Raw genomic sequence first — 56642 nt, 5'->3', positions numbered from 1 at the left:
GAAAAAGTCCGCGAATGCCTGGAAGCCGACCGCGCCCGCGTGCAGATCGGCCGCATCTCGCGCTTCGGCCTGCTGGAAATGTCCCGTCAGCGCCTGCGTCCATCCCTGGGCGAAAGCAGCGGCATCGTCTGCCCGCGCTGCAACGGCACCGGCATCATCCGTGACGTCGAGTCGCTGTCCCTGGCGATCCTGCGCCTGATCGAAGAAGAAGCCCTGAAAGACCGCACCGCCGAAGTGCGCGCCCAAGTGCCGATTCCGGTCGCCGCTTTCCTGCTCAACGAAAAACGCAACTCGATCACCAAGATCGAACTGCGCACCCGTGCCCGCATCGTCATCCTGCCGAACGATCACCTCGAAACGCCACACTTCGAAGTTCAGCGCCTGCGTGATGACAGCCCGGAAGCCAACACCAACCAGTCCAGCTACGAAATCGCAGCGGCCGCCGCCGAAGCCGAAGAAGTCCAGCCAACCGCCGCCACCCGCACCCTGGTTCGCCAGGAAGCGGCAGTGAAGACTGCCCCGGCCCGCGCCAATGCTCCGGTTCCGACCGAAGTCGTCGCTGCCCCTGTAGCTGCACCGGCTCCAGTGGCCGAACCAAGCCTGTTCAAAGGCCTGGTGAAGTCCCTGGTCAGCCTGTTCGCTACCAAGGAAGAGCCAGCCGCACCGGTCGTGGTCGAGAAGCCAGTGACCGAGCGCCCTGCTCGCAGCAACGAAGAACAGCGTCGCAATGGCCGCCAGCAGAGCCGCAACCGTAACGGTCGCCGCGATGAAGAGCGCAAGCCACGCGAAGAACGTGCTCCGCGTGAAGAACGCGCACCACGGGAAGAGCGTCAGCCACGCGAAGTTCGCGAAGCCCGTGAAGAAGTTCAAGCGGTAGCCCGCGAAGAACGCGCACCCCGTGCACCGCGCGAAGAACGCCAGCCACGCGCCCCGCGTGAAGAGCGCAAGCCACGTGGCGAGCGTGAAGAACGCGTGCGTGAACTGCGCGAGCCTCTGGACGCCGCTCCAGCTGCAGCCGCTGCTACCGCCGCCGTTGTTGCCGAAGAACGTCCGGCGCGCCAGCCTCGCGAAGAGCGCCAGCCACGTGCGCCACGTGAAGAGCGCCAACCACGTGCCGAACAGGCTCAAGCCGCTGCCGCCAGCGAAGAAGAAGCGCTGCCGAACGAAGAGCAACTGCAGGAAGACGGCCAGGACAACGCCGAAGGCGAACGTCCACGTCGTCGCTCCCGCGGCCAGCGTCGTCGCAGCAACCGTCGCGAGCGTCAACGTGATGCCAACGGCAATGTGATCGAAGGCTCGGAAGAAAACGCCGAAGAGCCAAGCAGCGCCGATCTGGCTGCCGGCCTTGCGGTAACTGCCGCGGTTGCCAGCACCGCCATCAGCGCCAACGCTGAAGCCGAAGCTCACCAGCAAGCCGAACGTGCGACTGCCGCTGTAGAAGACAAGGCTCCGGAAGCCCCAGTGGTTGAAGCCACCACGCCGGTAGAAGCCCCAGTGGTTCCTGCAGTGGAAGTGGCTCCAGTGGCTGAAGAGCAGGCTCAGGTTGAAGTGGCTGCCGAACCGGCCGTGGTCGTCGAAGCCCAGCCTGTGGTTGCCGAACAACCGGCAGCAGAACCTGTAGCCCAGGCGCCAGTGGTTGAAGAAAAGGCCATCGAGCCGGTTCAGGAAGCCCCTGCGCCAGCCTCGGTTGCCGAGCCAGCATTGGTGGTTGAAGAGCCTGTAGCGGCCCAGCAGCCTGCCCAGGTTGAAGAGCCGGCTCCGGTTGCAGCACCGGTGGTGGCCGAAGAGCCCGCACCCGCTGTCGAAGCTGAAGCCGCGCCGGTCAGCACCCTGACCAGCAATGGCCGTGCACCGAACGACCCACGCGAAGTGCGTCGCCGCAAGCGTGAAGCCGAGCGCCTGCAGAAGGAAGCCGAGCTGGCTGCCGCTGCTGCTCCGGCTGAAGCCGTGGTGACCGCCGAGCCGGCTCCGGTAGAAGCGCCAGAGGTGGTCGAGGCCGCCCCTGCGCCAGCCGAAGAGACTGCACCGGCGCCAGTGGCCGAACCTGCAGTGGAAGAAGCGGCCCCTGTGGCCGAGCAAGCACCGCGCGCTGTCGAGCACGCTGTGCATGCCGAGGAAGAACAGCACGAGCCTAAACCTCTCGTCTGATTCCAGCAGCCCATGAAAAAGCCCCGCCCGGGTAACCGGGCGGGGCTTTTTTATACCTGGAGCACCTGACAATCCGGAAACAGCAACGCCTGCGGAACGTCCACATCCCAGGTCACCCCCGGATCCGTCACCGAAACTTCCACCACCCGCCCCGAAGCGAACAGCGGCCGGGCTCCCCGATCACCAGACAGGCCCTGCAACGCTGCGCCATAAGACCGGCCAAAGCCCACCGGATGACCCAACTCATCCCCCAGCCGCGGCACGCTGATGCCCTCCTCGGTCATTGCCTCCATCACCCGACTGGCGGTGGCGGGCAGGATAAAGGGCATGTCCCCCAGCCAGACCATCCAGCCATGGGCATCGGCGCAGGCAGCCACCGCCGCGGCCAGGCTGTGCCCCATGCCCACGGACTCCAGCACCAGTACCTGACAACCGTAGGCACGCGCCAGATCCACCACCTGGGGTCGATCCGCCGTGGTCACCAGCACTCGCCGGGCAACGTCCACCGGCAGGCTCACCAGTACCTGCTCCAGCACCGGCCGCTGCACCCCGTCACGCCCACGGCAGGGCGCCAGCAGCTTGTCCTGCCCGGCCCCGGCCACCTGGCGAAAACGCCTGCCCTGCCCCGCCGCCAGGATGATTGCGCAAGGCCTGCGGCTCACCTCACCATCTCCGCCACTCGCACTGGCAGCTTCTTCTGCAGCGGTTCGACACCATTTTTCAGCGCGACGATTTCGGCCAGCAACGACAAGGCAATCTCCGCCGGCGTATGGCTGCCGATGGGCAATCCGACCGGCCCGTGCAAGCGCTCGATGGCCTGCGCCGAAAGACCCAGCAGCGCCAGATTGTCCCGGCGCTTCTGGCTGTTGGCCCGGGAACCCAGGGCGCCGACGTAAAATGCCCGGGAGTCGAGCGCCGTCAGCAGCGCCATGTCATCCAGGCGCGGATCATGGGTCAGGGCCACCACCGCCGTGCGCTCGTCGGGCTCGATGCTCAGCACCGCATCGTCGGGCATCCCGGCGACAAAACGTCCATCCTGCCCCTCCCAGCCATGCACGAACTCCTGGCGCGGATCGCAGATCAGCACCTCGAAATCCAGCAAGCGGGCCATCTGCGCCACATAGCGCGATAACTGCCCGGCGCCGATCAGCAGCAAGCGCCAGCGTGGTCCGTAGATCGCCCGCAGGGTGACCCCGTCAAACGCCAATTCATCGCCACGGTTCGCAGCTTTGAGCAGCACCTGGCCGGTGCCCAGGTTCAGCTCCCGGGCCACGATCTGGTGGGCTTCGCAGCGCTGGAGCAATTCGGCGACCCAGGCCGGGTCGCCAACCCGCTCTTCGGTGAGGCGCAAGGTGCCGCCGCAGGGCAGGCCGAATCGCGCCGCTTCCTCCAGGGTCACGCCGTAGGTCACCAGTTGCACCGGCGGCCCGTGGCGAGACAGGCGCCCATCGCCCTGGCGGCTGATCAGGTCATCCTCGATACAGCCTCCGGACACCGAGCCGATCACCACCCCGTCGTCGCGCAGGGCCAGCATGGCGCCGGGTGGCCGCGGCGCGCTGCCCCAGGTCTGCACCACGCTGTACAGCAGCACGCCGCGCCCGGCGCGCCGCCATTCCAGGACACTGAGCAGGACATTCAGGTCGACGCTGTCCATCAGGCGCTCGCCTGCTGCCAGCCCTGCAACTGGTAGCGCACCGGCAGGTTGCGTATGCGCTTGCCGGTGGCGGCGAAGATCGCGTTGCAAAGGGCCGGCGCAATCGGCGGCACACCGGGCTCTCCCACCCCGCCCAGGGGCACGTCCCCCGGCGGCGTCACCAGGTGCACCTGCACCTGTTTCGGCGCCAGGGACATGCGCGCCACTTCGTACATATGGAAATTGTCCTGCTGGACCTTGCCCTCCTTGAAGCTGATCTCCCCCAGCACCGCATTGCCCAGGCCCATGACGCAGGCCCCTTCGAATTGCGAGCGGATACGCTCGGGGTTGATCTGCGGGCCGCAATCCACGGCGATATCGGCCTGATGCACGATCAGCGTGCCATCGTCCTTCACTTCCACCTCGATCACCGCCGCCACATAGGTCACGAAGCTGTAGTGCACGGCCAGCCCCAGACCGCGTCCCTTGGGCAGCGAGCGCCCCCAGCCGGCCGCCTTGGCCGCGGTTTCCAGCACCGTGCGCAGGCGCCCGGTATCAATGGGGTAGCGCTCGGGGGATTCGCCGTAGTTCCACTCCTCGCTCAGGGTTCGGGGGTCGATCTGACGATCCGGCCCCAGCAGCTTGAGCTGGTACTGCAGCGGATCCTGGCCGGCCTTGTGGGCCAGTTCGTCGACAAAACTCTGGATCGCGAAGCCATGGGGAATGTTCGACACCGAACGGTACCAGCCGACCCGGGTATGGGCCGCGGCCTCGGGGTTTTCCAGGCGCACGTTGGGAATCGCGTAGGCCATATTGGTAAAGCCCATGCCCAGCTCGAAGGCGCCTTCGTGATTCATCCCCGGGGCGAACAGCGCGGTGATGCTCGGCGCCACGGTGCGGTGCAGCCAGGCCGCCGGCAGGCCGTCCTTGTTCAGCCCGGCCTTGAGGTATTCCGCCGACACGGTATGGAAGTAGGAGTTGTGGATATCGTCCTCGCGGGTCCACTGCACCCGCACCGCCTTGCCGGGAAAGGCCTTGGCCAGGATCGCCGCCTCCAGGATGAAGTCGGGCTTGGACTTGCGCCCGAAGCCGCCGCCCAGCAGCGTGACGTTCACCGTGACCTGCTCGAAGCCGATCCCCAGGCGTTCGGCGATTCGCTCGCGGGTCACCTGTGGCGCCTGGCTCGGTGCCCACGCCTCGCAGCGACCGTCCTGGAATCGCGCCACGGCCACCATCGGCTCCATCGGCGCCTGGGCCAGGTGCGGCAGGTAATAGCTGGCCTCCAGGCTGCTCTCGGCGCCCTTCAGGGCCTCATCCAGGTTGCCGGTACTGCGCACCACCTTGCCCGGTTGCCGCGCCGCCGCCTCCAGTTGCTTGCGGTATTGGATGGAGTCGTAGCCAGCGTTGGCGCCATCCTCCCACTCGATCCTCAAGGCATCGCGGCCCTTGATCGCCGCCCAGGTGTTGCTCGCCACCACAGCCACGCCGCCCAGGGGCTGGAACTCCGAAGGCAAGGGGCGGCTGTCGATGGGCATGACCTTGATCACCCCCGGCACCTTCAAGGCTGCGCTGTCATCCACCGACTTGACCTTGCCGCCATACACCCGGGGCCGCGCCACCGCCGCGAACAGCATGCCGTCGAAATGCACATCGGCGCCGTACACCGCACGGCCGTTGACGATGTCCTGGCCATCAATGGCCCGGGTGGCCTCCTTGCCGATGTAGCGGAACTCCCCGGGCTGCTTCAGGCGCAGGCTATCCCGGGCAGGCACCGCCAGGGCGCCTGCCGCAGCGGCCAGGGCGCCATAGCCCAGCTCACGCCCGGTGGGCTGGTGAACCACCTTGTGCAACTGCGCCCGACACTGCGCCAATGGCACCTGCCACTGCGCAGCGGCGGCCTGTTCCAGCATGGTCCGCGCAGCCGCGCCACAGCGGCGCATGGGCTCGTACCAATGACGCATGCTGCGCGAGCCGTCGGTGTCCTGGTTGCCGAAACGCACCTCGTCACCCGGTGCCTGGCGAACCTTGACCTGCGCCCAGTCGGCGTCCAGCTCATCGGCCACCACCATGCTCAGGCTGGTGCGCACGCCCTGGCCCATCTCCGAGCGATTGCAGATCACCGTGACGCTGCCGTCGCTGGCAATGCTCACGTAGACCTTGGGGTCATCGACCCAGCCGTGGGGCATGCCGTCGGCACCGAATTTCTTGGCCTCGGCAAAGGCTTCCTGCCAGCCCCAGCTCGCAGCCAGCACCAGGGCTCCAGTGGCCCCCACACCTTTGAGAAAGCCCCGGCGGCTGAGGTTGCTCAGGGCAAAATCCTGCGGTAGGCGGTTCATGCCTTGGCCTCCTGCAGATGGCTGGAAGCCTGGCGGATCGCGGTCTTGATCCGGTTGTAAGTACCGCAGCGGCAGATATTGCCGAGCATCGCCTCTTCGATCTGCTCGTCGCTGGGGTTGGGGTGGACCTTGAGCAAGGCAGTGGCCGACATGATCTGCCCGCCCTGGCAGTAACCGCACTGGGCCACCGCCGTATCCAGCCAGGCCTGCTGCACCACCTGCCCTACCGGGTCGGTATGCAGGTTGTCGATGGTGCTGACGTTCTTGCCCTGCACCGAGCCTATCGGCGTGATGCAACTGCGCGCCGGGTCGCCGTCGATATGAATCGTACAGGCGCCGCACAGGCCCATGCCGCAGCCGAACTTGGTACCGTTGTAGCCCGCCACGTCGCGGATAGCCCACAGCAGCGGCATGTCCTCGGTGACGTCCAGTTGATGATCTTGACCGTTGAGCTTCAGGGTAATCATGGGCACGCCCGCATTTTCTGAGTGATGGGGTCGAGTCATCCGCCGTGCAGTACCGCCGCTACGGTGCACGCAGATCGGCTCAGGCTAATCGGGCTCTCTTGTGAAGACAGGCTTCACCGGGCCTTCGGGAACAGCAGAAAGCTGATTCTTAGCCTGCTAAGTTAAGCCGCAATTAACAAAAAAGCCTTGCCCGAACGTCAGCCAGGCAAGGCTTTTTGCTATCCACCGCAAGCCGGCTCTCGCTAATAGAGGTTGGGCTCCATCTCCAGCTCGACACTGAAACGCTCGGCGATATCGCGCTGGATCCGCCGCGCCAGTTCCAGCAACTGCAGGCCGCTGGCGCCGCCATAGTTGACCAGCACCAGCGATTGCAAGCGATGGACCCCGGCATCCGCCTCGCGAAAGCCCTTCCAGCCCGCCTGTTCGATCAGCCAACCGGCCGCCAGCTTCACCTGCCCATCGGCCTGGGGGTAACCCACCAGCCCCGGATGCGACTGCTTGATCTGCGCCGCCAGTGCCGCCGGCACCACCGGGTTCTTGAAGAAGCTGCCGGCATTGCCCAGCACGGCAGGGTCCGGGAGCTTCTCGCTGCGGATGCTGCAGATCGCCCGGCTGACATCGCTGGCCGTCGGCTGTTCGATGCCCTGCTCGCTCAGGCGCTGGCGCACCGGACCGTATTCCAGGTGCAGGTGATCGACACGGTTCAGGGCAAAGCGCACCCGCAGGATCAACCAGCGACCGGCCTGATGCTTGAACAGGCTGTCGCGGTACGCGAACTGACACTGCGCCAGGTCGAATTCCCGCAGCTCGCCGGTCTGCCGATCGAGGGCGGTCAGGCCGGCGAACACATCCTTGATCTCCACCCCATAGGCGCCGATGTTCTGCATCGGTGCGGCGCCGACGGTGCCGGGAATCAGGCTCAGGTTCTCCAGCCCGGACAGGCCCTGCTCCAGGGTCCACTGGACAAAGGGATGCCAGGTTTCCCCGGCCTCGGCCTCGACCACCACCCGCTGCCCGTCATCGCTGAGCAGGCGAATGCCACGAGTGGCCATGCGCAGCACCAGGGCCTGGATATCCGCCGTCAGCAGCAGGTTGCTGCCGCCGCCGATCACCAGCAGCGGCAACTGGTGGGTAGCGCAATAGGCCAGGGCCTCGCGTACCTCGTCGTCGCTATGGGCCTGGGCAAACCACTTCGCCTTGACCTCGACCCCGAAGCTGTTGAACGGCTTGAGGGACACATCGGCCTGAATGTCCAGGGTCATAGCCGCCCCTTCAATTCGACCACTAGCCGGTCGCAGGCATCCTCGATCAGGTCCAGCACCTGCTCGAAACCCTGCTCGCCGTCGTAGTACGGATCCGGCACTTCATCCAGCGCCGCCTCGTAGCGACGCAGGAACAGGTCCAGCTCGGCCTTGCCCCGAGCCGGTTGCAGAGCCTTGAGGTTGCGCAGGTTGCTCTGGTCCATGGCGAAGATCAGGTCATAGGCAGCGAAATCGGCGCTGCCGACCTGCTGCGCCCGTTGCGCCGACAGGTCGTAGCCGCGCCGCAAGGCAGCCTGCTGGCTGCGCTTGTCCGGGGCCTTGCCGATGTGCCAGTCGCTGGTGCCCGCAGAGGCGACTTGCACCTGGTCACCCAGGCCGGCCTCGTGCAACTTGCGGCGCAGCACGCCTTCGGCGGTGGGCGAGCGGCAGATATTGCCCAGGCAGACGAACAGAACCCGCATCAGGCCTCCAGCAGGCGCCGAACGCGCTCAAGGTCTTCGGCGGTATCGACGCCGGTAGGCGGTGCTTCCAGGGCGTCGGCCACGTGGATCCGCACGCCATGCCACAGGGCACGCAGTTGCTCCAGGGATTCGGTGTTTTCCAGCCAGCACGGGCCCCAACTGACGAAGTCGTGAAGAAAGCCGGCGCGGTAGGCATAGATGCCGATGTGACGGCGATAAGGCACGCCTTCGGGCAGTTGCTCACGACTCTGGGCAAAGGCATCCCGGGCCCAGGGCAAGGTGGCGCGGCTGAAGGTCAGGGCCAGGCCGTTGAGGTCGCTGACCACCTTGACCACATTGGGATTGAACAGGGTCTGCACGTCCTCGATCGGCTCGGCCAGGGTGGCCATGCGCGCTTCGGTGTGGGCTGCCAGGTTGGCCGCTACCTGATCGATCACCGACGGCGGGATCAACGGCTCGTCGCCTTGTACGTTGACCACGATCGCATCCGCGGCCAGGCCCAGCTGGGCGGCGACTTCCGCCAGCCGGTCGGTGCCGGAGTTGTGATCTTCCCGAGTCAGCAGCGCCTCGGCGCCAAAGCCCTGGCAGGCCTCGACGATGCGCTGATCATCGGTGGCCACCACGACCCGCTCGGCGCTGCTCTTGCGCGCCTGTTCCCAGACCCACTGGATCATCGGCTTGCCGGCGATCAGTTGCAGCGGCTTGCCTGGCAGGCGAGTGGAGGCGTAGCGCGCCGGAATGACAACGGTAAAGGCGCTGCTCATTTGTCCAGGCGCTCTTCGGTGGTCAGGGTGCGCGCCTCGCTTTCCAGCATCACCGGGATGCCATCGCGAATCGGATAGGCAAGGCCCGCGCCCTTGCTGATCAGCTCGGTCTTGTCGGCGCTGAGTTTGAGGGGGCCTTTGCAGATCGGGCAGGCGAGGATGTCGAGCAGTTTGGTGTCCATGAGGATTCCCTGGATAAAAGCGAATTAAGGCAGCAGACGATCAGGCAGCAGGCGCATCAACTGGGTGTCGAACCAGGCGACGAAGGCCGGCGAAGGCTGGGCATCGACCGCCAGGTACCACCAGTCGTCTGCCGCGAAAGCCCGGCACTTGACCGCATCTTTCTCGGTCATGACCAGCGGCAATGACGGGGTGAAGGTCAAGGCCTGCGCACTGTATTGAGCGTGATCGGCAAATGCATGGGGAACAGGCCGCCAGTGTAGCGTTTCAAGGGTGTTGAAGAAACGCTGGGGATTGCCGATGCCCGCCACCGCATGCAGCGCCTGGCCGGGGGCGAAATGCTCCAGCGCACGGCGCTCGCCACTGCGCAGGTTGACCAGCACCGAGGGCTTGAGATGAAAGGCGAACCCGTCGTCACGGTCATCAACTGCGCCGTTGTAGAGCACCGCGTCGACGCTCTGCAAACGCTCCGCCGGCTCGCGCAGCGGCCCGGCAGGCAGGCAGCGGCGGTTGCCCAGGCCGCGGGCGGCATCGATCAGTACCAGCTCCAGGTCACGGGCCAGGCGGTAGTGCTGCAGGCCGTCGTCGGAGAGGATCAGGTCCAGCGGCTCGGCGGCCAGCAGGGCCTGTACCGCGCGGCCGCGATCCGGATCGATCATCAGCGGCACGCCGCAGCGCTGGACGATCAGCAGCGGCTCATCACCGGCCACCGCGGCGCAATCTTCGGCGCTGACGCGCCAGGGCAGTTGCGCCGGCTTGGCACCGTAGCCGCGGCTGACCACCCCGACCCGCAACCCGAGGCGCTGGCAGTGCTCCACCAGCCACAGGATCAACGGCGTCTTGCCGGTGCCGCCGACAGTGATGTTACCCACCACGATCAGCGGCACAGGTGGTTGATAGATCGCCCCCTCACCGGCAAGAAAGCGCTGGCGCTTGCCCGTCACCACTCGGCGATACAGGCATTCCAGGGGGCGCAGCAGTTTCAGCGCGGGGTGGCCGTTGTACCAGGCATTGAGCAGGCGATCGGAAAGTGCCATCAGGGTGCCGGGTCCGCCTCGACGGTGGTCATGCGCAGGTGGCTGAAACCGAGCTTGCCGGCTGCATCCATGGCAGTGATCACCGCTTGATGCTGGGTCTTGCCGTCGGCGCTGATGGACAGCGGCAGGTTGGTGTCGCCCGCCGACTCCTTCTGCAGGGCCTCGATCAAGGTCTCCAGGTCATTTTTGGGCAGGACCTGGTTGTTCACCGAAAACACGCCGTCGGCGCTGATGGCGATATCCAGTTGCTTGACCTGCTGGTCTTCGGCCGGCGAGCCGCTGACCGCTTCCGGCAGGTCGACCCGCAGCTCGGTTTCCCGGGTGAAGGTGGTGGTGACAACAAAGAACAGCAGCAGGATGAACACCACGTCGATCAACGACGCCAGGTTGATGTCCACGGTTTCCCGGGGCTTGCGACGGAATTTCACGCTTTGCCCTCGGCCAGATCGACATCGCGGTCGCCCTGGATCACTTCCACCAGCTTGATCGCCTCCTGCTCCATGCCCACCACCAGTTCATCGACCCGGCGTTGCAGGAAGCGGTGGAAGAACACCGAGGGAATGCCCACCATCAGGCCGGCGGCGGTGGTGATCAGGGCTTTGGAAATACCGCCTGCGAGGATGTGCGCGTTGGTGGTCATGCCCGAGCCCATGAACGAACTGAAGATGTCGATCATGCCCAGCACGGTGCCCAGCAGGCCCAGCAGCGGTGCCATAGCGGCAATGGTGCCGAGGGCGTTGAGGTAGCGCTCCAGCTCATGGATGACCCGGGCGGCAGCCTCCTCGATGCATTCCTTCATGATCTCGCGGCCATGCTTGGAGTTGGCCAGGCCCGCCGCCAGAATCTCGCCCAGGGGCGAATCGGCGCGCAGTTCCTTGAGTTTTTCCTTGTTCAGCTGCTTGTCCTTGATCCAGCGCCAGACCTGCCCCAGCAGGTGGGGCGGGGTGACACGGCTGGCCCGTAGGGTCCACAGACGCTCGGCAATGATGCCCACGGCAGCAATGGAACTCAGAATGATCGGCAACATCATCCAGCCGCCGGATTTGACCAATTCCCACACAGTGACAGCCCCCTCGAAAAAGTGCGCCACTCTAACATAGGGGCCGGACGCACCGAAGACCGTGATGTCGCATGCTCACAGGCTTTAATAACCCACGGTTATTTAAGGCATTGCGGGCGGCTCACGCCAGAATCGCCGCTGCTCGCGAAGGCCATGTGCCGCCCCGAAGACCCCCAGTTGCAGCCTCAGGGCACCCTGTTCGGCGCTGTCATAAATTGCCATGTCCAGGCGCCGATAGCGTGCCAGCACTTGAGGATGGGGGTGGCCGAAGGCATTGCCCCGACCACGGGAAATCAGCACCGCGTCGGGGGCCAGCCGCTGCAGCAAGGCCATGGATGAAGAGGTACGGCTGCCGTGATGGGGGGCCTGCAGCCAGTGGGTCCGCACCGCCAGCGGGCTGTCGAGCAAGGCTCGCTCGGCACGGGCGTCGATGTCCCCGGTGAGCAGCAAGCGCTCGCCGGCAGCCTCGACCTGGAGCACGCACGAGGCCTGATTGCCGTCGGTCGCCGCCACCCATTGCCACTGGCGAAAGCGCACGCCATTCCACACCCAGCTCAGCCCACTGTCGCAAGGCCTTGCCTGCAGGCCCGCGGGCAAGGCGTCGGGCTGGCCACCGCGGACCTCGCCCACGGGCATTGCGCGCTGCACCGCCTGGGCGCCACCGGCATGGTCGTTGTCGGCATGGCTGAGCAGCATCAGGTCCAGCCGCCGGATGCCGAGCCTGTGCAGGGTCGGCACTACCACTCGCTCTCCCAGGTCGAACTCGGCGACCCGCGCGCCAGCGTCATACAGCAGGGCGTGATCACGGGTACGCAGGATGAATGACAGGCCCTGCCCCACATCCAGCTGCCAGACCTCCACCTCGCCTTCGGGCACGCGCGCCAGGGGTGGCCAGACCGCCAGCAGCAACAGCGGCCAACCCAGAACCCGCATGGGCACGCCCCTGGGCAACAGCAGCAACAGGCAGCCCAGAGCATTCATGCCCCATAGCCACAGAGGGATCTGCGGCGGCACCCAGGCCGGCCACCCACCGGCAATCAATCCGAGCAAGCGGAACAACCCGTCCAGCAATCCACCGGCCAGCCACAACAGGCCCTCACCCACATAAGGCACCGCCAGCAGCAGGCTGCCGAGCAAAGCCGGCGGCAACACCAGAAAGCTGATCCAGGGCACCGCCAGCAAATTGGCCAGCGGCCCGCTGAGGCTGATAGGCAGCCCCAGAGCCAGCAACGGCGGCAGCAAGCCAATGGCGATCAACCATTGGGCCCGGGTCCAGCCCTGCCACCAGCTCCACGCCCCCAGGCGCCCGGCAAAGATCAAGATCAGGATTGCCACTGCGGCAAAGGACAGCCAGAACCCCGCCTGCAAGCTGGCCAGCGGCTCGGCCAGCAACACCGCATTCAACGCCAGCAGCAGGGGCCAGCCGGCCCGCAGATGGCGAAAGCGCATGCGCCAGAGCAGTACCAGGGCGACCATCACACAGGCGCGCTGCACTGGCACATCGAACCCCGCCAGCAGGCCGTAGCCCAGGGCGCCGAGCCAGGCCAGGGCACAGGCCCAGGGCAACCACGGCAAGCGCTCGGGCCAGAGACCATGGCGGGCCAGCCCGGCCACCGAGAAATAGATCACCCCAGCCAGCAGGCTGATGTGCTGCCCGGAAATCACCATCAGGTGGACGGTGCCGGTGTCCTGCAACAGCTGCCAGTCTTGCCGCGTCAGGCCGGAACCGTCGCCCATCACCAGCGCCGCCAGCCCCGCACCGCGTCCCTGAGCCTCGACCTCTAGCAAGCGCTGGCGCAAGCCTTGCCGCCAGGCCTGCGGGGCCGGTGCCAGTAACTGCCCGGCCTTGACCGTGCCGGTGGCGCCGATACGGCGCGCCAGCAGCCAGGCCTGGTAATCGAAGCCCTGGGGATTCAACAAACCCATCGGCTGGCGAAGCTTGACCGCCAGCCGCCAGCGCTCGCCACTCTTGAGCGCCGGGCCCTCATGCCAGGCCAGCCGCATGCGCCGGGGCAGCCGCTCACGGCGGGCCTGGGCATCTTCCAGCTCGAAACGCACCACGCCGCCCGCCTGCTCCGGCAGGCCGCTCACCCGCCCCTCCAGCCAGCGGGTCTGTGACTCCAGGCGCGGCGCCAGGCGATCATCAAGGGCCGACTGCGCGGAGACACAGGCCCAGGTGAAACCGAACAGGAAAAATGCCACCGGATGTGTACGAAACGGCAACAGCATCAAGGCCAGTATCGCCATACACAGCAGCAGCCAGCCTGGGGGCAAGGCCGGCATGAAACCCAGCGCCAGCAGCCCCGCAGCCAGCGCCAGCATTGCGCTACGCATCCGCCCGCCCCTCCTTGGGAGTTCATACTCTTGGCTTAGTCGAGGATGGGCAGCGCGGCTTTATCATTTGTCACAATGTCTGAATTTTCGCCGACTAGAATCCGGTCATAATCGTCGCCTGACCCGACCGAGAAGCCCTATGCCCCGGCGCTTATTCAAACGTTACATGCCAGATCCGACCAGCATCCGGGAACACAAGTCCTTACGCTTTCTCGGCACCCTGCTGCATGACGCCAACCTCTGGCACCTCAATCGACACTCGGTGGCCCGGGCCATGGCCGTGGGCCTGTTCGCCGCCTTTATTCCCATTCCGATGCAGATGTTGCTGGCTGCGGTATTGGCCATCTGGCTACGCGGCAATATGCCCATCAGTGTCAGCCTGGTCTGGTTGACCAACCCCATCACCATGCCGCCGGTGTTCTTCTGCACCTACCAACTGGGGCCTGGCTGATGAACGTGCCGCCGCGCACCCTGCCCGACGAGCTGACCTGGGAGTGGATCAGCAGCCAGCTGGCAACCCTGTGGCAACCCTTCCTCCTCGGCTCGGTGGTGGCCGGGCTGGTGCTGGGGGCCACTGCCTATTGCCTGACCATGCTCTATTGGCGCTGGTGGGTCGCGCGCCAATGGTCCAGGCGCAAGCAGCAACGGCAGTGACCAACGAAAACGGCCTCCCGAGGGAGGCCGTTTGCATGACGCACTAAAGGCATTTACTGACGCATGCCGCGCCCGCTCACCAGCAGCCGTGCGCAACCGATATACAGCACCAGGGTGGCCACCAGCATGAAGGTAATGGCGATGCTGATCTTGATGTCCGACACCCCGAGGATGCCGAAACGGAAGGCGTTGACCATGTGCAGCACCGGGTTGGCCAGGGACACCGTCTGCCAGAACGGCGGCAGCAGGTTGATCGAGTAGAACACCCCGCCCAGGTAGGTCAGGGGCGTCAGCACGAAGGTCGGGATGATCGAGATATCGTCGAAGTTGCGTGCAAAGACTGCGTTGATGAAGCCCAGCAGCGAGAAGATGGTCGCGGTCAGCACTACCACCAGCACCGTGATGCCCAGGTGGTGCACCTGCAGCGTGGTGAAGAACAGCGACAGCAACGTCACGATGACCCCCACCATCAGCCCCCGCAGCACCCCGCCCAAGGTGTAGCCGATGAGAATGGTATGGGGCGACAACGGCGAGACCATCAACTCCTCGATGGAGCGCTGGAACTTGCTGCCGAAGAAGCTCGATACCACGTTGCCGTAGGAGTTGGTGATCACCGACATCATGATCAGCCCCGGGACGATGTACTCCATGTAGGTGAAACCACCCATGTCGCCGATCTGCCGGCCGATCAGGTTACCGAAGATGACGAAGTACAGGACCATGGTGATGGCCGGGGGCAGCAGGGTCTGCGGCCAGATCCGGGTGAAGCGCCGGACTTCGCGATAGACAATGGTGTTGAGCGCCACCAGGTTGGGTTTGAACTCCGAACTCATACCGCCACCTTCGACAGATTCTTCTCCACCAGGGACACGAACAACTCCTCAAGACGGTTGGTTTTGTTACGCAGGCTCAGCACCTCGATGTTCTGCAGGGCCAGTTGGCCGAACAGCGCGGTGATGCCCACGGCCTTGTCCACCTGGACCTCCAGGGTATGGCTGTCCACCAGCCGGGTCGGATAGCCGGCCAGTTGCGGCGCCACGCTCAGGTCGTTCTTCAGGTCGAGGAGGAAAGTCTCCACATGCAGCTGGCTGAGCAACTGGCGCATGCTGGTGTTCTCGACGATGGTGCCGTGGTCGATGATGCCGATGTTGCGGCACAGCTGCTCAGCCTCTTCCAGGTAGTGGGTGGTGAGGATGATGGTGATGCCTTTCTGGTTGAGCTCGGTGAGAAAGCTCCACATGGAACGGCGCAGCTCGATATCGACCCCGGCGGTAGGTTCGTCAAGGATCAACAGGCGCGGTTCATGCACTAGCGCGCGGGCGATCATCAGGCGCCGCTTCATGCCACCGGACAGGGAACGCGAAGGCACATCGCGCTTGTCCCACAGGCCGAGCTGGGTCAGGTACTGCTCGGCGCGCTGCTTGGCGATCTTCGCCGGAATGCCGTAGTAGCCAGCCTGGGTCACGACGATGTCGAAGGTTTTCTCGAACTGGTTGAAGTTGAATTCCTGCGGCACCACGCCGATGCAACGCTTGAGCGCCGCCGGCTCACGATCCAGGTCGTGGCCAAAGACGCTCACCGTACCGCTGGTCTTGTTCACCAGGGTTGAGAGAATGCCGATGGTGGTGGATTTGCCGGCCCCGTTAGGGCCGAGCAGGGCGAAAAAGTCACCTTCGGCGACATCCAGATCGATACCACTCAGGGCCTGGAAACCGTTGCCGTAGGTTTTGGTTAGCTGCCGGATGGACAGAGCGGAACTCATATCGGATTCATGCACCAAGAAGGGGGAATTTTATAAGTAAGGGCGGCCCGAGCCGATTGCAACGACGCCGGACGCCCGCCATGTTGCGTGCCTGCGTCGTGCAAGTACAGTCACCCGTATCGATAGTGGGTATTAAGTCAACGCGGTCATCACGGCCTGGCGATAGGCCGGGCGCTGTTTCAAGCGCTCATACCAGGCTTGCAGATGGGGCATGGAAGGACGCTCGATGGGCATCTCGAACCAAGCGTAGATGAAACTGCCGAGGGGAATGTCGCCCACGCCGATCTCCTGCCCGGACAGGTAAGGCTGCTCGCCCAGGGCCTGATCGACCCGCGCCAGCAGCTCGGCACACGTGGCCTTGGCGGCGTTGATCTGCGCCCAGTCCTGCTGCTCGGCCGGGGTGCGCAACACACCCCAGAACAGATGCCGGAAGGGTTCAGCGAAGGTCGAGGTGGTCCAGTCCATCCACTTCTCGGCGCTGGCCCGCAGTTGCACGTCGGCCGGGTACCAGTGGCTATCGGCGGCGTAGCGCGCAGCCAGGTAGCGCACGATGGTATTGGACTCCCAGAGCACGAAGTCGCCGTCTTCAATCAGTGGAATCCGGCCATTGGGGTTCAGCGCCCGGTACGCCGGGGTGTCCACCACCCCAAAGGCGCCGCCGGCGTCCAGGGACTCATAGGCGAGCCCCAGTTCCTGCGCGCACCAGAGTGCCTTCCTGACATTCGACGAGTTCTTGCGACCCCAGATCTTCAGCATGACCATCCCTCAGTAATGAATGCCGGGGCAGTCTACGCCTGATCAGCCGCGACTCAAATCGCCGCGCAGGTCTGCCAGCACTTGCGGCTGCTGCGCGTCGAACAGGTGCGGGTAGCATTTTTCCAGGTGGCCGAAAAACAGCTCCTGCGGCACGTCGGCAAACTGCCCGTGGTCCACCAGGTACTCCATCGACTGTTCGCCCTGGCGATTGAAAGGCTGGAAAACGCTGTCCTCCAGGCCGTCGAAATCCAGCGGCGCCACATCGAACATTTCACACAATTGCCGGTTGAACGCCGGCGTGGCCTTGACCCAACGACCCTGCAGATAGAACTCGGTGTAGCCGTGCATGGCGAACACATCGCTGCGCAGCAGCTCCAGCAGCCTGGGTGTGGACAGGTGATTGCGCACATCGGCCAGGCCGATGCGCGCCGGTATCCCACAATGCCGGGCACAACCGGCGAGCAAGGTGGCCTTGGGCACGCAATAGCTCTCGCCGGTGGCCAGGGCATGGCTGCCGCGCAAGGTCTGGGGATCACGGCTGAAACTGTAGAAGTTGTAGCGTACGGCCTCGCGCACCGCGTAATAGAGGCTGACGGCTTGCTGTCGGGGATCGCGGCTGGCACCGCGATGAGTTTCGGCGAACTCCACCACCGCCGGGTGGTCACTATCGATGAAGCGGCTGGGACGCAGGTACTCGTGCATGGGCATGACCTCCGAGAGGAAGCCTGAGTCTATCGAGGCGTCCGCCCCAGTGATAACGACGTATCGGCCAAAGATCATGGCCCCCACGATCAACCGGGCCTGGCCCGCAAGATACAGACTTGCATTGCACCCGCACTGCCCTGCTCACCCGCGCTGTCGAAGGCCGACTACGCTCTGAGGGTGATTTCACCCCTGGTTTCACGGAGGATTGAATATGCTGTTGTTGTGGATACTGGTTCTGGTGCTCGCAGTGGCCTACCTGGCCCATCGCCGTACCGCCCCCTGCCCGCCCTGGGCGTGGTCGCCATCTACCTCTTGGCCATGGGCGCCTTTAGCCGTGCCCCCGGCTGGCTGCTGCTGATTTTCTGGGTGCTGCTGGCAGCGGTCGCCGCCCCTCTGCTGCTGCCCGATCTGCGGCGCAAGTATTTCAGTGCGCCGCTGTTCAGCTGGTTCCAGAAGGTTCTGCCGCCGATGTCCCAGACCGAGCGCGATGCCATCGATGCCGGCACCGTCTGGTGGGACGGCGAGCTGTTCAGTGGCCGCCCCGACTGGAATACCTTGCTGGCCTACCCCAAGGCCCAGTTGACCGAAGAAGAGCAGGCGTTCATCGACGGCCCGACCGAGGAGCTGTGCGCCATGGTCAGCGACTGGCAGATCGGCCAGCACATGGACCTGCCGGCCGAAGCCTGGGCCCACATCAAGGAGCACGGTTTCTTTGCCCTGATCATTCCCAAGGAGTTCGGCGGCAAGGGCTTCTCGGCCTACGCCCACTCCCAGGTGGCCATGAAGCTGGCCACCCGCAGCGGCGACCTGGCCTCCACCGTGATGGTGCCCAACTCCCTGGGCCCGGCCGAACTGCTGCTGCACTACGGCACTGACGAACAGCGCAATCACTACCTGCCGCGGCTGGCCCGGGGCGACGACATTCCCTGCTTCGCCCTCACCGGCCCCCTGGCCGGCTCCGATGCAGGGGCCATGCCCGACACCGGAATCATCTGCAAAGGCCAATGGCAGGGTGAAGAAACCCTGGGCCTGCGCCTGAACTGGGAAAAGCGCTACATCACCCTGGGCCCGGTGGCCACCCTGCTCGGCCTGGCCTTCAAGGCCCATGACCCGGACCACCTGCTGGGCGACCAGGAAGACCTGGGTATCAGCCTGGCACTGATCCCCACCGACACCCCCGGGGTGGATATCGGCCGCCGCCACCTGCCCCTGGGCGCGGCCTTCATGAACGGCCCGAACTCCGGCAAGGACGTGTTCATCCCACTGGACTTCCTCATCGGTGGCCAGGAAATGCTCGGCAAGGGCTGGATGATGCTGATGAATTGCCTGTCCGTGGGCCGTTCGATCTCCCTGCCCGCGGTGGGCACCGGCGCCGCCAAATTCACCAGCCTGGTGACCGGCCAGTACGCCCAGGTGCGGGAGCAGTTCAACGTGCCCCTCGCCGCCTTCGAGGGCATCCAGGAGGCTCTGGCCCGCCTCGGCGGCAATGCCTGGCTGATGGACAGTGCACGCATGCTCACTGCCAACGCCGTGGACCTGGGGGAAAAACCCTCGGTGCTGTCGGCGATCCTCAAGTACCACCTCACCGAGCGCGGCCGCGAGTGCATCAGCCACGCCATGGACGTGCACGGCGGCAAGGGCATCATCATGGGCCCCAACAACTACCTGGGCCGCAGCTGGCAAGGAGCGCCGATCTTCATCACCGTGGAAGGCGCCAACATCCTTTCGCGCAACCTGATGATCTTCGGCCAGGGGGCAATCCGCTGCCATCCATTCGTGCTCAAGGAAATGGCCCTGGCCGGTCGCGAAGACCACGACCAGGCACTGCAGGAGTTCGACGCCCTGCTGCTCAAGCACATAGGTTTCGCCGTGAGCAACGCCGCCAGTACCCTGGTGCTGAACCTCGGCCTGGGCCACTTCGAACACGTTCCGGGAGACAAGGTCAGCCAGGGCTATTTCCGTGCCCTGAACCGCCAGGCAGCGGCCTTCGCCTTGCTGGCGGACTTCTCGATGATGCTGCTGGGGGCGAACTCAAACGCCGCGAGCGCCTTTCCGCCCGCCTGGGGGATGTGCTCAGCCACCTGTACCTGGCGTCGGCAGCGCTCAAGCGCTACCACGACCTGGACTCCCCGGAATACCTGCGCCCCCTGCTGGCCTGGGCCATGGAAGAGAGCCTCGGGCATTCCGAACGGGCCCTGGACGAGTTGCTCAGCAACTTCCCCAACCGGGTGTTCGGTTGCGTGCTGCGGGTGCTGGTGTTCCCCTTCGGCCGTCGCCATACCGGGCCATCGGACCAGCTGGATGCCGAAGTGGCGGCGATCATCGGTCGAGCCCAGGGCGATCCGGCCCTGGAAGCGGTGCTTGCCGGCTGCTACCGCCCGCAATCCAAGGACGACCCGGTGGGCGCCCTGCAACATGCCAGCAACCTGCTGAGCGCCGTGCACCCGTTGCACAAGAAGCTCCACGAAGCGCTGAAAAGCGGCCAGGTCAAACCGGCTGCCGGCGAATCGGCCATCGACGCGGCGCTGGAAGCCGGCGTGCTGCAGGCCGCCGAGGCCCAGAGCCTGCACGAGGCCGAGGCGGCGCGGCGCAAGGTCATCGATGTGGATGATTTTGCCAAGGAGGAGCTGACCCTAAGCGAAGGCAAGACCCGCTAGACGGCCGCCTTCGGGGCAGGTCGATTATGAAACCGGGCGCGGGAGCTATATACTCCCGCGCCCGTTTTGCTCTTGAGGACCCTGTCATGTCCAACATCGTCGCCGATCATCTCGTCCTGCTGGACCACCTGCGCAGCATCCTGGTCGCCGTAGGTGAAGCCGAACAGGTGCCCGAGGAAAGCCATGCGCTGTTCCTGGAGCGCTTCGACGAACTGCGCGCCTCGCTGCCGATCAACCCGATCGAAAGCCAATACCTGGGCCAGGACCTGCTGTGCCAGATCATGCAGCGCTACCCGCAGATCGCCCACCTGGTGCCTCGTGACCTGCTGTGGTTCTTCGCCGGTGACTGCCTGCACTACATGCCCGATGAAGAAATCGACCTGTACCAGGCCCTGGAAGAGCGCCGTTTCGAAGCCGAGCAGAACGACGAGCCCTTCGACTGGAACCAGGAAAAGCAGCTGCTGGCGCTTTCTGCCCAGGACAGCAAGCACTGATCACTGCGCCCGGCGCAACCAAGGCCCGCACGGTTCGCCCGGCGGGCCTTTTTCATGGGCGCCTTTTAGCGCCGGCTTGTCAGAGAATTCGCTGGCAAGCCAGCTCCTACAGCGGGCGTTCCGCTTTGCCCGGGCGGTTGAGGGTCGGCTCCTTGGCCAGGCACTCCACCAGGTAGTCGATGAAAACCCGCAACTTGGGCGGCAGGTAACGGGTCGGTGAATGCAGCAGCCAGGCACCGCCGTGGTAGGAGGCCAGGAAGGTCCACTCCGGCAGCACCTGGACGATCAGCCCCTGCTCCAGGGCATGGCGCGCGGTGAAGTACGGCAGGCTGCCGATCCCCAGGTGTTGCAGCACCGCATCCAGGCGCACCCCGGTGTGGTTGGCCGCATAGCGCCCGCGCACCCCCACCGTGACCGCCTTGCTGCCCTGGGTGAATTTCCAGCGCGCATCGCTGGGGGTCTCGCCCAGGTAGATGCAACTGTGCTGGCGCAGGTCCTGGGGATGGGCCGGGGTACCGTGCTCGGCCAGGTACTGCGGGGTGGCGCAGAGCAGGTGATCGATGCGCAACAGCTGGCGGCCGATCAACCCGGGCGGCGGGCGATCGGTGATGCGGATCGCCAGGTCGACGTTGTCGTCGATCAGGTCGACATCGCGGTCCTCATGCAGCAGTTCCACATCGACCAGGGGATAGCGCCGCAGAAACTCCGGCATGTGCGGGTGCACCACGAAACGCCCCACCGCCTTGGGCACGCTGACCCGCACCACGCCTTCGGCTTCGTGGGTGAACTGGCCGCTGACCTCCATCACCGAACGGGCCGCACTGACCATTTCACTGCAACGCTTGAACACCTCTTCGCCACCGTCGCTCAAGCGCAACTTGCGTGTGGTGCGCTGCAACAACCGGGTGGCCAGGACCTTTTCCAGGCGCGAGATGCTGCGGCTGACCGCCGAAGGCGAGGAGCCCAGCTGGCGTGCCGCCTCGGAGAAGCTGCCGGTCTCCACGACCCTGACGAAAATGGCCATTTCTGCCAGCAAAGGCAGGGGTAGATTTATGCTCATGACGCAATAGTCCATTGAGTTTCGAACGGATTATCACGCAATTGCCCAGGCCGCATAATAAAAAAACACTGAATTCCAGGGTTAGAGAAATGACGCGGCGCCTGTATTACGACAATGACCAGTTACTGACCTCCGTCGAGGTCCTGAGCTGCATCCCCCACGAACAGCAATTCGCGGTCACCCTCAACGCCACGCCCTTCCACCCCCAGGGTGGCGGCCAGCCCAGCGATACCGGCTGGATCGGCCAGGCCGCCGTTCTGCGGGTGGCCCAGGAAGGCGAGCAGATCGTGCATTACCTGGACCAGCCGCTGGAGCCGGGCATTTTCGACGCCCGGGTCGATGAGGCCGCGCGCCTGTTCAACAGCCGCATGCACTCCGCCGGGCACCTGATCGGCCACTTCGTGCAAAGCCAGGGCTGGATACCGATCAAGGCCCATCACTGGCCAGGTGAAGGCCGGGTGTCGTTCAAACCGGCAGAGCAGCCCCGGGAGATCGACGGCGCCAGCGTGCAGGACGCGATTGCGCAGTGGATAGAGGCCGACCTGGAACGGCATAGCACAATGGCGGACGGTTCGCGCCAGATCAGCTTTGGCCAACTGCCGGCCTATGGTTGCGGCGGCACCCACGTCAGCCACCTGCAGCAGCTGGGCGCGGTGCTCATCACCGCGGTCTCACTCAAGAAAGGCACCCTTTCGGTCAGCTATAGCCTCGACTGAAAACGGCCTGCCACTCAATCATCCTGCTTTGCGGAGTCCGCATGCTGTCCAACTATCTTGGCGAGTTCCTCGCCCTGGCCCTGGTTCACTTTCTCGCGGTGGTCGCTCCCGGGCCGGATTTTGCCGTGACCATCCGCCAGAGCGTGCGCTTTGGCCGCATGACCGGGGTCTGTACCGCCCTGGGCATCGGCGCCGGCATCTCGGTGCACGTGCTCTACACCCTGCTGGGGTGGGCGCCCTGATGCACGCTACGCCCTGGTTGCTGAGCGCGGCCAAGCTGCTGGGCGGCGCCTACATTCTGTACTTGGGTATCAGCCTGCTGCGCAGCAAGGCCAAGACCAGCCTTCCCGGCGAGGCGCCCACCGATGAGCCCCAACAGACCTTGCTGCGAGCCTTTACCACGGGGTTTCTGACCAATGCCACCAACCCCAAGGCGACCCTGTTTTTCCTGGCGATCTTCACCACCCTGGTCAGCGCCACCACCCCACTGAGCATCCAGGCCCTATATGGCGCCTGGATGTGCCTGGTGAATGCGCTGTGGTTCGTGATCGTCGCGCTGTTCTTCTCCAGCTCTCGGGTGCGCTTGCTGTTCATGCGCCTGGGGCACTGGTTCGAGCGCTGCATGGGGCTGATCCTGCTGCTGTTCGCCGGGCGGTTGCTGCTGTCGCTGTAGGCAAGGCAAACGACAAAGGCCCGCGCAGGTGTACTGGCGGGCCTTTTTGCTGGGCACTGGCTGCAGAGTTGAATCGCAGGCAAACAAAAACGCCGCTCAATGAGCGGCGTTCTTGTGAATTTGGAGCGGGAAACGAGACTCGAACTCGCGACCCCGACCTTGGCAAGGTCGTGCTCTACCAACTGAGCTATTCCCGCAAATGGCGTCCCCTAGGGGACTCGAACCCCTGTTACCGCCGTGAAAGGGCGGTGTCCTAGGCCACTAGACGAAGGGGACACGCTAACCGCAACACATGGTGTGTGTTTCGGCGCCCAGAGCCGCGTCCAAAGACTCGGGTTCTGGTTTCACTCAGCCCCGCCCGAAGGCAGTGCTGCTTAAATTGGAGCGGGAAACGAGACTCGAACTCGCGACCCCGACCTTGGCAAGGTCGTGCTCTACCAACTGAGCTATTCCCGCAAATGGCGTCCCCTAGGGGACTCGAACCCCTGTTACCGCCGTGAAAGGGCGGTGTCCTAGGCCACTAGACGAAGGGGACACGCTACCCGGAACACATGGTGTGTGTTTCGGTGTCCAGAGCCGCATCCGAAGACTTGGGTTCTGGTTTCACTCAGCCTCGCCCGAAAGCCAGACTGTTTAAAATTGGAGCGGGAAACGAGACTCGAACTCGCGACCCCGACCTTGGCAAGGTCGTGCTCTACCAACTGAGCTATTCCCGCAATGGCGTCCCCTAGGGGACTCGAACCCCTGTTACCGCCGTGAAAGGGCGGTGTCCTAGGCCACTAGACGAAGGGGACACGCTACAGCATTCACTTCCTTCAACGTTTTGCTATTTGCTTTCCGTTGAAAGTGGCGCGCATTCTATGGATGCTTTGGGAGGCCGTCAACCCCCAGATATAATTTTATTTAAATCAATGACTTCGGAGCTGTTTTAGGCCCGCTTCAGGGTTTTCTGCCGTCCGCGCTTTGACGCCTATATTCTGGCACTCGACAAGGCGTTATAGTCCTCCACAGCCGGTGATGGCAATTTGAACCCTTGGATCCCCCGAGGCAAATGCCACCTATATAAGCAGCACAATCCATGCCCGGCTCGTCGAGCGGCGCTATGCGTCTAAATGCCAAGCCACTACACTCGCACGCGAATCCCATAACGAGGTTTTAACGGTGACACCACTCATGATCACCCTGCTGGTAATAGCCGGGATCGCACTATTGATCGCCATTGGCTACATGAACCATGTGGTGGAAAACAACAAACTGGAAAAAGCCCGCACCAAGGTCGAACTCAATGATCGCCTGCGTCGTTGCGGCGAGATCACCGAAACCTTCCCCGGCCAGTTCATGTCACCGGCCCTCAAGCTGCTGCTGACGCGCCTGGAGCTGAACGTCGTTCAGCGCATGCTCAACCTCGATAAAACCGACAGCACCCTCAAGGCTCGCCTGGCTGAGCTCAATACCCTGGTGGGCCAGGGCGAGTCGATCCCGGTGAACAACCCACCGGCACCGATCCAGACCGAAGCCAAGGCCAAGGACGTGCGCTTCCTGCTGGAGGCTATGCACGGCCAGGTCACTCGCGCCGCCCACGACGGTTTCCTGCAGCCCAACGAAGCCAAGCGCTGGATCAAGGAGATCCGCCACATCCTGGTGCTGCTGCATATCGAGTTCTTCAACAACCTGGGCCAGTACGCCCTGCAGCAGAATCAGCCGGGCCAGGCCCGGCTGGCCTTCGAGCGTGGCGTGCAGTACCTGCGCAAGCAGCCGGACCCGGCGGTCTACAAGGAGCAACTGGAATACCTGGACAAACTCCTGGCCCGGGCCAATGCCATGGTGCTGTCGACCCTGGAACCTGCCCCGGACGAAGACAACCAGCTGACCCAGGGCCTCAAGACCGTGGAAGCCGACGCCGACTGGAAAAAGAAAGCCATCTACGACTGACAGAAAAAACCCTTGCCCGGAACACCCGGGCAAGGGTTTTAGAACGCTGCGCCCTCCCCGCCGCTACAAGCGGAAATGCCCCACCATCCCCTTCAGTTCCACGCCCAACTGCGCCAGCTCGATGCTCGACGCGGCGTTGCCCTGCATCGCCAGGGACGACTGATCGGCACTGGCGCGAATGCTGGTGACACTGCGGTTGATCTCTTCGGCCACCGAACTCTGCTGCTCGGCCGCAGCGGCGATCTGCTGGTTCATCTGCTGGATCAATGACACCGCCGCGGCAATGCTACCCAGGGCGCTTTCGGTCTGCAGGGCATCGCTGACCGCCAGCTTCACCAGCTCGCCACTGCTCTGGATCTGCCGCACCGAGGAGTCGGCCGCCGCGTGCAGAGCCGTCACCAACCGGGCGATCTCTTCGGTGGACTGCTGCGTGCGTTTCGCCAGGGCCCGCACTTCATCGGCCACCACCGCAAATCCCCGGCCCTGCTCCCCGGCCCTGGCGGCTTCGATAGCGGCGTTGAGGGCCAGCAGGTTGGTCTGCTCGGCCACGCTCTTGATCACATCCAGCACGCTACCGATGTTGTCGATTTCCGCGCTCAGGCTCTCGATACCACTGCTGGCACGGCTGGCGGAATCCGCCAGTTGCTCGATGCGCTGCATGCTCTGGCGCACCACTTGCTGGCCACTTTCGACCTTGTCGTCCGCCGCCTGGGCGGCTTGGGCGGCCTCCTCGGCATTGCGCGCCACATCGTGCACCGTGGCGGTCATCTGATTCATGGCCGTGGCCACTTGCTCGGTTTCTTCCTTCTGGGTGCTGACTTCCAGGTTGGTCTGCTCGGTCACCGTGGACAGCGACTGAGCCGAACTGGCCAGTTGCTCGATCCCCGCCTGCAGGCCACTGACAATGCCGCTCAGGCCGCTGCCCATCTGCTGCATGGCCTGCATCAACTGACCGATCTCGTCACGTCGGGTCACCTCCACGGTCGCGGTCAGATCACCGGCGGCAATCTGCTGAGCCACGTGCATCACACTGCGCAACGGGCGCACGATCAGGCGGGTGACGCTCAAGGCCGCCAACAGCCCCACCAACAGCGCCAGGGCCGAGGAGCCGATGATCAGCAGGGAGTTCTTGTCCAGTTCCCCCAGCATCGAATGCTCTTGCGCCCCGTACGCCTGATCAACCCGCGCCATCACCTGGGCGGCGCGCTCATGCAACTGCTGATAGACCTGCTTCTCCTGGGCCAGCAACCCGGTGTACTCGTTGAGCTTCTCGCTGAAGTTGCCGATGTGCCCCGAGACTTCGTTGAGCACCGTCTGATAGCCCGCATCCTTGACCGTGGCCTTCAACTGCTCGGCCTGGGCCAGGGCCTGATCGGCCTGCTCGATCTTGCCCTGCTCGGCGGGCTCCTGGTCGCCGCCCTTACGGTTCTGATCCAGGCGCAACCGGGCCTCATTCATGGCCTGCAGCATCAGGCGTGAAACCTGGCTGATCTGATTGGCCTGCTCGATGAATTCGGCACCATCCTTGCCCTGGGATTCCTTGAGCGTATAGGCACCGTCATCCGCCAGCCCGGCCTGCAGCACGTCCAGGTTATTGGCCACGCTGGACACCGACCAACTGGCCATTTCCAGGGCCAGGTCCTTGGCCTGGGTCAGCTCGACGAACTCGTCGAAGGCCTTGCGATAGTCCGCCAGCGCCAGCTCCACATCGCCCATCGCGGTCTGGTTGGCCGCCGACCGCACCTTGAGCTGCTGGGCCAGGGCCTGCAGGCCTTCCAGGCTTTCATGCAGGCTGTCCACGGTCTTGCTGTCGCCGTGCAGGGCGTAGTCCTGCTCCTGCAGCCGCACCTTGAGCACGCCGCTATTGAGCTGGGACATCTGCTTGAGGCCATCGAAGCGCTGGCTGATGGTCTGCAGGGACCAGACACCGATCCCCGCCACCAGAGCGGTTAGGAGCAACACCAGGGCAAACCCGATGCCCAGTTTCTTTGCCATGCCCAGGTTGGCAAAACGTCCACTTGCGGCCGAAGTCATGGTGCGCAGTCCCCTTCCAATCCCCAATGGCAATAGGGCCATCTTGTCTTGGCGAAGGGTCGCAACGGCATGCACCGGCGCACAAGTCTCTGACATCGGAATAATGGCAAAAAGCTACGCCGAGGTCGTTTTCAGGACACTGGAGGTCGATTCCATCGGGCCCCGGCCATCGGCATCAGATCGCGGTGGCCCCGCCGTCGACCGCCAGTGCATGGCCGGTGGTAAAGGCCGCGCCATCGCTGCACAGGTAGAGCACCGCACTGGCGATCTCCTCGACCTTGCCGATGCGCCCCACCGGGTGCATGGCCGCGGCGAACTCGGCCTTCTTCGGGTCCGCCTCGTAGGCACGGCGGAACATGTCGGTGTCGATCACCGCCGGGCATACCGCGTTCACGCGGATTTTCTTCTTCGCATATTCGATGGCCGCCGACTTGGTCAGGCCGATCACCGCATGCTTGGAGGCCGCATAGATGCTCATCTTCGGCGCCGCGCCCAGGCCCGCCACCGAGGCGGTGTTGACGATCGCCCCACCGCCCTGGGCCAGCAGCAGCGGCAACTGGTACTTCATGCACAGCCAGACCCCTTTGACGTTAACCCCCATGATGGCGTCGAACTCATCCATGGAGCCCTCCGCAAGGCGGCCCTTTTCGATCTCGATACCGGCATTGTTGAAGGCGTAATCCAGGCGCCCATAGGCTTCGATGGTGCGGGCCATGAGGCTTTGCACATCCGCCTCCAGGGTAACGTTGCACGGCACGAACAATGCCTCGCCACCGGCCTCGCGGATCAGCGCCACGGTGCCCTCGCCCCCCGCCGTGTCCAGGTCCGCCACCACCACCTTCAAGCCTTGTGCGGCAAATGCCTGGGCGGTGGCGCGGCCGATACCATTGGCTGCGCCGGTCACCAGGGCCACCTGGCCGGAAAACGTCATGCTCATTGCAGGAATCCTCGATCGAATGCGGGTCAGCTACCCGGCCCAATCTAGCCACAGCCGGGGCTGGTGGCGTCAGCACTATCAAAAGCCCGGTTGGATGCTCATGCATTCTGGTGATGAATCTGCCGGGGGCTTTATCAGGGCGATCGATTGGCCTCCATTCGCTGCAGCGGCAAACCTTGCGGCACCGAGGCCAAGGGGCTATCAACTAGGGGTTCATTCATCCCACGAGTGCCTGCCATGACCGCCCTGACCAATCGCCAGTTCCTGCTCGCCAAACGCCCCATCGGACCGGCCACCCGCGATACCTTCACCTACCAGCAAGTGGCAGTGGGCGAGCCCGCCGCCGGGCAGATCCTGGTGCAGAACCAATACCTGTCCCTGGACCCGGCCATGCGCGGCTGGATGAACGAGGGCAAGTCCTACATTGCCCCGGTGGCCATCGGCGAGGTCATGCGCGCCCTGGGCGTGGGCCAGGTAATCGCCTCCAGCCACCCCGGTTTCGCGGTGGGCGACTACGTCAATGGTGCACTCGGCGTGCAGGACTACTTCCTCGGCGAGCCCCGGGGCTTCTACAAGGTCGACCCCAAGCTGGCCCCGCTGCCGCTCTACCTGTCAGCCCTGGGCATGACGGGCATGACCGCCTACTTCGCCCTGCTGGACGTGGGCGCGCCCAAGGCCGGCGACACCGTGGTGCTGTCCGGGGCCGCCGGCGCGGTGGGCAGCATTGCCGGGCAGATCGCCAGGATCAAGGGCTGCCGCGTGGTGGGGATTGCCGGCGGCCAGGACAAGTGCCGGTTCCTCATCGACGAGCTGGGTTTTGACGGCGCCATCGACTACAAGAACGAAGACGTCCACGCCGGCCTCAAGCGCGAGTGCCCCAAAGGCGTCGATGTGTATTTCGACAACGTCGGCGGCGACATCCTCGATGCCGTGCTCAGCCGCCTGAACGTCAAGGCGCGGGTGGTGATCTGCGGCGCCATCAGCCAGTACAACAACAAGGAGGCGGTCAAGGGGCCGGCCAACTACCTGTCGCTGCTGGTCAACCGGGCGCGCATGGAGGGGTTCGTGGTGATGGACTATGCCGCGCAGTTCGCCGAAGCCGGGCAGGAAATGGCCGGCTGGATGGCCAAGGGGCAGCTCAAGAGCAAGGAGGATATTGTCGAGGGCCTGGAAACCTTCCCGGAAACCCTGGGCAAGCTGTTCAGCGGCGAGAACTTCGGCAAGCTGATACTGAAAGTCTGAATCCGTAGGAGCCGGCTTGTCGGCGATCCGCAACGGCGGCCGGAAAGGGCCGCCAACCGCAAAACCGCTATCGCCGGCAAGCCGGCTCCTACAAGAGGAAGCGTGTTACAGGGCCAGTTCGGCCACGACGTCGGCCAGGGCCTTGGCCGGATCTGCCGCCTGGCTGATGGGGCGACCGATCACCAGGTAATCGGAGCCGGCATCCAGGGCCTGGCGCGGGGTGAGGATCCGCCGCTGGTCGTCCTGGGCGCTGCCCGCCGGTCGAATCCCCGGGGTCACCAGTTGCAGGGACGGATGGGCGCTCTTCAGGGCCTGGGCTTCCAGGGCCGAGCACACCAGGCCGTCCATGCCGGCTTTCTGCGCCAGGGCAGCCAGGCGCAGCACCTGCTCCTGGGGCTCGATGTCCAGGCCGATACCGGCCAGGTCTTCACGCTCCATGCTGGTAAGCACGGTGACGCCGATCAGCAACGGCTTGGGGCCGCTGCGCTGGTCCAGCACTTCGCGGCAGGCAGCCATCATGCGCAGGCCGCCGGAGCAGTGCACGTTGACCATCCACACGCCCATTTCCGCGGCGGCCTTGACCGCCATGGCGGTGGTGTTGGGAATATCGTGGAACTTCAGGTCCAGGAACACTTCGAAACCCTTGTCCCGCAGGGTCCCGACAATCTCGGCGGCGCAGCTGGTGAACAGCTCCTTGCCGACCTTGACCCGGCACAGTTTGGGGTCCAGTTGATCGGCCAGTTTCAGTGCGGCGTCACGGGTGGGGAAATCCAGGGCGACGATGATAGGAGTCTGGCAGGCGGACATGAAGGGGCTCTCAGGCAAGTCGAAATCGGCGCGGATTGTAGCGCAAGCCGCGCCGCTCCGGGACCCGATCAGAGGTAAATCCTCCTCAACGGTGCGCAAGAAGGCCGATTGCCCCGGCAATCGCTCCCCCACGCCACGGCATTTGTATCAACCTCGATACACTGACGACACGTGGGCAACAATCCCCGGCGCTACCCTCGCCAGCCGCAACACCTTCGAACAGCACTTCCAGCCCCCGGGCCGGACGCCTATGCTGAAGCCACAACCCCGCCGCCGCCCTAAGGCGCCGGCAGCCTACCTGGCAGACGACCGCACCCATGCAGAACACTTCAGCCCCTCTCAACGAAGACGCCAAAGCATTGGTCAGTGGCGACGACAAACGCTGGAACACCCGGGCCCTGATCGTCGACGACGACGTGCCGATCCGCGAGTTGCTGATCGACTACCTGGCGCGTTTCAACATTCACGCCAGCGGCGTCACCGACGGCGCGGCGATGCGCCAGGCCCTGCAGGCCGAGCACTTCGACGTGGTGGTGCTGGACCTGATGCTGCCCGGCGAAGACGGCCTGTCCCTGTGCCGCTGGCTGCGTACCGAATCGGACATCCCGATCCTCATGCTCACCGCCCGCTGCGAGCCCACCGATCGCATCATCGGCCTGGAGCTGGGGGCCGACGACTACATGGCCAAGCCTTTCGAGCCACGGGAACTGGTGGCCCGGATCCAGACCATCCTGCGCCGGGTGCGCGACGATCGCAGCGAGCAGCGGGCCAATATCCGCTTCGACAACTGGCGCCTGAACAGCGTGCTGCGCCAACTGATTTCCGCCGATGGCCTGGTGGTGCCGCTGTCCAACGCCGAGTTCCGCCTGCTCTGGGTGTTCATCGAGCGCCCGCGCCGGGTACTGAGCCGCGAACAATTGCTGGACGCCGCCCGCGGCCGATCCATCGAGGCCTTTGATCGCAGCATCGACCTGCTGGTCTCGCGCCTGCGGCAAAAGCTCGGCGACGATCCGAAGTCGCCGCAACTGATCAAGACCGTGCGCGGTGAAGGCTACCTGTTCGACGCCCGGGACATCGGCTGATGCGCGGGCGGTTCGATACGCTGTTCGGCCGCCTGTTCGGCGTCCTGCTGATCGCGATCGTCCTCGCCCACCTGCTGGCGTTCTTCTGGTTTCACCACTACGGCCCGCCCCCGCCGCCGCCCCCTCCCGATTCGGCGCAGTTGATCAATGGCCAGCCGCCGCCCCCTTATTCAAGGCGCCCGCCACGGCCCTGGTTCGGCGGCCCGCTGGTGCCCCTGACGTTCCAGTTCATCTCCCTGATCATCGCTGCCTGGTACGGCGCCAAGCTGTTGTCGCGGCCGATCCAGCGCCTGAGCGCCGCCGCCGAGCGTTTGAGCGAAGACCTCGACAGCCCGCCCCTGGAAGAGGTGGGCCCAAGGGAAGCCCGGCAAGCGGCCAGCACCTTCAACCAGATGCAGAAACGCATCCGCGAGCAGGTGCAGCAACGCGGGCGCATGCTCGGTGCCGTCTCCCACGACCTGCGCACCCCGTTATCAAGGCTGAAACTGCGCCTGGAGCAGATCGAGGACAGCAAGCTGCAAGGGCAGATGCGCCAGGACCTGGACGACATGATCAAGATGCTCGACGCCACCCTCAGCTACCTGCACGAACAACGCACCAGCGAGGCCGAGCAATGGATGGACGTGCAGGCCCTGGTGGAGTCGCTGTGCGAGAACGCCCAGGACCAGGGCGCCGACGCTCAGGCCCAGGGCCATTGCGCGCCGCTGCTGGTGCAACCCATGGCGTTGCAGTCATGCCTCAACAACCTGCTGGACAACGCCCTGCGCTACGCCGGCCAGGCAACCCTGGCCCTGGAGGACGACCGCGGGCAACTGCTGATCCGGGTCATCGACCACGGCCCGGGGATTGCCGCCGACAAGCGTGAAGCGGTGTTCGAGCCATTCTTTCGCCTGGAAGGCTCGCGCAACCGCAACTCCGGCGGCGTCGGCCTGGGCATGACCATCGCCCGAGAAGCAGCGGAGCGCCTGGGCGGCCAACTGATCCTCGAAGAAACCCCCGGCGGCGGCCTGACCGCGGTATTGCGTCTACCCAGGCCTTGAGCGCCTTGTGTGGCGGCAGGTACAAACCGCCAATACCCAGGACAACTCCCCCCTGAGGCTGCTTGGGCCGGTGTCCCCCCACCGGTTCTATTCATCCGCAGGGAGTGAGCCCCATGATCGATAGCCTCAGCAGCAACTATTCGAGCTATTACAGCTCCAGCACCACCAACCGTGGCCAGCAATTGCACAAGGAGCTGTTCGCCAAGCTCGACAGCAACGGTGATGGCGCGGTGGATCAGGACGAGCTGAAAAACGCCCTGTCGCAGAAAAGCGACAACGGCATCCTGGTCAGCCTGAGCAAGAATTTCAACGACCTGGACAGTGACGGCAGCGGTAGCTTGAGCAGCGATGAAATGGCCGCCATGGCCCCTCCTCCGCCCAAGGACCGCGCCCCCGATACCCAACTGGCGGATGCCCTGCTCGGCGCCCTGGACAGCGATGGCGACGGAGTCATCAGCAGTGACGAACTGAGCACTGCCCTGCAAGCCTCGGGCAACAGCTCCACCAGCAGCGACACCAGCTCGGCTCTGCTGAAGATTCTCGACAGCGATAGCAGTGGCGGCATCAGTAGCGATGAGCTCAAGGCCGCGTTGCAGGCCGGAAGCAACCAGGACAGCGCCCCCCAGGACCCGCAGGCCAACCTCGCCGAAGCTCTGGGCAAGATGATCGCCAGCTTGAGCAAGCAGTATCAGTTGGACACCAGCAGCAGCCTCGGCGGCAGCGTCAACGTCGCTGCCTGACGTCCATTGCCGCTCCCGGGGGGAGCGGCAATCGGTGGTTCAACGCGGCTCCTGGGCCCGGGCCTGGCTGGCGCTCCAGTCCAGCAACAGGCTGTAGGCCACCGCCAGCAGCGTCGGGCCGATGAACAGGCCGATAAAGCCGAAGGCGATCAGGCCACCGAACACTCCCAGCAGCACGATCACCAGCGGCAGGTTGCCGCCGCGGCTGATCAGGTACGGTTTGAGCACGTTGTCCACGCCGCTGATGATGAAAGTGCCCCAGATCCCCAGGAACACCGCCATGCCATATTCGCCTTTCCAGGCCAGCCAGGCGGTAGCCGGGATCCATACCAGGGGCGGGCCCATGGGAATCAGGCTGAGCAGGAAGGTGACGATCCCCAGAACCAGCGCCCCGGGCACTCCGGCAATCAGGAAGCCGATCAGCGCCAGCAGGCCCTGGGCCGCCGCGGTGCCGATCACCCCGTTGACTACCCGTTGCACGGTGCCAGCCACCAGGTCGATGTAGTAGCCGGCGCGCTCGCCGATCAGGCGCTCCAGCAACTTGTGCACGAACAGCGCCAGGCGCGGGCCATCGCGGTAGAAGAAAAACACGAAGACGATGCTCAGGGTCAGTTCCAGAATGCCGCCGCCGATCTGCGCGCTGCGAGCCAGCAGCCAGTTGCCCACCTGCCCCAGATAGGGTTTGACCGCCAGCATCAGGGCCGCGCCCTGCTGGTCGATGCTGTTCCACAAGCCCACCAGGCGCTCGCCCACCAATGGCAGGTTGCCGAGCCACTCTGGAGCGGCGGGCAGGCCGTCGACCTGCACGTCCTTGATGAAGGCCGTGGCATCGCGCACATGGTCCGCCAGGTTGAGGCCGAGCCAGACCAGCGGCGCGGCCACCAGCACCATCCAGCCCAGGGTCAGCAGGGCCGCTGCCAGGGATTCTCGGCCATTGAGCCAGCGGGTCAGCAGGCGCATCAGCGGCCAGCTGGCAAACGCCAGCACGGCGCCCCAGAACAGCGCTGACCAGAAAGGCGCCATGACCCAGAAGCTGGCACCGAACAACACCAGGAGCAGGATCTGCACCAGCAGGCGATCGTTATTGGGCATGAAATGTCTCGCGCAAGAAGAACCAGTGAAGAGTAGGCGAACCCGCGAGCGCGGGCTGCCTGAAACAGCTTAACGCAGTAGTTCGAAATGCAGGCCTGCTGCGTCGGTGTTACCGGTTTCCATCCGCGAGGCCAGCACGCCCTGGCCAATCAGCGCCTGGCGCCAGGCTTCGGCCTGCTTGCCGGACAGGCTGATGCGCAGGGTGGTGTCCAGGTTCAGCCCGCGGGACAGCAGGTTGAGCCAGGTGGGCTGGGGCTCGGCGAGTTTCGGCAGGTCCAGCTTGCCGGTGTCCTTGAGCTGGCGCAGCAGGGTGGCCGAAGTGGGTAGCAGGTCCCCCAGCGGCGCGCTGGCGTCGAACTGCTCCACATGCAGGTAGGCCCGGCGGTTACCCCGGGTGATGCTGTACAGGGCTACCAGGGAGTTGTCCTGGGGCGCCGCCAGCCGCAGCAGCAGGTAGGCCTGCTGTTCATCGGCGCCAAACAGCTTGGCGTTGCCGAATACTTCGTTGGCCCACAGGCTGCTTTCACCGCAATCGCGGGCCTGGCACCAGAACAGCAGCTCGGCGCCCTGCTTTTGCAGCGCCTCCCTGGCCAGGGTGAAGGCTTCGTTGGATGTGCGCTCGGCGGGCAACTGGTAAGTGATGGCGGTGAGCTTGCCGCGGGCATTGACCTGGCCATCGAAACGCAACTGGCCGCTGATACGGCGGATCGAACCCAGGGGGTAGACGCGCTCCTGCTCCACTTCGGGGCGGTAGTCGACGATCTGTGCATCGGTCAGACGGGGGACCAGGGGCAGGTCGTGGCTGCCCGGCAGATCGGCGGCAAGCACCAGGGTACTTGCCAGGGACAGGCCCAGAACACTGATTGAACGCATGGAAACTCTCATCGGATAAGCATGGCCTGGGCGCCCTTGACGACGCTGGCATCGTCGCTGCGTTGTGGAACCTGCAAGCCTCGCTGCACCGCAGGACGGGCCTCCAGGGCCGCCATCCAGCGTTGCAACGCCGGCAGGCCCTGCACCGAAACCCCGGACCATTCATGGCCGCGCACCCAGGGGAAGGTGGCGATGTCGGCAATGCTGTAGTCGCCGGCCAGGTACTCGGCCTGTTGCAGGCGGCTGTCGAGCACTTCGTACAGGCGCCGGGTCTCGTGCTGATAACGGTCGATGGCGCCCTGCAGCTTCTCCGGGAAATAGCGGAAGAACACATTGGCCTGGCCCTGCATGGGCCCGACCCCGCCCATCTGGAACATCAGCCATTGCATGACCAGCGAACGGCCCTTGGGATCGGCCGGCAACAACTGGCCAGTGCGTTCGGCCAGGTACACCAGGATCGCGCCGGACTCGAACACCGGAAAATCGCCATTGTCGCGATCGACGATGGCCGGAATACGCCCATTGGGATTGATCTTCAGGAACGCTGGGGCCTTTTGCTCCTTCTTGTCGAAACTCAAGGCGTGCACCTCATAGGGCAGGCCGAGTTCCTCAAGCAGGATGGAAACCTTGTGACCATTGGGGGTCGCAGCGGTGTACAGATCTATCATGGTTGTCTCCCATTTCAACCCGCCCAGCCTCGACAGTTGATCCCGTCAAGTCAAGGAACGGCGAAAAACCGATTGAAACAGTCTGCGACAAAGGTGGCACCCGCCTCGTCGTTGAGGTGCAGGTGATGCCCGCCGGGCAACTGCTCAACGCTGAAGGGTAGACGCTGCAACAAGGCCTGGTGCTTGGCCAGCATGCCATCGGCCGCCACCACCAGTTGCGTCGGGCAGGCGACCCGCTGAACAAAGGACATGGCCTGCTCCTCTGTCAGGCGCAGCGGCGAAGCCAGGGTCAGGCGGCTGTCGCTGCGCCAGGTATAGCCCCCGGGCACCGGCATCAGGCCGCGCTGGGCCAGCAGTTCGGCCGCCTCGCGGCTGACCGCCACCAGGCCCTTCATGCGCGCCTCGATGGCCCGCTCCAGGGTGGCGTACACCGGCTTGCTCTTGTTCTGCAGATTCAGCTGTGCCTGCAACGCCATGCCCAGGCGCTCGGCGGCGTCCTCGCCATTGGCCGTCGGCGGGATCACCCCATCGATCAGGGCCAGGTGGCTGACCCGCTCCGGCATCGCCGCCGACAGCACCAGCGAGACGATCGCCCCCAGGGAATGACCGATCAGGGCAAAGCGCTTCCAGCCCAGTTGCTCGGCGGCTTGCAGCACGTCATAGACGTAGTCCCACAGGGCATAGCCGGCCCCCGCCGGGCGATGCCCGGAATGACCGTGGCCGGCCAGGTCCAGGGCAACGATGCGCAGGCCGGCGAGCTTGGGCGCCAGCCGGGCGAAGCTGTTGGCGTTATCCAGCCAGCCATGCAGGGCGATGACCGGCAGACCGTCCTCGGGCCCAAACAGATGGGCCGCCAGTTCGATGTGCGGCAGGTTCAGGCGGACTTCTTCGACGGCGTGGCTCATGCAGGGCTCCGTTGCCAGCGTGTGAACAGCTCCTTGAGCAGCGCCGCGGTGTCCTGGGGGCGCTCAAGGGGAAACATGTGGCCACCGGGCATGGTCAGCGACTCGCCCAGGGGCATGCGCCCGACGGCACTGGTGTGATGGCGCATCACCACCCGGCTCTGCTGTCCGCGCACCACCGCCAGCGGTACCTTGAGCTGGCGCGCACTGCCCGGGCTGGTATGAGGCACGCCGCGGTAGATGCTGATTTCCGTGGCCGGGTCAAAACGCAGGCGCAAGCGATCCCCCACCTGCTGCAGGCCGTGCTGCAGGTAAGCATCCAGGCAATCGGGATCGAAGGCCCGGAACAGCGTCTTGCGGGAGAAGTAACTGCGGGCGGCCTCGATGTCGGCAAACTCTTCGCGACGCCCCAGGGTGCGCCCGGCCGGAGTCAGCCGGTCGATGAAGCCCAGGCGCTTGGCGGCGCGGATCACCCATTGGTCGGCCCGGGTCAGCACCGGCGAATCGAGCATCACCACCCCCCGATACAGCTCCGGGCAGCGCAGGGCCGCGTGCAGATGCAGCACACCACCCAGCGAATGCCCCACGCCCCAGACCGGCTGGGCCTGCTGTTGCAGGTGATGGATCAGTTCATCCACCAGGCTGCGCCAGTTGTCGTCCACCGGAAAGCGCGGGTCGTGGGCATGCTGCTGCAGATGAGCCACCTCGAATTCCGGCGCCAGGGCAGCAAACAACTTGCCATACGTGCCGGAGGGAAACCCATTGGCGTGAGCGAAAAACACCTGTTGCGACATACCGACCTATCCATCCACCAAACGAACACCGATTGTCCGCAGGCCCTGGCACCAGGGCAATGACCGTAACGGACAGGAATGCTGACACCCAGGCTCAGCCTATGGCGCGTTGCCTCATTGCGCCGGCGGGTTCTGCCCGAGGGGCACTACCGCCATGGTCAGGCGCGAGACGCAACTGGCCTTGCCTTCATCACTGCTCAGGCGGATGTCCCAGACATGGGTGGTGCGCCCGATATGAATGGCCTTGGCCACCGCCGTGACCCGCCCGGTGCGCAAGCCCCGCAGGTGATTGGCATTGATCTCCAGCCCCACGCAGTAGAACTTGCTGGCGTCGATGCACAGGTAGCTGGCCATGGAGCCGACGGTTTCCGCCAGCACCACCGAGGCCCCGCCGTGCAGCAGCCCGTAGGGCTGGTGGGTGCGATGGTCGATGACCATGCTCGCGGTCAGTGACTGCTCGTCATAGGACTCGAAGCGAATATCCAGCACTTCGCCGATGGTGTTCTTCTGGATCGCGTTCAGTTGCTCGATGTTCGGAGTGGTGCGCCATAGACTCATCGCCGCTTCCCTTATGGGTGGTTATTGTCGGTCAATCCTGCCACAGCACGGCTTCGCTGCGCTCGCTCCAGGCTTGAAAACTGCCGCCATAGGTGGCTTCGATCACATTGCGCTTGATCTTCAGGGTTGGAGTGAGAAAGCCGTTTTCCACCGCCCAACTGTCCTTGACTACCACCAGCCGATGCAGCCGCTCGTGCTTGTCCAGGCTGCCATTGACCTGGGCCAGCAGGCTTTCCAGGCTGCTGTGCAAGCCTTCCCGGGCACTGCCGGCGGCGGCCTGCGCACCCGCAGCCGAAAGCACGCACAGGCCCAGGGGGGCAATCAGCCCGTCGCCCACCACGCACACCTGCTCGATATGGGCATGCACCGCCAGGCGGTTCTCGATGGGCGCCGGGGCCACGTACTTGCCCTTGCTGGTCTTGAAGATCTCCTTGAGCCGGCCGGTCAGGCGCAGGTTGCCGGCGGCATCCTGCTCCCCCTTGTCGCCGGTGCGCAGGAAACCATCCTCGGTAACGGTTTCGGCGGTCTTCTGCGGGTCCTTGAAATAGCCCAGCATAGTGGCTCCGCTGCGTACCTGAACCTCCCCCGCCTCGTCGATGCGCACCTCGACTTCCGGGCAGGGCCGGCCAATCCAGCCGGGCACATGCTCACCGGAGCGGCCGATATGGGAGTAGCCGCAGCTCTCGGTCATGCCGTACACCTCCAGCACGTCCAGCCCGAGGCGTCGATACCAGTGCAACAGGGTCTGGGGCACCGGTGCCGCTCCCGACAGCGCCACCCGCAACGCGTCCAGCCCGAGCCCGCTCAGCACCTTGTGGCCGACACGCTTGCCGATAAAGGGCAGGCCCAGGAGAAAATCCAGGCGCTTGGCCGGCACCTTGCTGTAGACCCCCATCTGGAACTTGGTCCAGATCCGCGGCACGCCAAACAGCGCGGTGGGCCGGGCTCGCTGCAGGTCGGCGAGGAAGGTGTCCAGGCTTTCGGCAAAGAACACCGTCTGCCCGGTATAGATCGCCGCCATCTCGACAAACATGCGCTCGGCCACGTGGCACAGGGGCAGGTAGGACAGCAGCCGGTCCTCGGGGCCCAGGCCGAACATCTGCACACCATGGCTGGCGGCAAAGCCCAGGTTGCCGAAACTGTGCATCACGCCCTTGGGCAGCCCAGTGGTGCCGGAGGTATAGATGATGGTGGCCAGCTGATCGGCCGCAGGGCTCGGGCTATCCTCGATCGGCGGACAGCGCTGCAGGTCCTCCCAACTGAAATCGAAAGGGCCTTCGGGGGCCAGGGGCAAGCGGATGGTGGGCAGCCCGGCCTTGATCCCGAGCGCCATTTGCGGCCAGTCGTCCAGCTTGCCGATAAAGGCCAGGGCCGACTCGGAATGCTCCAGCACCTGGGCTACCGACTCGGCCGTGAGATTGGGATACAACGGCACCGAGACATGCCCGGCGATCCAGATCGCCAGGTCGGCAATGACCCAGTGCGCGGAGTTCTTGCCAATGATTGCAATGTGGCTGCCGGAAGGCAGCTGGCGCTCGCGCAGCCATTGGGCGGCACGCCGGGCCTGCTGGCCCACGTCGAACCAGTTCAGCTCCTGCACCTGCCCGCCGGCACTGGGCTGGACCAGAAAGCGCTGCTGGGGATGACGAGCCTCGCGCTCGTAGAACACTTGCAGGGGCAAACGAAAAGCAGCAGACATGACTCGCTCCTTTGTTCTTATTCTGTTCGCGACACCAACCAAGCACTTGCTTGGTGGACTATTCCACGCACAAAGGAGCGCTGCAAGTTAAGAAATGTAGCGGATCGCAACCGGGGATCGGTGGGTTCGAGACAACAACGGCGGCCCGGGCATGCCCTGCCGCCGCGTCCATCAAGAGTGTGTCACGGCATTCAAGGTCATCAGCCCTGCCAGGGGCCAGTCGCCTTCGAGCTCCGCCAGGCTGGCGGTGTTCATCGGCTGCGGATCACGCAGGTGGCCGTGCTGCAACAGGCCGATCAGGTTGCCCACCAGGGGTTGATGGCTGACCAGCAGCAGGTTGTCGGCACTGTCCAGTTGCTCCAGCACCTGCAGCGGGTTGGCCTCGGGGGTGAGCCAGGGCACGGTGCGGATCTCGCCTTCGAACCCCAGGGCCTCGCGCACCAGCTGTGCAGTCTGCTGGGCACGTACATAAGGGCTGGCGAGGATCGCGGCGATGGACTGGCCGATCAGGTGCGCGGCACTGCCCAGCACTTCCTCGCGACCGTGGGCCGTGAGGTTGCGCTGGGCATCGGTCGGCGCATGGGACTCGGCCTGGCCGTGACGCAGCACCCACAGCTTCACAGCTTGGGCTCCTCGTCACGCACCGGGTGAGGCGCTGGCGGCACGCTATGGGGAGCTTCGCCTTCAGGCGCCCGGGGAGCGGGCCAATCGGTGAACGGCCAGGGTTTCTGTTCGGTATGGAAGCTGCCGAAACGGCCGATCTGCGCCAGGAACTGGCTCAGGCTATCGCCGAAGTTCATCAGGCCGGCATTCGGCGCGCCGTAGATCAGGCGATAGATCAACTGCACCAGCACCAGCGCGCCCAGGAGAAACTGCGCCACCTGCCACACCAGCACGAATATCAGCATCCACAGCACCCGCAGGAGGATGGACTCGTATTTGGCTTCGGAATTCGTATCGTTCATGTCTGGCTCCTGTGCTGCTCAGTTGAATCCGCTGGTGGAGATAAAGTCGACGTCGGTTTTCGGCTCGCCGCGCATCAAGAGCTCGATTACCTGGTTCAGCGTACGCCCTTCGAACAGGATCGCGTGCAGGCCGGCCACCAGCGGCATGTAGACCCCCAGCTCCTGAGCCTTGACCTTGAGCACCTTGAGGGTGTTGACGCCCTCCGCCACCTCACCCAGGCGGGTCACCGCCTCTTCCAGGCTCAGGCCCTGGCCCAGGGCAAAGCCCACCTGGTAGTTGCGGCTCTTGGGCGAGGAACAGGTGACGATCAGGTCGCCGACCCCGGCCAGGCCGAGGAAGGTCATGGGGTTGGCGCCCTGGCTCACGGCAAAGCGGGTCATTTCCGCCAGCGCCCGGGTAATCAGCATGCTCTTGGTGTTTTCCCCCATGCCCAGGGCCACCGCCATGCCGGCGATGATCGCGTAGACGTTCTTCAGCGCCCCGCCCAGTTCCACACCGAAGCGGTCGGCACTGGCATACACACGGAAGGTGCGGCCGTGCAGCGCGGCCTGGACCCGCTGACAGAGCTCTTCGTCTTCACTGGCGACCACGGTGGCGGTCAGGGCGTGCTCGGCCACTTCCCGAGCCAGGTTGGGGCCGGAAAGTACGCCGATGCGCGCTTGCGGGGCGATGTCCTGGAGGATCTCGCTCATCAGCTTGAAGGTCTGGGCCTCGATGCCCTTGGTCAGGCTGACCAGCAGCTTGCCGCGGAGCAGCTCGGCGTGGGGCGCCAGCACCGAGCGCAGGGCGCTGGAGGGCAAGGCGACAAAGCACAGGTCACTGTCATTGAGGGTGGCCAGCAGGTCGGTGACCGGCTCCACCGCCGGATGAATCTTGATGCCCTTGAGATAGCGCGGATTCTCGCGGTTGACCCGAATGGCCTCGGCCTGCTCGGGATCGCGCATCCACTGCCGCACCCGATGACCGTTCTCGGCCAGCAGATTGGCCACGGCGGTACCAAAACTTCCGCCTCCCAGGACCGCAATAGGGCGCTGTTGTGTCATATGCAATCCGTTAATCCATAGCAGTGGCGATGGCGGCATTATACGGGGCGGTTTTCTCACCACCAGCCCCAGGGGCCATTCAGGCAACCTGTCGGGAACACGTGGAGTCATTCGGGGAATGTCGGGCTTATCGACTGGAAAACTCGACTATCTCGGTTAACATGCGCGCCTTCCATCAAGATTCAAGGCTGTGTCGTGTCCGCTGGCCCCTCACCTCTTCGTCTGTCGCTGCTGCTGGGCATGCTGTTCGGCCACTCGGTGCTGGCCGACGATCTGTTCCTGGACGGCACCGCCCTGCCCGAGGTCCTCACCGCCACCCGCCTGAAACAGTCACCTGCCGCGGTTCCCGGCAGCATGACGGTGCTCGACAACGAGTTGATCAAGGCCAGCGGCGCCCGGGACATCAGCGAACTGCTGCGCCTGGTGCCGGGGATGATGGTCGGCGCCATCAGCGGCAACCAGGCCACGGTCAACTACCACGGCACCAACGCCAGCGAAGCCCGGCGCATGCAAGTGCTGATCGACGGGCGTTCGGTGTATCGCGCCGGCCTGGCGACAGTGGACTGGAGCGATATCCCGGTGGCCATGGAAGACATCGAGCGCATCGAGGTGTTTCGCGGCCCCAATACCGTCAGCTACGGCGCCAACGCGCTGATGGCGGTGGTCAACATCATCACCCGCGCCCCGGCCAACAGCCATGGCACGCGGGTCAAGCTGACCCGGGGCCAGCGCGGCATCAGCGACTGGTACGCCAGCCAGGGTACCGGCTGGGAAACCGGCGACCTGCGCCTGTCGCTGTCGGGGCAGGAAGATGATGGCTTCGACAAGAATCGCCTGGGGGCCGACTACCGCGACAGCAAGCGCTTGAACCGCTTCAGTCTGTCCGTGAGCCAGATGCTCAATGAACAGCAGAGCATCGACTGGCAGTTGAATGCCAAGGAAGGCACCAACCAGCGGCCCTATACCTATCAGCCGGTGTTCCACGGGGTAACCCAGCAAGGCAACAACTCCGATGTGGTGGCCAAGGACTACGCCGGGTCACTGCGCTGGAACCTGGAGCTCAATCCACAGCACAGCCTTTATATCCAGGGCTCGGCCCAACACTGGGACCGCCAGCAGACCTGGCGTGCCTGCGACGCGGCAATTTCCTTCAGCCCCGAGCTGACACGCCTGTGGCAACTCAACCCGAACTACGCCGAGCGCCTGGCGCGCCACATGCCCGATTATTTAAGCGCGACGCCCGGTGGAACCCCGACGGAACAGGCATTGGCCAACCAGGTCATCGACCAATGGAAAACCGGCGGCGGCAAGAATACGGTCTGCGGCAACATCGACCAGAGCTCTCGGGAAACCCGCTACGACCTGGAGCTGCAGGACACCCTGAGCCTCAGCGACAACCTGCGGCTGGTCAGCGGCATGAACTATCGTTACGACCGGGCCGACTCCGAAACCTACTTCAACGGCACCCTCGACGACACCACCTGGCGCCTGTTCGGCCAGCTGGAGTGGCGGGCCAGCGAACATTGGCTGATCCAGGGCGGGGCTATGTACGAAGACACCCAGCTGACCGGCAACTCCCTGACCCCGAGGATCGCGGTCAACTACCTGATCAACCCGCGCCACGGCTTGCGGGCGGTGTATTCGGAAGCCATCCGCTCCCCGGACATGTTCGAGAACAACGTCAACTGGAGCTACCGGGTCACCGGCCTGAGCACCCCGGTCTACGGCCAGAACAGCGCCCAGTACTTCGTCAAGACCCGTGGCCCCGGCAACCTCGACCAGGAGCACATGCGTTCCCGGGAACTGGGCTACAACGGTTACTTCGTCGACCAGGCGCTGAACCTCGACATCAAGCTGTTCTATGACGAAATCACCGGGATGATCAGCGAGCCGCTGCGCAACAACCAGTACATCGCCAGCAACAGCAACGCCTCACGCTTCGCCGGTACCGAGAGCCAGCTGGACTGGCAACTGAGCCGCGCCGACCGCCTGCGCCTGACCTACGCCTACGTCCATGCCCAGGCCAGCAACCGCCTGGACCAGCGCCTGACCGCCAGCAACAGCGGCTCCGCCGGCTGGCTGCGCAATTGGGGCCAGGGCTGGTCCAGCGCGCTCTTCTACTATGGCGACAGCGCCCTCAACGGCTACCGATTCGAACGGGTCGACACCCGCATCGCCAAGCGCCTGGCCCTGGGCAGCAAGACCAGCCTGGAACTGGCCGGCACCCTGCAGCAACGGCTCGACCACCAGCCCACCACCTTCGCCGACAATCTCTACGACTCGCGCCACGTGGTCTACTTCAGCGCGGAGCTCGAGTTCTGACATGGGCCACTGTCGGCCCTGGAAGGCCCTGCGCATACATCGTCGCCTGTGCCTGTGCCTGTGCCTGCTGGTACTGGGCATGCTGCTGGGCAACCCGTTGTGGGCGGCCGATGTGCTGCTCACCGCCAGCGACGACAACAGCAGCGTGCGCACCTTCACCGAAGAACTGGCCGCCCAGCGCCCCCGGGACCAGGTGCGCTTCGTCCCCCTGGCCCAACTGCCGCCGCCGGGCCAGTTGCCCGGCAGCACGCGCCTGATCCTGCTGGACCCGCAAAGCCTCGACTGGCGCCTGCAAGATCCCTTGGGCCCGCCGACCCTGGTCCTGCGCATCAGCCGCCTGCAGGCCCAACAGCGCCTGGCGCAAAGCCCTCATCCACGGTTGAGCCTGCTGTGGAGCGATCCGCCCCTGGAGCGCCAGTTACGCCTGATCCGCAGTGTTCTGCCGCAGGTGCGCCGGGTTGGGGTGCTGTACAGCGCCGACAGCCGGTTCCTGCTCAAGGAGCTGCACCTGGCCGCGCAAACCCTGAACATGGAAATCATCGCCGAACCCTGGGACAGCACCAGCGACAGCCGCCCGCTGCAGAACCTGCTGCGCAACAGCGAAGTGCTGCTGGGCCTGGATGATCCGAAGCTGTACAACCCGAAAACCGTGAAGAACCTGCTACTGAGCAGCTACGCCCGGCAACAGGCGCTGATCGGCCCCAATGCCGGCTTCGTCCGGGCCGGCAGCCTGGCCAGCACCTACAGCGACCAGCAGGACTGGCTGCAGACCCTGGACAGCCTGCTCGACCAACCGCCGGCTCGCTGGCCCCGCGCGCTATACCCGACGGCTTTCAAAGTAATGAGCAACCCACAGGTGGCACGCTCGCTGGGCATCGAGGAAATCGACCCGCAGGCCGTTGCGCGCCAGTTGAGTGAAGGAGAGAAGCACCCATGACATTGCGTCGCCGATGGGATATCCAGACCCGCACTCAGCTCATCAGCCTGGGCCCGGCCCTGCTCCTGACCCTGCTGCTGATCAGCTTCTTTACCTTCGTGCGTATCCAGGACTTGCGCCAGGAGCTCAACCACACCGGGCAACTGATCGCCAATCAACTGGCGCCAGCCACCGAGTACGGGGTGATCTCCGGCAACAACGAGGGCCTGGAGAGCCTCCTGCAGGCAACCCTGGCCACACCTCATGTGCACTTCCTGGAAGTGCAGGACAGCGCCAACAACATCCTGGTGTACGTGGAACAGCCCTCGGCCAGCCACAACCACGCGCAGCAGATCAAGGTATTCCAGGCCCCGGTACGCCTGCAGCGCATCCAGGTGCACAACGACTTTCTGCAGAACGACCCGGCCAGCGTGGCCGCCCAGGGCGATGGTTACCTGGGCCGGGTGATCGTCGGCATGTCCAACGACGCCTTCAGCCAGCGCCAGCAGGAAATCCTCCTCAAGGCCGCCATCCTCGCGCTGTTCGCCCTGCTCTTCACCTTCCTCTTGGCCCGGCGCCTGGCGGCCGGCCTGGCACAGCCGATCCGCGCCATGGGCGATGCGGTGAAGGCAATCCAGGAAGGGGATTTCAAGACCCCGCTGCCGATCGTCGACGATGGCGAGCTGGGCAACCTGGCCCGGCACATCAACAACCTCGCCGCCGGCCTGGAACTGGCCAGCCGCGAGCAGCACCAGGCCATGTCCCAGTTGATCCAGACCCGGGAAGAGGCGGAACGGGCGAACAAGGCCAAGTCGGATTTCCTGGCGATGATGAGCCACGAGCTGCGCACACCGATGAACGGTGTACTGGGCATGCTGCAACTGCTGGAAACCACCCAGATGACCCAGGAACAGAGCGAGTACGCGGCGCTGGCGTCGGAATCCACCGAACACCTGCTGAAGGTGATCAACGACATCCTCGACTTCTCCCGCATCGAACGCTCGGCCCTGGAACTGGAGCACATCCCATTCAACCTTGCCGAACTGATCACCAGCTCGGCCCAGGCCTTCCAGCACAGCGCCCTGCAACGCGGCCTGGACTTGCAACTGCGGCTGCCGCCGGGCATGGAGTCGCTGCAGGTCAAGGGCGACCCGACGCGAATCCGGCAGATCCTGGTCAACCTGATCGGCAACGCCCTGAAATTCACCGAGCAGGGCAGCATCACCATCGAGCCCCAGTGGCAGGCCCTGGATCACGAACTGTTGTGGTTCACCTGCGCAGTGCGCGACAGCGGTATCGGCATCAGCCCGGCCAGCCTGGAGCTGATGTTCGACGCCTTCCAGCAGGCCGACAGTTCGATTTCCCGTCGCTATGGCGGCACCGGCCTGGGCCTGCCCATCGCCCGCACCCTGGCCGAGCGCATGGGTGGCACCCTGCGGGCCCAGAGCGAGGAAGGCCGAGGCTCGGTGTTCACCCTGGAAATCCCCCTGGCGCTGTTCCAGCAGAGCCTGCCGGTACTGGCCCCGCGGGTGAGCAGCAATCAGCACTCCGGTGAAGGCCGCAACGTGCTGCTGGTGGAAGACAACCCGGTGAACCAGACCGTGATCCAGGCCATGCTGCGCAGCCTGGGGTTCACCGTGAGCATCGTCACCGACGGCGCCCAGGCGGTCCGCAGTGCCGAAAGCCTGATCTTCGAGGCGATTCTGATGGATTGCCGACTGCCGCTGGTCGACGGCTATGAGGCCACCCGGCAGATCCGCCAACTGCCCGGTTGTGCCGATTTACCGATCATCGCCCTGACCGCCAACGCCTTGCAGGGCGACCGTGAAGCCTGCCTTGCAGCGGGCATGAACGACTACCTGGCCAAGCCTTTCAAGCGCGCGGATCTGCAGCAAATTCTCCAACGTTGGGTGCAATAACCGGCTATTTTCCAACAGCTACGACTGGCGTCATGGGCGAAAGTGCGGCAGTCTTAGGCACCCGACGGGGCCCTGAAAAGGCCCTCAAAAAAAATTTCAGTGCACAAGTGTACATTCATGCCCTTTGCGCTGTGACTTTCACTACAACGCAATAGTCTATGAGTAGGCTGCCGGCTCGAGGCATGAACGCTTCGATCGGCCGGGAAGATTTGCCCAACCCTGCCGCACGGGACTATTGAGGAGCTCGCATGACCAAACAAAACGCCTTTACTCGGGAAGACCTGCTGCGCTGCAGTCGCGGTGAGCTGTTCGGCCCAGGTAACGCGCAACTGCCCGCCCCCAACATGCTGATGGTGGATCGCATCACCCATATCAGCGAAGAGGGTGGCAAGTACGGTAAAGGTGAGTTGGTCGCTGAGCTGGATATCACTCCAGACCTGTGGTTCTTCGCTTGCCACTTCGAAGGCGACCCGGTGATGCCAGGCTGCCTGGGCCTGGATGCCATGTGGCAACTGGTGGGCTTCTTCCTCGGCTGGCAGGGCTTGCCGGGCCGCGGTCGCGCCCTGGGTTCGGGGGAAGTGAAATTCTTCGGCCAGGTCCTGCCGACCGCCAAGAAAGTCACCTATAACATTCACATCAAGCGCGTGCTCAAGGGCAAGCTGAACATGGCCATCGCCGATGGTTCGGTCAGCGTTGACGGCCGCGAAATCTATACCGCCGAAGGCCTCCGGGTCGGCGTGTTTACTTCAACTGACAACTTCTAAGGGTTATCCGCATGCGCCGCGTCGTTATCACAGGTCTTGGCATTGTTTCGTGCCTGGGCAATGACAAAGAGACCGTCTCCGCTAACCTGCGTGCAAGTCGCCCTGGCATCCGCTTCAACCCGGAATATGCCGAAATGGGTCTGCGTAGCCAGGTTTCCGGCTCCATTGACCTGAACCTCGAAGAGCTGATCGACCGCAAGATCTATCGCTTCGTCGGCCACGCGGCGGCTTACGCCTACCTGGCCATGAAAGACGCCATCGCCGACTCCGGCCTGAGCGAAGAACAAGTGTCCAACCCGCGCACCGGCCTGATCGCCGGCTCCGGCGGCGCCTCGACCCTGAACCAGATGGAAGCGCTGGACATCCTGCGCGAGAAAGGCGTCAAGCGCGTTGGCCCATACCGCGTTACGCGGACCATGAGCAGCACCGTTTCCGCCTGCCTGGCCACCCCGTTCAAGATCAAGGGCCTGAACTACTCCATCGCTTCTGCCTGCGCCACCAGTGCTCACTGCATCGGTACCGCCATGGAACAGATCCAGATGGGCAAGCAGGACATCGTCTTCGCCGGTGGCGGTGAAGAAGAGCATTGGACCCAGTCGTTCCTGTTCGACGCCATGGGTGCCCTGTCCACCCAGTACAACGAAACCCCGGAAAAGGCCTCCCGCGCCTACGACGCCAAGCGTGACGGTTTCGTCATCGCCGGCGGTGGCGGCATGGTGGTGGTCGAGGAGCTGGAACACGCTCTGGCCCGTGGCGCCAAGATCTACGCGGAAATCGTCGGCTACGGCGCCACTTCCGATGGCTACGACATGGTGGCTCCAAGCGGCGAAGGTGCAATCCGCTGCATGGAAATGGCCATGTCCACCGTCGACACCCCTATCGACTACCTGAACACCCACGGCACTTCGACCCCGGTCGGCGACGTCGCGGAAATGAAGGGCGTGCGTGAAGTGTTCGGCGACAAGGCCCCGGCCATCAGCTCCACCAAGAGCCTGTCGGGTCACTCCCTGGGCGCTGCCGGCGTTCACGAAGCGATCTACTGCATGCTGATGATGGAAGGCAACTTCATGGCCGGTTCGGCCAACATCGACGAGCTGGATCCGGAAGTGGCCGATATGCCGATCCTGACCAAGACCCGCGAAGACGCCACCATCAACACCGTGATGAGCAACAGCTTCGGCTTCGGTGGCACCAACGCCACCCTGGTCCTGAAGCGCTGGCAGGGCAAGTAAGCCCCACCGCTTCGCCGAATGAAAAAGCCCCGACCGGTTCGGGGCTTTTTTTCGCCTGCCAGAAGGCTCAGACCGAGAAACGCGCCACCATGCTGTTCAGGTCCACCGCCAGGCGCGACAACTCCTGGCTGGCCGCACTGGTCTGATTGGCCCCGGCGGAGGTCTGCAAGGCCAGGTCGCGGATGTTCATCAGGTTGCGGTCCACCTCCCGCGCCACTGCCGCCTGCTGCTCCGAGGCGCTGGCAATGACGATGTTGCGCTCATTGATCTGGGTGAAGGCCGATGCGATTTCCTCCAGCGCCTGTCCTGCCGCCTTGGCCACCTCCAGGGTCGAATGGGCGCGGTTGTTGCTCTGCTGCATGGAACTGACGGCCTGGTCGGTGCCCTGCTGGATACCGCCGATCATCTGCTCGATTTCCTGGGTCGACTGCTGGGTCCGATGAGCCAGGGCCCGGACTTCATCGGCCACCACTGCGAACCCGCGTCCCGCATCCCCGGCCCGTGCCGCCTCGATGGCCGCGTTCAACGCCAGCAGGTTGGTCTGCTCGGCAATGGAACGGATCACCTCCAGTACCTTGCTGATGCCATAGACCTTCTGCGCCAGATCCTCCACCTGGCTGGCATTGGCCGTCACGTCCTGCGCCAGCGACTCAATCGAGAGCACCGTCTGGTGCACCTGCTCGCGCCCGTGCTGGGCGATGCGGTCGGACTCCCGCGAGGCCTCGGACGTGGCCACTGCGTTACTGGCCACCTCCTCCACCGCTGCGGTCATCTGGTTTACCGCCGTGGCCGCCTGTTCGATCTCCAGGCTCTGCTGATGCAGGCCACGGGTCGCATCCTCGGTGACACAACTGAGCTCTTCCGAGGCCGAGGCCAGCTGGCTGGATGAATCGGAGATGCGCCGGATGGTTTCCCGCAGGCTGTGCTGCATGGCCTTGAGCGCGTGCAGCAGCCGCGCCGGCTCGTCCCTGCCGGTCACCGTGATAGTGCCGGTCAGATCGCCGCCGGCCACCACTTCGGCCACATTCAACGACTGCGCCAGAGGCAGGACGATACTGCGGGTCAACAACAGGGCCAGGCCGATGGTAACCAGCGCCGCCAGGGCAATCATGCCGATCACCCATACCCGCGACTTGCTGAACACCGCCTGGGCCAGATCGGTGGCATGGGTCGCGCTTTGCTTGTTCAGCTCCACCAGCTCGTGCAGGGTCGCGGCCATCTCATCGGCCAGCTGGTTCATTTCGCCATTGACCACCTTGACCGCTTCCTCCAGCTGGTTCTGGCTGGAGAGCTGCATGACCCGTTCCTGGCGTTGCAGGTACTGTTTTTCGATGGTCTTGAAACGATCGAACAGGACCCGCTCCTGGGGCAGGAGGATCAAGGATTCGTAGCGGCTCTGGGCAACCCCCAGGACACTCTTGATCTCGTTGATCTTGATTTCGTTCTGGGTGATCGCCTGCGGGTCGCGATTGATCAACAGTCGCAGGGTCAGGGCGCGAATGCGCAGCAGGTCCTGGTTCATTTCCCCTACGGACATCACGCTGGGCAGCCAATTGCTTTCCACTTCATCGGACTGCTGGCGCATATTGCCCATCTGCATCAAGGCGAATGCCCCCAGGGCAAACACCATCAACGCCAGCAAGCCGAAACCCAGGCTCGCCCGTAACGCAATGTTCAGACTTCTAAGACTCATTCCTCTGGCTCCTTCCTAGAGCGCTGCAAGAACTTGCAGCAGGGTGCTCTTAGACGGTATCGGGCCATTGGAAAATTGCGTAAGACAAAAACGTGATATCAAAACGCCCTAGCACTCCAATACTTGGGCGTAAAACGATTCAGCGCACAGAAAATCGCTGTTCTGCCAACAATCGGTCGCCCTGGAAGACCATGAAACGCCACTCGCCCGGGACCACCTCATGGCTTTCGGTGAACTCATAGGCCATCACATCCTGGGGAGCGTTAGGCACCAGTTTCTGAGTGATTTCGAACTTGTCATGGCGTACCCCGTCCGGCGTACGGATGCCCGGCGTCAGGTAAAGAAGAGTCAGGGGCTGATCTTCGGCCACCTTGCCCAGCAACTGGTAACGCATGCCGAACTTGGTCCCCAGCCTGGCGGGCACCACAGAAGTCTGCTGGATCTTCTCGTTGCTGCGGCGCAGCACCCGCTCCCCCGATTGCAGCTCGGCCTTGGGACCTTCGAACACGCCGTATTCCACCGGCCCTTCGACACGGACTTCGGCGCTGGCCAGGCCACTGAAGATCATCAGCGCCGCCAGTGCGCTTAAACGAGTGAGGTGCATATCGCGCTCCTTGATTGAGATGGCGCGAGCTTATGAAGCAGGCATGACAGGCTGATGACAGTCTGGCGCCTGCTAGGGACGATGGTTGGCGGGAAGGATGGCGAGGAAATTGTCATGGGCCACCTTGCGTGCCACCTCCTGCGGCAAGGCGTCAAGAAAGCCATCGAACCCCCGCAGCTCGCTCCCCAGCTTGTTGAAGCGCCCGACCACGTCCGAACCCAGCATGAAGCGCTCCGGGAAGCGCTCCACCAGCTGCAGCCAGACCGGGTCGGGGTTGCCCTGCTTATCCAGCAGATAGGGCGTGAGCAGGCTCCAGGACAGGTCGATGTAGAGGTTGGGGTAGCTCTCCAGCAGCCGCGTCAGGGTCGGCAGCAGGAACTCCAGCCGGGTCTGGTGACGATGGATCTCGGCACTGGTGCCGGCATGGGCCCAGATAAAACGCGTATGGGGGTGATTGCGCAGCGGCTCTTCGATTTCCGCCAGGTACAGCGGATTGCGCTCGCGCTTGGAGGTGATGTTGGAGTGCAGCATGACCGGCAGGTCGTTCTCGGCCGCCAGGTGATAGACCTTGGTCATCGCCTCGTTATTGGCCCGCGGCGTGTCGCCGGCGGTCAGCGCGGTGAGATCGTCGTGCCGGGTGAAGACCTCGCCGATGCCCTGCCACAGCCCCGGGTCGAGATCGAGCATGCGCTGGATATGCGCCGCGGAGTTCTTGTCGTTGGGGTTGAACCCCGAAAGGAACGGATGAAAGCGCCGGCGCTGCTCGGCCGGCAGCTTTTTCACCGCGGCGGCCACCAGCACGTCGGTGGCGCTGTACCAGTAGGCCGCGGCATCGTCCCCGGCGTAGTAGCGCGGGCGCTTGGGCTCATCCTCGTGCCATTTCTTGGCCACCGGAATCCCGGCAATCATCACCTGCTCGATGCGGTTGTCATCCATGGCCTTGAGCAAGGCTTCCATGCCCGCGGTTTCCTGGAAGAAGTCCACGTAATGCAGGTGCGCGTCGCTGTACACATAGTCACGCGCCTGGGCCACCGCCAGCGGCAGCATCAGCAGCGCCCACAAACAGCTTGCTTGAACAGGGTTCCAGTGCACCGCGCCGCCTCCCATGGATCGAAGCAGGGTAGACCGCGACGCCGAGCCGCAGGTTCAGAAAAAGGGGAACGCCCGCGCTTCGATATGCTCTATAACTTCAGCACCCTTACAGCCTGATCCTTATTCATCACTGCCTGAGGTTTGCCATGACCATCACCGTCAATACCGAGTCCAGCGAAGGTTTCCGCCACAGCATCCAGGTCGACGACCACCAGTTGTTCACCGACCTGCCCAAGTCCGCCGGTGGCGAAGGCACCGCACCCGAGCCCCATGACTACTTCGATGCCGCCCTGGGCGCCTGCAAGGCCCTGACCCTCAAGCTCTACGCGCAGAAGAAGAACATCCCGCTGACCGGGGTCACCGTGGAGATCAAGCACGACAACAGCGAAGAGCAGAAAGGCAAGTACGCCCTGCATGTGAAACTGACCCTCAAGGGCGTGCTCACCGACGCCCAGCGTGATGAGCTGCACCGGGTGGCCGACCGTTGCCCGATCCACAAGCTGATGACCACCAGCGAAGTCAGCATCGAGACCCACCTCTCCGAAGGTGCCTTCAGCCAGTAGCGGCAAGGCTGGCACAAGCGGGTTATGCTCCCGGGCATAACCCGATCAGCCTGGAATCCGCCATGAACTCCCCCCTCGTGATCCGTCCCCGTGCCGAGGACGTTGAAGGCCAACCCATCCTGCGCCCCCTGCCTTCGGCCCAGTGCCGCAGTGTCGGGCCTTTCGTGTTCTTCGACCACATGCTGGAAACCCGCTACCCGCCGGGCAAAGGCATGAATATCCGCCAGCATCCGCATATCGGCCTCTCCACCCTGACCTACCTGTTCGCCGGGCAGATCCAGCACAAGGACAGCCTGGGCTCCGACCAGATCGTGGGCGCCGGGGACGTCAGCTGGATGACCGCCGGCAGCGCCATCGCCCATGTCGAGCGCACGCCAGCACTCTTGCAGGCCCAGGGGTTTGCCATGCACGGCCTGCAGGTCTGGCTGGCCTCGCCCAAAGAACAGGAGCAGGGCCCGGGGCACTACAGCCATCACCCGGCCAACAGCCTGCCGGTGAGCGACAACCTGGGGGTGAGCATTCGGATGATTGCCGGCAGCGGTTTCTGCCTGCAGTCGCCGGTGCCGGTGCTCTCCCCCACCCTGTATGCCGAGCTGCGGCTGCAGACCGCCACCAGCCTGCTGATTCCCACCGAGCATCAACAGCGTGCGCTGTATGTACTGGAGGGCGAGGCACAACTGGACGGCGAGCCATTACCCGTGCACTCGCTGGTGGTATTGCCAGAGGGGGAGAACGCCACGCTGTTCGCCGAGAGCGATTGCCATGCGGTGCTGATCGGCGGCGCCGCCCTGGACGGCCCGCGGCGGATCAACTGGAACTTCGTCGCCAGCGATCCACTGTTGATCGATGAAGCTCGCAGACGCTGGGCCGCCGGGGACTGGCCGCAGGTGCCGGGAGAAAGCGAGCGCATCGAATTGCCACCCGCCCGCCACTGATCGGTAGGGACCGGTTTGCCGGCGAACAGGCCCGTGAATCTGGCGTTGCTCTCACTGACGCCTTCGCTGGCAAGCCAGCTCCTACGGGATCAGGGTCGGTGGGTCAGCCGCTAAAGACTTCGTCCAGCAGGTAATGCATGGTGGCGAAGGCCCGGGCCGAGGTCTTGGCGTCGTACATCATCTTGCCCGGCAGGTTGGCGTGGGTGTCGGTGAAGGAATGCACCGCGCCACCGTAGCTGACCAGTTGCCAGTCCACTCCCGCGGCGTCCATTTCCGCTTCGAAGGCCGGCAGTTGCTCCTTGGCCACGAACGGGTCCGCCGCGCCGTGCAGTACCAGTACCGAGCCCTTGATGTTGTTGGCATCGGCAGGGTTGGGGGTGTCCAGGGTGCCGTGGAACGACACCGCCGCCTTCACCGGCGCGCCACTGCGGGCCAGTTCCAGGGCGCAGCAGCCGCCAAAGCAGAAGCCGAAGGTGGCCAGCCTGGAGGTGTCCACCGCGGCTTCGCCCTGGCTCTGCAAGGCCGCAAAGGCCGCCTGCATGCGCTTGCGCAACAACGCCCGATCATCCTTGAGCGGCATCATCGCGGCACCGGCCTGGCTCGCATCGCCGGGGCGCAGCGACTGGCCATACAGATCGGCGATCAGCACCACATAACCCTTGGCCGCCACCGCCTCGGCGATCTTCTCCGCGCCGGCGCTGACACCCATCCAGTTCGGCGCCATCAGCAACCCCGGACGCGCAGCTTTATGGGCGGCATCGAAGGCCAGGCGGCCTTCATAGGGCTGGCCATCGATCTGATAGACCACGGAACGCACTGTGATTTGACTCATGACTCAGCTTCTCCAGTAGGGGGACACCAGAATGAAAAAACCCGCCGAAGCGGGTTTTTCTTGCAACGTGGTTAAACCGACAGCTCCACCAGCAGCTTGTTCAGCCGGCGCACATAGGCCGCCGGATCCTTCAAGCTGTCACCGGCCGCCAGGGCCGCCTGATCGAAGAGAATGTGCGACAGGTCGCCAAAGCGCTCTTCGCTCTGCTCGCCGTCGAGTTTCTCGATCAGCGGGTGAGTCGGGTTGAACTCGAAGATCGGCTTGGAATCCGGAACCTTCTGCCCGCTGGCTTCAAGGATCTGACGCATTTGCAGCCCCAGGTCCTGCTCGCCAATGGCCAGGATCGCCGGCGAGTCGGTCAGGCGGTGGGAGACCCGCACTTCGCTGACGCTCTCGCCCAGGGCGGTCTTGATCCGCTCAACCAGGCCTTCCTTGGTCTTGGCGACTTCCTCGGCAGCCTTCTTGTCCTCTTCGGAGTCGAGGTTGCCCAGGTCCAGGTCGCCGCGCGCCACGTCGACAAAGCTCTTGCCGTCGAACTCGTTGAGGTAGCTCATCAGCCACTCGTCGATACGGTCGGTGAGCAGCAGCACTTCGATGCCTTTCTTGCGGAAGACTTCCAGGTGCGGGCTGTTCTTCACCTGGGCGTAGGATTCGCCGGTGAGGAAGTAGATCTTGTCCTGGCCTTCCTTGGCGCGAGCCAGGTAGTCGGCCAAGGAGACATTCTGCTCGCCGTCGTCGCCCTGGGTGGAGGCGAAGCGCAGCAGGCCGGCGATCTTCTCCTTGTTGGCGAAGTCCTCGGCCGGGCCTTCCTTCATCACCTGGCCGAAGTTCTTCCAGAAGCCCTTGTATTGCTCGGGTTCGTTCTTCGCCAGTTTCTCCAGCATGTCGAGGACACGCTTGGTCAGCGCCGACTTCATCGAGTCGATGATCGGGTCTTTCTGCAGGATTTCCCGCGAGACGTTCAGCGACAGGTCGTTGGAATCCACCACACCCTTGATGAAGCGCAGGTACAGCGGCAGGAACGACTCGGCCTGATCCATGACGAACACGCGCTGCACGTAGAGCTTGAGGCCCTTGGGCGCTTCACGCTGGTACAGGTCGAACGGCGCGCGAGCCGGTACGTAGAGCAGCGAGCTGTACTCCAGCTTGCCTTCGACCTTGTTGTGGCTCCAGCTCAGCGGGTTCTCGAAGTCATGGGCGATGTGCTTGTAGAACTCCTGGTATTCCTCGTCCTTGATCTCGGTACGCGGGCGGGTCCACAGGGCACTGGCGCGGTTGACGGTTTCCCACTCCAGCGCAGGTTTCTCTTCGCCTTCAGCGGCAGCGGCTTCTTTGGGCAGCTCGATCGGCAGCGCGATGTGGTCGGAATACTTCTTGATGATGTTGCGCAGGCGCCAGCCATCGGCGAACTCGTCTTCACCGGACTTCAGGTGCAGAACGATGCGGGTACCGCGCTCGGCCTTGTCGATGGTCGCAACTTCGAACTCGCCTTCGCCCTTGGACGACCAGTGCACGCCTTCGCTGGCGGGCAGACCGGCACGGCGGCTGAACACTTCAACCTGGTCGGCCACGATAAAGGCGGAGTAGAAACCCACGCCGAACTGACCGATCAGGTGCGAGTCCTTCTTCTGGTCGCCGGTGAGGTTCTTCATGAAATCGGCAGTGCCGGACTTGGCGATGGTCCCCAGGTGGGTGATCACATCTTCTCGGCTCATGCCGATACCGTTGTCTTCGAGGGTGACGGTTTTCGCGTCCTTGTCGAAGCTCACACGGATTTTCAGTTCGGCGCCACCTTCCAGCAACTCGGGCTTGGACAGGGCTTCGAAGCGCAATTTGTCGACGGCGTCAGAGGCGTTCGAGATCAATTCGCGAAGGAAGATTTCCTTGTTGGAATACAGCGAATGGATCATGAGGTGCAGCAGTTGCTTCACCTCGGTCTGGAAGCCCAGGGTTTCCTTTTGAGTTTCCACACTCATGGTCATCAAACTCCAATCAGATGGCATTGGCCGCGTTCCGGGAGCGGAGGGCGGCGGGATGACATGAAAGTGGGGGTCGCTCGCTGGATTTCAAGGGCCGGTGCTCTCTTCGATCTTGAAATGTGCGCGAGCGGTGGCAATCGACTCCTCGGCAGTGCTCTGCCAGGCGGTGATGGCGACATTGGCCACCCTTCTGCCCTGCCGGCATACCTGGCAGCGGGCAAAG

Annotated in this window: 51 protein-coding genes, 6 tRNA genes and 3 pseudogenes (2 of these 60 only partly in view); 18 read left to right on the top strand and 42 right to left on the bottom strand. The window is 64.2% G+C overall.

Annotation, left to right across the window (positions count from 1 at the left end; translation table 11 throughout):
- Positions 1-2148: the 3' portion of a ribonuclease E gene (gene rne, locus KI242_RS09305; RefSeq protein WP_053157008.1), read on the top strand. Its footprint begins 1071 nt before the window's first position; only the last 2148 of its 3219 coding nucleotides appear in the window; its start codon lies off the left edge, out of view; its stop codon occupies positions 2146-2148.
- 50 nt (positions 2149-2198) lie between these two features.
- On the opposite strand, the gene KI242_RS09300 is transcribed toward rne, so the two are convergent.
- The 12 genes from KI242_RS09300 to KI242_RS09245 form a co-directional block, all read right to left on the bottom strand.
- Positions 2199-2810 carry a nucleotidyltransferase family protein gene (locus KI242_RS09300; RefSeq protein ID WP_015634702.1) on the bottom strand — a complete coding sequence of 204 codons (612 nt, stop codon included), beginning with the start codon at positions 2808-2810 and terminating at the stop codon, positions 2199-2201.
- The gene (locus tag KI242_RS09295) at positions 2807-3802 is read right to left on the bottom strand and encodes an XdhC family protein (RefSeq protein ID WP_015634701.1); all 996 of its coding nucleotides are present in this window, start codon (positions 3800-3802) and stop codon (positions 2807-2809) included. The genes KI242_RS09300 and KI242_RS09295 overlap by 4 nt, the downstream gene beginning before the upstream one ends.
- A complete protein-coding gene (locus KI242_RS09290; protein WP_015634700.1) occupies positions 3802-6117 on the bottom strand; it encodes a xanthine dehydrogenase family protein molybdopterin-binding subunit in 2316 nt (771 codons plus the stop codon). The genes KI242_RS09295 and KI242_RS09290 overlap by 1 nt, the downstream gene beginning before the upstream one ends.
- Positions 6114-6584 carry a (2Fe-2S)-binding protein gene (locus tag KI242_RS09285; protein ID WP_011060107.1) on the bottom strand — a complete coding sequence of 157 codons (471 nt, stop codon included), beginning with the start codon at positions 6582-6584 and terminating at the stop codon, positions 6114-6116. Before KI242_RS09285 ends, KI242_RS09290 begins: the two co-directional genes overlap by 4 nt.
- Positions 6585-6826: 242 nt before the next feature.
- A complete protein-coding gene (gene murB, locus KI242_RS09280) occupies positions 6827-7846 on the bottom strand; it encodes a UDP-N-acetylmuramate dehydrogenase (RefSeq protein ID WP_011060106.1) in 1020 nt (339 codons plus the stop codon).
- Positions 7843-8307: a low molecular weight protein-tyrosine-phosphatase gene (locus KI242_RS09275; protein ID WP_015634698.1), complete on the bottom strand. Its 465-nt coding sequence runs from the start codon at positions 8305-8307 to the stop codon at positions 7843-7845. Before KI242_RS09275 ends, murB begins: the two co-directional genes overlap by 4 nt.
- The gene (kdsB, locus tag KI242_RS09270) at positions 8307-9071 is read right to left on the bottom strand and encodes a 3-deoxy-manno-octulosonate cytidylyltransferase (RefSeq protein WP_011060104.1); all 765 of its coding nucleotides are present in this window, start codon (positions 9069-9071) and stop codon (positions 8307-8309) included. Before kdsB ends, KI242_RS09275 begins: the two co-directional genes overlap by 1 nt.
- Positions 9068-9253 carry a Trm112 family protein gene (locus KI242_RS09265; protein ID WP_011060103.1) on the bottom strand — a complete coding sequence of 62 codons (186 nt, stop codon included), beginning with the start codon at positions 9251-9253 and terminating at the stop codon, positions 9068-9070. The genes kdsB and KI242_RS09265 overlap by 4 nt, the downstream gene beginning before the upstream one ends.
- 24 nt (positions 9254-9277) lie before the next feature.
- On the bottom strand, positions 9278-10288 hold the full coding sequence (gene lpxK / locus KI242_RS09260; protein WP_011060102.1) for a tetraacyldisaccharide 4'-kinase: 1011 nt from the start codon (positions 10286-10288) through the stop codon (positions 9278-9280).
- Entirely contained in the window at positions 10288-10716 is a 429-nt protein-coding gene (locus tag KI242_RS09255) for a biopolymer transporter ExbD (RefSeq protein WP_011060101.1), read from the bottom strand. Before KI242_RS09255 ends, lpxK begins: the two co-directional genes overlap by 1 nt.
- The gene (locus tag KI242_RS09250; protein WP_011060100.1) at positions 10713-11348 is read right to left on the bottom strand and encodes a MotA/TolQ/ExbB proton channel family protein; all 636 of its coding nucleotides are present in this window, start codon (positions 11346-11348) and stop codon (positions 10713-10715) included. Before KI242_RS09250 ends, KI242_RS09255 begins: the two co-directional genes overlap by 4 nt.
- A gap of 102 nt (positions 11349-11450) precedes the next feature.
- A complete protein-coding gene (locus KI242_RS09245; RefSeq protein WP_212806064.1) occupies positions 11451-13682 on the bottom strand; it encodes a DNA internalization-related competence protein ComEC/Rec2 in 2232 nt (743 codons plus the stop codon).
- Positions 13683-13821: 139 nt separating this feature from the next.
- On the opposite strand from KI242_RS09245, the pseudogene KI242_RS09240 reads away from it, so the two are divergent.
- Positions 13822-14336, top strand: a pseudogene (locus KI242_RS09240) (DUF2062 domain-containing protein).
- 53 nt (positions 14337-14389) lie between these two features.
- Here the strand turns inward: KI242_RS09240 and KI242_RS09235 are convergent.
- From KI242_RS09235 to KI242_RS09220, 4 genes are all read right to left on the bottom strand, one after another.
- A complete protein-coding gene (locus tag KI242_RS09235) occupies positions 14390-15169 on the bottom strand; it encodes an ABC transporter permease (RefSeq protein WP_011060097.1) in 780 nt (259 codons plus the stop codon).
- Complete coding sequence (locus KI242_RS09230; RefSeq protein WP_011060096.1) at positions 15166-16098, bottom strand: ABC transporter ATP-binding protein; 933 nt, start codon at positions 16096-16098, stop codon at positions 15166-15168. Before KI242_RS09230 ends, KI242_RS09235 begins: the two co-directional genes overlap by 4 nt.
- Before the next feature lie 132 nt (positions 16099-16230).
- Positions 16231-16854, bottom strand: a complete 624-nt coding sequence (locus tag KI242_RS09225) for a glutathione S-transferase (RefSeq protein WP_011060095.1) — start codon at positions 16852-16854, stop codon at positions 16231-16233.
- A gap of 42 nt (positions 16855-16896) precedes the next feature.
- Positions 16897-17556 carry a transglutaminase family protein gene (locus tag KI242_RS09220; protein WP_011060094.1) on the bottom strand — a complete coding sequence of 220 codons (660 nt, stop codon included), beginning with the start codon at positions 17554-17556 and terminating at the stop codon, positions 16897-16899.
- Positions 17557-17770: 214 nt separating this feature from the next.
- Between KI242_RS09220 and KI242_RS09215 the strand changes: the two are divergent.
- Positions 17771-20216, top strand: a pseudogene (locus tag KI242_RS09215) (acyl-CoA dehydrogenase).
- 86 nt (positions 20217-20302) lie between these two features.
- Entirely contained in the window at positions 20303-20710 is a 408-nt protein-coding gene (locus KI242_RS09210; RefSeq protein ID WP_123430254.1) for a PA2817 family protein, read from the top strand.
- Between the two features lie 106 nt (positions 20711-20816).
- On the opposite strand, the gene KI242_RS09205 is transcribed toward KI242_RS09210, so the two are convergent.
- On the bottom strand, positions 20817-21770 hold the full coding sequence (locus KI242_RS09205; protein WP_123430253.1) for a LysR family transcriptional regulator: 954 nt from the start codon (positions 21768-21770) through the stop codon (positions 20817-20819).
- An 89-nt stretch (positions 21771-21859) separates the two neighbouring features.
- On the opposite strand from KI242_RS09205, the gene KI242_RS09200 reads away from it, so the two are divergent.
- Together KI242_RS09200 and KI242_RS09195 are read left to right on the top strand one after the other, a co-directional pair.
- Positions 21860-22486 (top strand): serine-tRNA(Ala) deacylase AlaX, encoded by a 627-nt coding sequence (locus KI242_RS09200; protein WP_053156994.1) that lies wholly within the window; start codon positions 21860-21862, stop codon positions 22484-22486.
- Positions 22487-22527: 41 nt separating this feature from the next.
- A pseudogene (locus KI242_RS09195) lies at positions 22528-23159 on the top strand (LysE family transporter).
- Positions 23160-23280: 121 nt separating this feature from the next.
- Here the strand turns inward: KI242_RS09195 and KI242_RS09190 are convergent.
- From KI242_RS09190 to KI242_RS09165, 6 genes are all read right to left on the bottom strand, one after another.
- Positions 23281-23356, bottom strand: a tRNA-Gly gene (locus tag KI242_RS09190).
- Between the two features lie 3 nt (positions 23357-23359).
- Positions 23360-23435: transfer RNA gene (locus KI242_RS09185), tRNA-Glu, on the bottom strand.
- 104 nt (positions 23436-23539) lie between these two features.
- Positions 23540-23615 (bottom strand) — tRNA-Gly (locus KI242_RS09180).
- 3 nt (positions 23616-23618) lie between these two features.
- Positions 23619-23694 (bottom strand) — tRNA-Glu (locus KI242_RS09175).
- 105 nt (positions 23695-23799) lie between these two features.
- A tRNA-Gly gene (locus KI242_RS09170) sits at positions 23800-23875 on the bottom strand.
- Between the two features lie 2 nt (positions 23876-23877).
- Positions 23878-23953 (bottom strand) — tRNA-Glu (locus tag KI242_RS09165).
- Positions 23954-24332: 379 nt separating this feature from the next.
- Between KI242_RS09165 and KI242_RS09160 the strand changes: the two genes are divergently transcribed.
- Positions 24333-25091, top strand: a complete 759-nt coding sequence (locus tag KI242_RS09160; protein WP_174394967.1) for a hypothetical protein — start codon at positions 24333-24335, stop codon at positions 25089-25091.
- Between the two features lie 63 nt (positions 25092-25154).
- Here the strand turns inward: KI242_RS09160 and KI242_RS09155 are convergent, their stop codons facing one another.
- Together KI242_RS09155 and KI242_RS09150 are read right to left on the bottom strand one after the other, a co-directional pair.
- Positions 25155-27125, bottom strand: coding sequence for a methyl-accepting chemotaxis protein (locus tag KI242_RS09155; protein ID WP_065363412.1), 1971 nt, complete (start codon positions 27123-27125; stop codon positions 25155-25157).
- A gap of 175 nt (positions 27126-27300) precedes the next feature.
- Entirely contained in the window at positions 27301-28062 is a 762-nt protein-coding gene (locus KI242_RS09150; RefSeq protein ID WP_011060086.1) for an SDR family oxidoreductase, read from the bottom strand.
- A 237-nt stretch (positions 28063-28299) separates the two neighbouring features.
- On the opposite strand from KI242_RS09150, the gene KI242_RS09145 reads away from it, so the two are divergent.
- Positions 28300-29304, top strand: coding sequence for an NADP-dependent oxidoreductase (locus tag KI242_RS09145; RefSeq protein ID WP_019095878.1), 1005 nt, complete (start codon positions 28300-28302; stop codon positions 29302-29304).
- Between the two features lie 105 nt (positions 29305-29409).
- Here KI242_RS09145 and pyrF read toward each other — a convergent pair whose 3' ends face one another.
- Positions 29410-30111 (bottom strand): orotidine-5'-phosphate decarboxylase, encoded by a 702-nt coding sequence (pyrF, locus tag KI242_RS09140; protein ID WP_011060084.1) that lies wholly within the window; start codon positions 30109-30111, stop codon positions 29410-29412.
- A 317-nt stretch (positions 30112-30428) separates the two neighbouring features.
- On the opposite strand from pyrF, the gene KI242_RS09135 reads away from it, so the two are divergent.
- From KI242_RS09135 to KI242_RS09125, 3 genes are all read left to right on the top strand, one after another.
- Positions 30429-31193 carry a response regulator gene (locus KI242_RS09135; RefSeq protein ID WP_011060083.1) on the top strand — a complete coding sequence of 255 codons (765 nt, stop codon included), beginning with the start codon at positions 30429-30431 and terminating at the stop codon, positions 31191-31193.
- A complete protein-coding gene (locus tag KI242_RS09130; protein ID WP_015634685.1) occupies positions 31193-32233 on the top strand; it encodes a HAMP domain-containing sensor histidine kinase in 1041 nt (346 codons plus the stop codon). The genes KI242_RS09135 and KI242_RS09130 overlap by 1 nt, the downstream gene beginning before the upstream one ends.
- A gap of 113 nt (positions 32234-32346) precedes the next feature.
- A complete protein-coding gene (locus KI242_RS09125; protein ID WP_077933606.1) occupies positions 32347-32973 on the top strand; it encodes an EF-hand domain-containing protein in 627 nt (208 codons plus the stop codon).
- Between the two features lie 39 nt (positions 32974-33012).
- Here the strand turns inward: KI242_RS09125 and KI242_RS09120 are convergent, their stop codons facing one another.
- The 10 genes from KI242_RS09120 to KI242_RS09075 form a co-directional block, all read right to left on the bottom strand.
- Complete coding sequence (locus tag KI242_RS09120; RefSeq protein WP_011060080.1) at positions 33013-34065, bottom strand: AI-2E family transporter; 1053 nt, start codon at positions 34063-34065, stop codon at positions 33013-33015.
- A gap of 69 nt (positions 34066-34134) precedes the next feature.
- Positions 34135-34938, bottom strand: a complete 804-nt coding sequence (locus KI242_RS09115; protein ID WP_053156988.1) for a DUF4892 domain-containing protein — start codon at positions 34936-34938, stop codon at positions 34135-34137.
- 8 nt (positions 34939-34946) lie between these two features.
- Positions 34947-35606: a glutathione S-transferase N-terminal domain-containing protein gene (locus KI242_RS09110; protein ID WP_011060078.1), complete on the bottom strand. Its 660-nt coding sequence runs from the start codon at positions 35604-35606 to the stop codon at positions 34947-34949.
- 50 nt (positions 35607-35656) lie between these two features.
- Complete coding sequence (locus KI242_RS09105) at positions 35657-36511, bottom strand: alpha/beta hydrolase (RefSeq protein ID WP_041116759.1); 855 nt, start codon at positions 36509-36511, stop codon at positions 35657-35659.
- On the bottom strand, positions 36508-37302 hold the full coding sequence (locus KI242_RS09100; RefSeq protein ID WP_011060076.1) for an alpha/beta hydrolase: 795 nt from the start codon (positions 37300-37302) through the stop codon (positions 36508-36510). The genes KI242_RS09105 and KI242_RS09100 overlap by 4 nt, the downstream gene beginning before the upstream one ends.
- 114 nt (positions 37303-37416) lie before the next feature.
- Positions 37417-37860, bottom strand: coding sequence for a hotdog fold thioesterase (locus KI242_RS09095; RefSeq protein WP_011060075.1), 444 nt, complete (start codon positions 37858-37860; stop codon positions 37417-37419).
- 31 nt (positions 37861-37891) lie between these two features.
- Positions 37892-39559, bottom strand: coding sequence for an AMP-binding protein (locus KI242_RS09090; protein WP_077933605.1), 1668 nt, complete (start codon positions 39557-39559; stop codon positions 37892-37894).
- A 171-nt stretch (positions 39560-39730) separates the two neighbouring features.
- Positions 39731-40180, bottom strand: coding sequence for a phosphohistidine phosphatase SixA (gene sixA / locus KI242_RS09085; RefSeq protein ID WP_077933604.1), 450 nt, complete (start codon positions 40178-40180; stop codon positions 39731-39733).
- Positions 40177-40524: a DUF4389 domain-containing protein gene (locus KI242_RS09080; RefSeq protein WP_077933603.1), complete on the bottom strand. Its 348-nt coding sequence runs from the start codon at positions 40522-40524 to the stop codon at positions 40177-40179. The genes sixA and KI242_RS09080 overlap by 4 nt, the downstream gene beginning before the upstream one ends.
- Positions 40525-40542: 18 nt before the next feature.
- Positions 40543-41568 carry an NAD(P)H-dependent glycerol-3-phosphate dehydrogenase gene (locus KI242_RS09075; RefSeq protein ID WP_011060071.1) on the bottom strand — a complete coding sequence of 342 codons (1026 nt, stop codon included), beginning with the start codon at positions 41566-41568 and terminating at the stop codon, positions 40543-40545.
- 195 nt (positions 41569-41763) lie between these two features.
- Between KI242_RS09075 and KI242_RS09070 the strand changes: the two genes are divergently transcribed.
- From KI242_RS09070 to fabB, 5 genes are all read left to right on the top strand, one after another.
- The gene (locus tag KI242_RS09070; protein ID WP_072444197.1) at positions 41764-43890 is read left to right on the top strand and encodes a TonB-dependent receptor; all 2127 of its coding nucleotides are present in this window, start codon (positions 41764-41766) and stop codon (positions 43888-43890) included.
- A 1-nt stretch (position 43891) separates the two neighbouring features.
- Positions 43892-44827, top strand: a complete 936-nt coding sequence (locus tag KI242_RS09065) for an ABC transporter substrate-binding protein (RefSeq protein ID WP_174394959.1) — start codon at positions 43892-43894, stop codon at positions 44825-44827.
- A complete protein-coding gene (locus KI242_RS09060) occupies positions 44824-46725 on the top strand; it encodes an ATP-binding protein (RefSeq protein ID WP_015634677.1) in 1902 nt (633 codons plus the stop codon). Before KI242_RS09065 ends, KI242_RS09060 begins: the two co-directional genes overlap by 4 nt.
- A gap of 248 nt (positions 46726-46973) precedes the next feature.
- Positions 46974-47489 carry a 3-hydroxyacyl-[acyl-carrier-protein] dehydratase FabA gene (fabA, locus tag KI242_RS09055; protein WP_011060067.1) on the top strand — a complete coding sequence of 172 codons (516 nt, stop codon included), beginning with the start codon at positions 46974-46976 and terminating at the stop codon, positions 47487-47489.
- A gap of 11 nt (positions 47490-47500) precedes the next feature.
- Positions 47501-48721, top strand: a complete 1221-nt coding sequence (gene fabB / locus KI242_RS09050) for a beta-ketoacyl-ACP synthase I (protein ID WP_011060066.1) — start codon at positions 47501-47503, stop codon at positions 48719-48721.
- Between the two features lie 67 nt (positions 48722-48788).
- Here the strand turns inward: fabB and KI242_RS09045 are convergent, their stop codons facing one another.
- The 3 genes from KI242_RS09045 to KI242_RS09035 form a co-directional block, all read right to left on the bottom strand.
- Positions 48789-50414: a methyl-accepting chemotaxis protein gene (locus KI242_RS09045; protein ID WP_212806063.1), complete on the bottom strand. Its 1626-nt coding sequence runs from the start codon at positions 50412-50414 to the stop codon at positions 48789-48791.
- 139 nt (positions 50415-50553) lie between these two features.
- A complete protein-coding gene (locus KI242_RS09040) occupies positions 50554-51018 on the bottom strand; it encodes a DUF3859 domain-containing protein (RefSeq protein ID WP_015634675.1) in 465 nt (154 codons plus the stop codon).
- A gap of 72 nt (positions 51019-51090) precedes the next feature.
- Complete coding sequence (locus KI242_RS09035) at positions 51091-52125, bottom strand: amidohydrolase family protein (RefSeq protein WP_077933600.1); 1035 nt, start codon at positions 52123-52125, stop codon at positions 51091-51093.
- A gap of 131 nt (positions 52126-52256) precedes the next feature.
- On the opposite strand from KI242_RS09035, the gene KI242_RS09030 reads away from it, so the two are divergent.
- The gene (locus KI242_RS09030) at positions 52257-52673 is read left to right on the top strand and encodes an OsmC family protein (RefSeq protein ID WP_011060062.1); all 417 of its coding nucleotides are present in this window, start codon (positions 52257-52259) and stop codon (positions 52671-52673) included.
- A gap of 62 nt (positions 52674-52735) precedes the next feature.
- Positions 52736-53608 (top strand): pirin family protein, encoded by an 873-nt coding sequence (locus tag KI242_RS09025; RefSeq protein ID WP_015634673.1) that lies wholly within the window; start codon positions 52736-52738, stop codon positions 53606-53608.
- Positions 53609-53711: 103 nt separating this feature from the next.
- Here KI242_RS09025 and KI242_RS09020 read toward each other — a convergent pair whose 3' ends face one another.
- The 3 genes from KI242_RS09020 to KI242_RS09010 all read right to left on the bottom strand — a co-directional run.
- Positions 53712-54440, bottom strand: a complete 729-nt coding sequence (locus KI242_RS09020) for a dienelactone hydrolase family protein (RefSeq protein ID WP_015634672.1) — start codon at positions 54438-54440, stop codon at positions 53712-53714.
- Between the two features lie 71 nt (positions 54441-54511).
- Positions 54512-56416 carry a molecular chaperone HtpG gene (gene htpG, locus KI242_RS09015; protein ID WP_011060059.1) on the bottom strand — a complete coding sequence of 635 codons (1905 nt, stop codon included), beginning with the start codon at positions 56414-56416 and terminating at the stop codon, positions 54512-54514.
- Positions 56417-56506: 90 nt separating this feature from the next.
- Positions 56507-56642, bottom strand: the final stretch of a protein-coding gene (locus tag KI242_RS09010; protein ID WP_015634670.1) for a PaaI family thioesterase. Its footprint extends 317 nt past the window's final position; the window shows 136 of its 453 coding nt (coding positions 318-453); its start codon lies off the right edge, out of view; its stop codon occupies positions 56507-56509.

This window comes from Pseudomonas sp. Eqa60 (genome assembly GCF_018326405.1).
GTDB lineage: Bacteria > Pseudomonadota > Gammaproteobacteria > Pseudomonadales > Pseudomonadaceae > Aquipseudomonas > Aquipseudomonas protegens.
This window is presented reverse-complemented; position numbering and strand designations above follow the sequence as displayed.

Coding starts and splice junctions, on each gene's coding strand:
- KI242_RS09295 (WP_015634701.1), bottom strand. CDS start 3,802: ATGGACAGCGTCGACCTGAATGTCCTGCTCAGTGTCCTGGAATGGCGG.
- KI242_RS09290 (WP_015634700.1), bottom strand. CDS start 6,117: ATGAACCGCCTACCGCAGGATTTTGCCCTGAGCAACCTCAGCCGCCGG.
- KI242_RS09285 (WP_011060107.1), bottom strand. CDS start 6,584: ATGATTACCCTGAAGCTCAACGGTCAAGATCATCAACTGGACGTCACC.
- murB (WP_011060106.1), bottom strand. CDS start 7,846: ATGACCCTGGACATTCAGGCCGATGTGTCCCTCAAGCCGTTCAACAGC.
- KI242_RS09275 (WP_015634698.1), bottom strand. CDS start 8,307: ATGCGGGTTCTGTTCGTCTGCCTGGGCAATATCTGCCGCTCGCCCACC.
- kdsB (WP_011060104.1), bottom strand. CDS start 9,071: ATGAGCAGCGCCTTTACCGTTGTCATTCCGGCGCGCTACGCCTCCACT.
- KI242_RS09265 (WP_011060103.1), bottom strand. CDS start 9,253: ATGGACACCAAACTGCTCGACATCCTCGCCTGCCCGATCTGCAAAGGC.
- lpxK (WP_011060102.1), bottom strand. CDS start 10,288: ATGGCACTTTCCGATCGCCTGCTCAATGCCTGGTACAACGGCCACCCC.
- KI242_RS09245 (WP_212806064.1), bottom strand. CDS start 13,682: ATGCGTAGCGCAATGCTGGCGCTGGCTGCGGGGCTGCTGGCGCTGGGT.
- KI242_RS09235 (WP_011060097.1), bottom strand. CDS start 15,169: ATGAGTTCGGAGTTCAAACCCAACCTGGTGGCGCTCAACACCATTGTC.
- KI242_RS09230 (WP_011060096.1), bottom strand. CDS start 16,098: ATGAGTTCCGCTCTGTCCATCCGGCAGCTAACCAAAACCTACGGCAAC.
- KI242_RS09225 (WP_011060095.1), bottom strand. CDS start 16,854: ATGCTGAAGATCTGGGGTCGCAAGAACTCGTCGAATGTCAGGAAGGCA.
- KI242_RS09220 (WP_011060094.1), bottom strand. CDS start 17,556: ATGCACGAGTACCTGCGTCCCAGCCGCTTCATCGATAGTGACCACCCG.
- KI242_RS09210 (WP_123430254.1), top strand. CDS start 20,303: ATGTCCAACATCGTCGCCGATCATCTCGTCCTGCTGGACCACCTGCGC.
- KI242_RS09205 (WP_123430253.1), bottom strand. CDS start 21,770: ATGAGCATAAATCTACCCCTGCCTTTGCTGGCAGAAATGGCCATTTTC.
- KI242_RS09200 (WP_053156994.1), top strand. CDS start 21,860: ATGACGCGGCGCCTGTATTACGACAATGACCAGTTACTGACCTCCGTC.
- KI242_RS09160 (WP_174394967.1), top strand. CDS start 24,333: ATGATCACCCTGCTGGTAATAGCCGGGATCGCACTATTGATCGCCATT.
- KI242_RS09155 (WP_065363412.1), bottom strand. CDS start 27,125: ATGACTTCGGCCGCAAGTGGACGTTTTGCCAACCTGGGCATGGCAAAG.
- KI242_RS09150 (WP_011060086.1), bottom strand. CDS start 28,062: ATGAGCATGACGTTTTCCGGCCAGGTGGCCCTGGTGACCGGCGCAGCC.
- KI242_RS09145 (WP_019095878.1), top strand. CDS start 28,300: ATGACCGCCCTGACCAATCGCCAGTTCCTGCTCGCCAAACGCCCCATC.
- pyrF (WP_011060084.1), bottom strand. CDS start 30,111: ATGTCCGCCTGCCAGACTCCTATCATCGTCGCCCTGGATTTCCCCACC.
- KI242_RS09135 (WP_011060083.1), top strand. CDS start 30,429: ATGCAGAACACTTCAGCCCCTCTCAACGAAGACGCCAAAGCATTGGTC.
- KI242_RS09130 (WP_015634685.1), top strand. CDS start 31,193: ATGCGCGGGCGGTTCGATACGCTGTTCGGCCGCCTGTTCGGCGTCCTG.
- KI242_RS09125 (WP_077933606.1), top strand. CDS start 32,347: ATGATCGATAGCCTCAGCAGCAACTATTCGAGCTATTACAGCTCCAGC.
- KI242_RS09120 (WP_011060080.1), bottom strand. CDS start 34,065: ATGCCCAATAACGATCGCCTGCTGGTGCAGATCCTGCTCCTGGTGTTG.
- KI242_RS09115 (WP_053156988.1), bottom strand. CDS start 34,938: ATGCGTTCAATCAGTGTTCTGGGCCTGTCCCTGGCAAGTACCCTGGTG.
- KI242_RS09110 (WP_011060078.1), bottom strand. CDS start 35,606: ATGATAGATCTGTACACCGCTGCGACCCCCAATGGTCACAAGGTTTCC.
- KI242_RS09105 (WP_041116759.1), bottom strand. CDS start 36,511: ATGAGCCACGCCGTCGAAGAAGTCCGCCTGAACCTGCCGCACATCGAA.
- KI242_RS09100 (WP_011060076.1), bottom strand. CDS start 37,302: ATGTCGCAACAGGTGTTTTTCGCTCACGCCAATGGGTTTCCCTCCGGC.
- KI242_RS09095 (WP_011060075.1), bottom strand. CDS start 37,860: ATGAGTCTATGGCGCACCACTCCGAACATCGAGCAACTGAACGCGATC.
- KI242_RS09090 (WP_077933605.1), bottom strand. CDS start 39,559: ATGTCTGCTGCTTTTCGTTTGCCCCTGCAAGTGTTCTACGAGCGCGAG.
- KI242_RS09080 (WP_077933603.1), bottom strand. CDS start 40,524: ATGAACGATACGAATTCCGAAGCCAAATACGAGTCCATCCTCCTGCGG.
- KI242_RS09075 (WP_011060071.1), bottom strand. CDS start 41,568: ATGACACAACAGCGCCCTATTGCGGTCCTGGGAGGCGGAAGTTTTGGT.
- KI242_RS09065 (WP_174394959.1), top strand. CDS start 43,892: ATGGGCCACTGTCGGCCCTGGAAGGCCCTGCGCATACATCGTCGCCTG.
- KI242_RS09060 (WP_015634677.1), top strand. CDS start 44,824: ATGACATTGCGTCGCCGATGGGATATCCAGACCCGCACTCAGCTCATC.
- fabA (WP_011060067.1), top strand. CDS start 46,974: ATGACCAAACAAAACGCCTTTACTCGGGAAGACCTGCTGCGCTGCAGT.
- fabB (WP_011060066.1), top strand. CDS start 47,501: ATGCGCCGCGTCGTTATCACAGGTCTTGGCATTGTTTCGTGCCTGGGC.
- KI242_RS09045 (WP_212806063.1), bottom strand. CDS start 50,414: ATGAGTCTTAGAAGTCTGAACATTGCGTTACGGGCGAGCCTGGGTTTC.
- KI242_RS09040 (WP_015634675.1), bottom strand. CDS start 51,018: ATGCACCTCACTCGTTTAAGCGCACTGGCGGCGCTGATGATCTTCAGT.
- KI242_RS09035 (WP_077933600.1), bottom strand. CDS start 52,125: ATGGGAGGCGGCGCGGTGCACTGGAACCCTGTTCAAGCAAGCTGTTTG.
- KI242_RS09030 (WP_011060062.1), top strand. CDS start 52,257: ATGACCATCACCGTCAATACCGAGTCCAGCGAAGGTTTCCGCCACAGC.
- KI242_RS09025 (WP_015634673.1), top strand. CDS start 52,736: ATGAACTCCCCCCTCGTGATCCGTCCCCGTGCCGAGGACGTTGAAGGC.
- KI242_RS09020 (WP_015634672.1), bottom strand. CDS start 54,440: ATGAGTCAAATCACAGTGCGTTCCGTGGTCTATCAGATCGATGGCCAG.
- htpG (WP_011060059.1), bottom strand. CDS start 56,416: ATGAGTGTGGAAACTCAAAAGGAAACCCTGGGCTTCCAGACCGAGGTG.